The 57,671-nt window shown below is 41.9% G+C and carries 45 protein-coding genes and 1 other annotated feature (2 of these 46 only partly in view); of the genes, 41 read left to right on the top strand and 4 right to left on the bottom strand.

The window, feature by feature from the left end; genetic code table 11:
- Positions 1 to 988: the 5' portion of a polysaccharide deacetylase family protein gene (locus MKX62_RS03080; protein ID WP_340740659.1), read on the bottom strand. The gene continues 170 nt to the left of window position 1, outside the view; only the first 988 of its 1,158 coding nucleotides appear in the window; it begins with the start codon at positions 986 to 988; the stop codon falls past the left edge of the window.
- Positions 989 to 2,117: 1,129 nt separating this feature from the next.
- Here MKX62_RS03080 and MKX62_RS03075 point away from each other — a divergent pair.
- The 19 genes from MKX62_RS03075 to argH all read left to right on the top strand — a co-directional run bounded on the left by MKX62_RS03075 (position 2,118) and on the right by argH (position 24,172).
- Positions 2,118 to 2,285: a YezD family protein gene (locus tag MKX62_RS03075; protein WP_082786694.1), complete on the top strand. Its 168-nt coding sequence runs from the start codon at positions 2,118 to 2,120 to the stop codon at positions 2,283 to 2,285.
- Between the two features lie 79 nt (positions 2,286 to 2,364).
- Positions 2,365 to 3,420, top strand: coding sequence for a sulfate ABC transporter substrate-binding protein (locus MKX62_RS03070; RefSeq protein WP_340740658.1), 1,056 nt, complete (start codon positions 2,365 to 2,367; stop codon positions 3,418 to 3,420).
- Positions 3,421 to 3,501: 81 nt separating this feature from the next.
- Positions 3,502 to 4,335, top strand: coding sequence for a sulfate ABC transporter permease subunit CysT (gene cysT, locus MKX62_RS03065; protein WP_187045714.1), 834 nt, complete (start codon positions 3,502 to 3,504; stop codon positions 4,333 to 4,335).
- A gap of 11 nt (positions 4,336 to 4,346) precedes the next feature.
- Complete coding sequence (gene cysW / locus MKX62_RS03060; RefSeq protein ID WP_340740657.1) at positions 4,347 to 5,210, top strand: sulfate ABC transporter permease subunit CysW; 864 nt, start codon at positions 4,347 to 4,349, stop codon at positions 5,208 to 5,210.
- A gap of 16 nt (positions 5,211 to 5,226) precedes the next feature.
- Positions 5,227 to 6,300 (top strand): sulfate/molybdate ABC transporter ATP-binding protein, encoded by a 1,074-nt coding sequence (locus MKX62_RS03055; RefSeq protein WP_187045712.1) that lies wholly within the window; start codon positions 5,227 to 5,229, stop codon positions 6,298 to 6,300.
- Positions 6,301 to 7,030: 730 nt separating this feature from the next.
- Positions 7,031 to 8,041 carry an asparaginase gene (locus tag MKX62_RS03050; protein ID WP_187045711.1) on the top strand — a complete coding sequence of 337 codons (1,011 nt, stop codon included), beginning with the start codon at positions 7,031 to 7,033 and terminating at the stop codon, positions 8,039 to 8,041.
- Between the two features lie 41 nt (positions 8,042 to 8,082).
- Positions 8,083 to 9,687 carry a glutathione ABC transporter substrate-binding protein gene (locus MKX62_RS03045; protein WP_340740656.1) on the top strand — a complete coding sequence of 535 codons (1,605 nt, stop codon included), beginning with the start codon at positions 8,083 to 8,085 and terminating at the stop codon, positions 9,685 to 9,687.
- A gap of 71 nt (positions 9,688 to 9,758) precedes the next feature.
- A complete protein-coding gene (gene gsiC / locus MKX62_RS03040; RefSeq protein ID WP_187045709.1) occupies positions 9,759 to 10,679 on the top strand; it encodes a glutathione ABC transporter permease GsiC in 921 nt (306 codons plus the stop codon).
- Positions 10,680 to 10,728: 49 nt separating this feature from the next.
- Complete coding sequence (locus tag MKX62_RS03035) at positions 10,729 to 11,598, top strand: ABC transporter permease subunit (RefSeq protein WP_187047977.1); 870 nt, start codon at positions 10,729 to 10,731, stop codon at positions 11,596 to 11,598.
- Between the two features lie 25 nt (positions 11,599 to 11,623).
- On the top strand, positions 11,624 to 12,673 hold the full coding sequence (locus tag MKX62_RS03030; protein ID WP_338655353.1) for an ABC transporter ATP-binding protein: 1,050 nt from the start codon (positions 11,624 to 11,626) through the stop codon (positions 12,671 to 12,673).
- A complete protein-coding gene (locus MKX62_RS03025; protein WP_187045707.1) occupies positions 12,603 to 13,580 on the top strand; it encodes an ABC transporter ATP-binding protein in 978 nt (325 codons plus the stop codon). Before MKX62_RS03030 ends, MKX62_RS03025 begins: the two co-directional genes overlap by 71 nt.
- 4 nt (positions 13,581 to 13,584) lie before the next feature.
- The gene (locus MKX62_RS03020) at positions 13,585 to 14,580 is read left to right on the top strand and encodes a winged-helix domain-containing protein (protein ID WP_338655355.1); all 996 of its coding nucleotides are present in this window, start codon (positions 13,585 to 13,587) and stop codon (positions 14,578 to 14,580) included.
- A gap of 89 nt (positions 14,581 to 14,669) precedes the next feature.
- Positions 14,670 to 15,518, top strand: a complete 849-nt coding sequence (dat, locus tag MKX62_RS03015) for a D-amino-acid transaminase (RefSeq protein WP_340740655.1) — start codon at positions 14,670 to 14,672, stop codon at positions 15,516 to 15,518.
- Between the two features lie 317 nt (positions 15,519 to 15,835).
- Positions 15,836 to 16,654: a M55 family metallopeptidase gene (locus MKX62_RS03010; protein WP_340740654.1), complete on the top strand. Its 819-nt coding sequence runs from the start codon at positions 15,836 to 15,838 to the stop codon at positions 16,652 to 16,654.
- A gap of 46 nt (positions 16,655 to 16,700) precedes the next feature.
- The gene (locus MKX62_RS03005) at positions 16,701 to 17,765 is read left to right on the top strand and encodes a DmpA family aminopeptidase (protein ID WP_340740653.1); all 1,065 of its coding nucleotides are present in this window, start codon (positions 16,701 to 16,703) and stop codon (positions 17,763 to 17,765) included.
- Positions 17,766 to 18,030: 265 nt separating this feature from the next.
- Positions 18,031 to 19,083: an extracellular solute-binding protein gene (locus MKX62_RS03000; RefSeq protein ID WP_340742538.1), complete on the top strand. Its 1,053-nt coding sequence runs from the start codon at positions 18,031 to 18,033 to the stop codon at positions 19,081 to 19,083.
- A 395-nt stretch (positions 19,084 to 19,478) separates the two neighbouring features.
- Positions 19,479 to 20,549: an ABC transporter ATP-binding protein gene (locus MKX62_RS02995; protein ID WP_340740652.1), complete on the top strand. Its 1,071-nt coding sequence runs from the start codon at positions 19,479 to 19,481 to the stop codon at positions 20,547 to 20,549.
- 12 nt (positions 20,550 to 20,561) lie between these two features.
- Positions 20,562 to 22,283 carry an ABC transporter permease gene (locus tag MKX62_RS02990; protein WP_340740651.1) on the top strand — a complete coding sequence of 574 codons (1,722 nt, stop codon included), beginning with the start codon at positions 20,562 to 20,564 and terminating at the stop codon, positions 22,281 to 22,283.
- A gap of 371 nt (positions 22,284 to 22,654) precedes the next feature.
- Positions 22,655 to 24,172 carry an argininosuccinate lyase gene (gene argH, locus MKX62_RS02985; protein WP_340740650.1) on the top strand — a complete coding sequence of 506 codons (1,518 nt, stop codon included), beginning with the start codon at positions 22,655 to 22,657 and terminating at the stop codon, positions 24,170 to 24,172.
- 122 nt (positions 24,173 to 24,294) lie between these two features.
- Here the strand turns inward: argH and MKX62_RS02980 are convergent, their stop codons facing one another.
- Positions 24,295 to 24,840, bottom strand: a complete 546-nt coding sequence (locus MKX62_RS02980; protein WP_340740649.1) for a helix-turn-helix domain-containing protein — start codon at positions 24,838 to 24,840, stop codon at positions 24,295 to 24,297.
- Positions 24,841 to 24,951: 111 nt separating this feature from the next.
- On the opposite strand from MKX62_RS02980, the gene MKX62_RS02975 reads away from it, so the two are divergent.
- The 4 genes from MKX62_RS02975 (at position 24,952) to MKX62_RS02960 (ending at position 31,285) form a co-directional block, all read left to right on the top strand.
- Complete coding sequence (locus MKX62_RS02975) at positions 24,952 to 26,229, top strand: MFS transporter (RefSeq protein WP_340740648.1); 1,278 nt, start codon at positions 24,952 to 24,954, stop codon at positions 26,227 to 26,229.
- A 21-nt stretch (positions 26,230 to 26,250) separates the two neighbouring features.
- Positions 26,251 to 27,240 (top strand): ornithine cyclodeaminase family protein, encoded by a 990-nt coding sequence (locus MKX62_RS02970; RefSeq protein WP_340740647.1) that lies wholly within the window; start codon positions 26,251 to 26,253, stop codon positions 27,238 to 27,240.
- Positions 27,241 to 27,691: 451 nt separating this feature from the next.
- Positions 27,692 to 30,448, top strand: coding sequence for an S-layer homology domain-containing protein (locus MKX62_RS02965; protein ID WP_340740646.1), 2,757 nt, complete (start codon positions 27,692 to 27,694; stop codon positions 30,446 to 30,448).
- 96 nt (positions 30,449 to 30,544) lie between these two features.
- Positions 30,545 to 31,285 carry a hypothetical protein gene (locus MKX62_RS02960; protein ID WP_340740645.1) on the top strand — a complete coding sequence of 247 codons (741 nt, stop codon included), beginning with the start codon at positions 30,545 to 30,547 and terminating at the stop codon, positions 31,283 to 31,285.
- 84 nt (positions 31,286 to 31,369) lie between these two features.
- Here MKX62_RS02960 and MKX62_RS02955 read toward each other — a convergent pair whose 3' ends face one another.
- Positions 31,370 to 32,737 (bottom strand): DUF6612 family protein, encoded by a 1,368-nt coding sequence (locus tag MKX62_RS02955; RefSeq protein WP_340740644.1) that lies wholly within the window; start codon positions 32,735 to 32,737, stop codon positions 31,370 to 31,372.
- A gap of 216 nt (positions 32,738 to 32,953) precedes the next feature.
- Here MKX62_RS02955 and MKX62_RS02950 point away from each other — a divergent pair, with 216 nt between their 5' ends.
- From MKX62_RS02950 to ilvA, 18 genes are all read left to right on the top strand, one after another.
- Positions 32,954 to 34,210 carry a hypothetical protein gene (locus MKX62_RS02950; RefSeq protein ID WP_340740643.1) on the top strand — a complete coding sequence of 419 codons (1,257 nt, stop codon included), beginning with the start codon at positions 32,954 to 32,956 and terminating at the stop codon, positions 34,208 to 34,210.
- A gap of 18 nt (positions 34,211 to 34,228) precedes the next feature.
- Complete coding sequence (locus MKX62_RS02945) at positions 34,229 to 35,557, top strand: hypothetical protein (protein ID WP_340740642.1); 1,329 nt, start codon at positions 34,229 to 34,231, stop codon at positions 35,555 to 35,557.
- Positions 35,558 to 35,594: 37 nt separating this feature from the next.
- Complete coding sequence (locus MKX62_RS02940; protein WP_340740641.1) at positions 35,595 to 36,212, top strand: class D sortase; 618 nt, start codon at positions 35,595 to 35,597, stop codon at positions 36,210 to 36,212.
- Positions 36,213 to 36,445: 233 nt separating this feature from the next.
- Positions 36,446 to 37,090, top strand: coding sequence for an NEAT domain-containing protein (locus tag MKX62_RS02935; protein ID WP_340740640.1), 645 nt, complete (start codon positions 36,446 to 36,448; stop codon positions 37,088 to 37,090).
- Between the two features lie 22 nt (positions 37,091 to 37,112).
- On the top strand, positions 37,113 to 38,657 hold the full coding sequence (locus MKX62_RS02930) for an NEAT domain-containing protein (RefSeq protein WP_340740639.1): 1,545 nt from the start codon (positions 37,113 to 37,115) through the stop codon (positions 38,655 to 38,657).
- A 93-nt stretch (positions 38,658 to 38,750) separates the two neighbouring features.
- A complete protein-coding gene (locus tag MKX62_RS02925) occupies positions 38,751 to 39,728 on the top strand; it encodes an NEAT domain-containing protein (RefSeq protein ID WP_340740638.1) in 978 nt (325 codons plus the stop codon).
- A 71-nt stretch (positions 39,729 to 39,799) separates the two neighbouring features.
- The gene (gene isdE, locus MKX62_RS02920; RefSeq protein ID WP_340740637.1) at positions 39,800 to 40,687 is read left to right on the top strand and encodes a heme ABC transporter substrate-binding protein IsdE; all 888 of its coding nucleotides are present in this window, start codon (positions 39,800 to 39,802) and stop codon (positions 40,685 to 40,687) included.
- A gap of 14 nt (positions 40,688 to 40,701) precedes the next feature.
- Entirely contained in the window at positions 40,702 to 41,694 is a 993-nt protein-coding gene (locus tag MKX62_RS02915) for a FecCD family ABC transporter permease (protein ID WP_340740636.1), read from the top strand.
- Positions 41,684 to 42,454, top strand: coding sequence for an ABC transporter ATP-binding protein (locus tag MKX62_RS02910; protein ID WP_067212347.1), 771 nt, complete (start codon positions 41,684 to 41,686; stop codon positions 42,452 to 42,454). The genes MKX62_RS02915 and MKX62_RS02910 overlap by 11 nt, the downstream gene beginning before the upstream one ends.
- 1,452 nt (positions 42,455 to 43,906) lie before the next feature.
- Positions 43,907 to 45,574, top strand: coding sequence for a dihydroxy-acid dehydratase (gene ilvD, locus MKX62_RS02905; RefSeq protein ID WP_067214050.1), 1,668 nt, complete (start codon positions 43,907 to 43,909; stop codon positions 45,572 to 45,574).
- A gap of 3 nt (positions 45,575 to 45,577) precedes the next feature.
- Positions 45,578 to 45,820 (top strand) — a binding site (T-box leader).
- 131 nt (positions 45,821 to 45,951) lie between these two features.
- Positions 45,952 to 47,679, top strand: a complete 1,728-nt coding sequence (ilvB, locus tag MKX62_RS02900) for an acetolactate synthase large subunit (RefSeq protein ID WP_255428716.1) — start codon at positions 45,952 to 45,954, stop codon at positions 47,677 to 47,679.
- A complete protein-coding gene (gene ilvN / locus MKX62_RS02895; protein WP_067212339.1) occupies positions 47,676 to 48,191 on the top strand; it encodes an acetolactate synthase small subunit in 516 nt (171 codons plus the stop codon). Before ilvB ends, ilvN begins: the two co-directional genes overlap by 4 nt.
- A 138-nt stretch (positions 48,192 to 48,329) precedes the next feature.
- A complete protein-coding gene (gene ilvC, locus MKX62_RS02890; protein ID WP_067212335.1) occupies positions 48,330 to 49,364 on the top strand; it encodes a ketol-acid reductoisomerase in 1,035 nt (344 codons plus the stop codon).
- Positions 49,351 to 50,892 (top strand): 2-isopropylmalate synthase, encoded by a 1,542-nt coding sequence (locus tag MKX62_RS02885; RefSeq protein ID WP_340740635.1) that lies wholly within the window; start codon positions 49,351 to 49,353, stop codon positions 50,890 to 50,892. The genes ilvC and MKX62_RS02885 overlap by 14 nt, the downstream gene beginning before the upstream one ends.
- A gap of 204 nt (positions 50,893 to 51,096) precedes the next feature.
- Complete coding sequence (gene leuB / locus MKX62_RS02880) at positions 51,097 to 52,197, top strand: 3-isopropylmalate dehydrogenase (protein WP_067212328.1); 1,101 nt, start codon at positions 51,097 to 51,099, stop codon at positions 52,195 to 52,197.
- Positions 52,198 to 52,232: 35 nt separating this feature from the next.
- On the top strand, positions 52,233 to 53,642 hold the full coding sequence (leuC, locus tag MKX62_RS02875) for a 3-isopropylmalate dehydratase large subunit (RefSeq protein ID WP_067212325.1): 1,410 nt from the start codon (positions 52,233 to 52,235) through the stop codon (positions 53,640 to 53,642).
- A 19-nt stretch (positions 53,643 to 53,661) separates the two neighbouring features.
- The gene (gene leuD / locus MKX62_RS02870) at positions 53,662 to 54,252 is read left to right on the top strand and encodes a 3-isopropylmalate dehydratase small subunit (RefSeq protein ID WP_187045683.1); all 591 of its coding nucleotides are present in this window, start codon (positions 53,662 to 53,664) and stop codon (positions 54,250 to 54,252) included.
- 36 nt (positions 54,253 to 54,288) lie between these two features.
- Positions 54,289 to 55,266 carry a threonine ammonia-lyase gene (ilvA, locus tag MKX62_RS02865; protein ID WP_340740634.1) on the top strand — a complete coding sequence of 326 codons (978 nt, stop codon included), beginning with the start codon at positions 54,289 to 54,291 and terminating at the stop codon, positions 55,264 to 55,266.
- A gap of 160 nt (positions 55,267 to 55,426) precedes the next feature.
- Here ilvA and MKX62_RS02860 read toward each other — a convergent pair whose 3' ends face one another.
- On the bottom strand, positions 55,427 to 57,671 hold the 3' portion of the coding sequence (locus MKX62_RS02860; protein WP_340740633.1) for a collagen-like repeat preface domain-containing protein. Its footprint extends 65 nt past the window's final position; only the last 2,245 of its 2,310 coding nucleotides appear in the window; its start codon lies off the right edge, out of view; it ends in the stop codon at positions 55,427 to 55,429.

Raw genomic sequence — 57,671 nt, 5'->3', positions numbered from 1 at the left:
TTCCATACGGGTATGCGTGGGCCGTGACTTGATAGTCCCCGCCAATAATTTGTTCGATGGTTTCATTTGCTGTTTGGATGTCCTCAAAGATTGCTAGTTCCGATTCATATTGTAACAGGCTTAGGTTGGTGAATGAATTAAACATATGGAATAAATGTGTGTGGTTTTGATAGGAATAGACATCCTGTGTATGAATGATATCTTGTTCTGAAACCGTGCTAATTCGATCGATACGACTTGTAATCAGGAAAGAAGTAGCTTGGAATCCGTGACTTTTCAAAATAGGATAGGCTAAGTCAATTGTCGATTTGTAGCCGTCATCGAATGTGATTAGAACTGACTTCTTTGGAAGTGTCCCCTTTTTAGCAACCCAAGATTCTAACTGTTGTGGAGTGATTGTCGTCCAGTTGTTTGCCTTCAAATAGTCCATCTGCTCTTTAAACTTAGCAATTTCTAATGTTGATGCATTTTGGTCGGTTTTACTACGCACAAGATCGTGATACATCAAGACAGGGATACCAGGTTCGATGAGCAGCTCGTTCTTATGTATATATCCCGTTTTACCACCTATTAAGACGGGATAATAATTACCCTTTAATCTTTGTACATTAATCGTCATATTCGGTTGGATGTGTCCAATGCTATTCGCTTTAACTGCTGGGCGATCCAAGATTTGTACAGGCTTTGAAGTCTTGGCTCGAACTGGATGTGCAGCTTTCCAGTTATTCGGTGGATCCTTAATAATTACAGCTTTCTTTTTCGAGAGTTTAACTTGATCGTTTCCAATGAACGTATGATAAAAAAGGTTCGATTCATTTACCACGGTGTGTGAAGTACCTTTTAGGAATACAGCGACCTTCTGGTAGTCATCGAAAACAGGAGTGGTTTCGGTAATTTTTATCGATTTGACAGTTGATGCTTCAGTTGCTTCTGTGAAAGTTGGAAATGCTACAAGTAATAGTAGGAAAAACAGTATAAATTTCTTCAATCTTAAGTATGCCCCTTTATTCTAGTTTCTATCTCTATGATAGATAGATTGGGAGAAACTAGCAAGGTGTAGTTGAATTAAATAATAAGTATAGAATAATCAAACTTATCAACAAAAGCGGTGGATATCCTGTGAGTAACTTGTTTGAAATGTTAATAAATACAGATAATTCGGTCTGAGTGATGTTAATAACTTTATCCACAGTCATGTGTGAAGGAGAGTTTTATGCTAACAGAAAGAAAGTGACACTGTTTTCCATTCGAAAAGAAATGCTATAAAGAAGGAGTAAGCAGTCAAACATCCCGATAATTGTAGAGTAGTCGTTTAGTCCAAAGCGATTCAAAAGCACCTGTACATAGGGTATCTAGTGTTTTATCACAAAAATAAGTAGTCACTTACGGGTTTACTTTGGCTAAGTAACATATGTTAAACAAATGATTCGCTATACAAACTGAGCGAAGGCATCCCCAAGCGCCGAGCGTTGTTGAGAGGATTCTTTATGTTAACAAATATAGGTAATTCGTTGTAATTATACGGGTTAATTGTAATTCACTCCTTTATTTTAAAAATGCGTCTAGACAGATTAGAAAGGATACGCTATAATCTTATTAATCTAACAAAACATATAGAGTTACTTGGTTATTGAAGAGGTACCGTTGCTGATTAGTGTTCGGAGCAAGTTATCCAGTCGTTGAAATGAATTTAATAAAACCAGAGAAAGAGTCTGTATAGGAACCTCTCCCTTGGTCTTTCATAGTAAAAAGATAGTAGCTGATCGGAAAACCGAAGGCTCTCAACCGAATTTAATGTTGAGAGCCTTTTTGTTTGTTTAAAATCATAGACAGTGTCAGCCACGTAAGGAATGTATGTGGACGAAAGAAATATAATGGGAGGTTTTTATTGTGCAGTATAGTTATGTTTCGCTTCTTAAATGTCCTAAACGTCCCTCTCCATAAAAAGGCTAATTCGTTTACTCAGATATGAAAACTGCATATAAAAGGCTGCTGATCAGACGATTGAAGGCTCCTTGAAATCTATTATTCTTGTGAATATAGGCTTCTTGGAGCCTTTTATTATAATAATCGACTACATTAGCTGAGATATTAAAAATGAAAATAGGAGGCCTCACATGGTAGAAAAACAAATCGATGAGCAATGGATTGAGTGTATTGTACTGTCAGTGAAAGAAATCAAATGCGGATCGGTGGAAATAGTTATTCATGACTCGCAAATTAAGCATATTGATCGGCTGGAAAAGAGACGGTTTTCTTTAAAAAGTCAACAACTTGAGCAATGAAGACAAATGAAGATACAATCATAAACCAATCAAAAAGGGTTCTTATAAAGAATTGAAAATAGAAGTGGAGGTTAATAGGATGAAGAAAAATACGACAATAATCAAGTTTTTAGTGGGCATCACTGCAACGGTTGGGATTTTAACAGGATGTGGTGGTACTGAAAAAAGTGGGGATCAAACTGCCTCTGCTGAAAAGAAGAATTCAGTCGAGCTGTTAAATGTATCCTACGATCCAACGCGTGAGTTATACGAGGAGTTTAATAAAGAATTTGCTGCACATTGGAAAGATGAAACCGGACAGGAAGTGACTATTCAGCAGTCGCATGGTGGATCAGGAAAACAAGGTCGAGCAGTAATTGACGGTCTAGAAGCAGACGTTGTCACACTGGCCCTTGCTTACGATATTGACGAAGTCGCCGCCGCCCGTGACCTGCTAGCAGAAAACTGGCAAACTAGATTGGAAAATAACTCAACACCATACACGTCAACGATTGTTTTCCTAGTTCGAAAAAGCAATCCACAAGGCATTAAAGATTGGGATGACTTAACGAAAGAAGGTGTTTCGGTTATAACACCAAATCCGAAAACATCAGGCGGTGCTCGTTGGAATTACTTGGCGGCTTGGGCTTATGCGAATAAGAAATTTAATGGGGATGAAACGAAAGTGAAAGAATTTGTTGGCGATCTTTATAAAAACGTTGAAGTACTAGATTCTGGGGCTCGCGGTTCAACGACAACTTTTGTTGAACGGGGTATTGGGGATGTATTGCTTGCTTGGGAGAATGAAGCCTTCTTAACGTTAAATGAACTTGGAAAAGGTGAATTTGAAATTATCGTCCCATCACTCAGTATTTTAGCAGAGCCGCCAGTTGCAGTTGTGGATAAAATCGTCAAGAAGAAAGGCACAGAAGAAGTCGCACAGGCCTATCTGGAATACCTGTATACAGAAACTGGACAGGAAATTGCAGCGAAAAACTACTATCGTCCCCGTGACCCAGAGGTATTAAAAAAATATGCAGATCAATTCCCTGACATTAACTTCGTTACAATTGACGATGATTTCGGTGGTTGGAAAGAAGCCCAGGAAAAACACTTTAATGACGGCGGCACCTTCGATGAAATTTACCTACCGTAGTGGTGTCTAAGAAAAAAATCCAATTGATATCTAGGATTAGAGGCGTTAAAAACAGTTAACTACAGAAGTGAAGGTGAAGCAATGGCGAAGAAATGGAGATTAAAGAAACATAGTATATTGCCGGGATTTGGGCTATCACTCGGATTCACGATGCTGTATCTCAGCTTGCTCGTTTTACTTCCGCTCTCCATGATATTCATTAATACCTCATCAATGGGGTGGTCAGATTTTTGGGCAACGGTAACGGAACCGCGCGTCATTGCATCGTACAAAATAAGTTTTGGTACCGCATTTGCAGCAGCCTGCATTAATCTGCTATTTGGTGTATTGATTGCATGGGTACTCGTTCGCTATTCGTTCCCTGGCAAGCGAATAATTGATGGATTGGTAGATTTACCATTTGCACTCCCAACAGCTGTTGCAGGTATCGCATTAACAACACTGTATACGGAAAAGGGTTGGATTGGTCAGTTTTTATCGTTTAAAGTTGCGTTTACGCCTCTCGGTATTACGATTGCATTAACATTTATCGGCTTGCCATTCGTCGTCCGAATGGTGCAGCCGGTTCTTCAAAATCTTGAACGGGAAATGGAAGAGGCGTCTGCTATTTTAGGCGCGAATCGCTTTCAAACGTTTGTTAGAGTGATTGTTCCAGAAATTTTGCCAGCAGCAATGACAGGTTTTGCGTTAGCATTTGCCCGTGCGATTGGCGAGTATGGCTCGGTGGTCTTCATTGCGGGTAATATGCCGATGAAGACCGAGATAACACCGCTCATTATTATGACAAAACTTGAACAATACGATTATGCTGCTGCTACAGCAATTGGGGCAGTCATGCTCATTTTCTCATTTATTATATTGTTATTTATTAACGGATTGCAATGGTGGACTAATCGGAAATTTGTTCATAATTAGGAGGGAATTCCATGGCAAAACAGAGTCAGGTGCAGTTGGTTAGTAAGAATGGGAGCAAGCGGACTACAGAAGAGCAGCCTTGGGTTCGTATTCCGCTAATTGCGATTGCACTCGGATTTCTATTGCTTTTTCTAGTATTACCGCTTGTTGCAATCTTTATAAAAGCTTTTGAAAAGGGAGCAGGCGTCTATGTAGCTGCAATTACAGACCCGGACGCACTATCGGCAATCAAACTAACATTACTTGTCGCCATACTTACGGTGCCACTAAACGCGATTTTTGGAATTGCAGCTGCATGGGCAATTACTAAGTTTGAATTTAAAGGGAAGAGTCTTTTAATTACCTTGATTGACTTGCCGTTTGCAATTTCACCAGTTATTGCAGGTCTCGTGTTTGTTTTATTATTCAGTGCCCACGGGTTGTTCGGTGAATTTTTATTTGCAAATGATATTAAAATTCTTTTCGCTGTCCCGGGCATTGTGCTTGCCACATTGTTTGTGACATTTCCGTTTGTTGCACGTGAGTTGATCCCACTTATGCAGGCGCAAGGAACGGCGGAAGAAGAAGCCTCCTTAACACTTGGAGCGGGTGGATTTAAAACATTCTTGCATGTCACGCTGCCGAATATTAAGTGGGGATTATTATACGGTGTCATTCTTTGTAATGCGCGTGCAGTCGGCGAATTTGGCACTGTCTCGATTGTTTCGGGGCATATTCGCGGTCTTACAAACACGATGCCGTTACATATTGAAATTTTGTACAATGAATATCAATTTTCCGCAGCGTTCGCTGTTGCATCTCTTATGTCCATTTTAGCGATTATTACGCTAGTTTTGAAAAACTTCATTGAATGGAAAACAAGTCAGCAAGGATAGAACAGGAGGTTACCACATGAGTATTCAAATAAAAGAAGTGTCGAAGAGGTTTGGTTCGTTTGATGCACTGAAAGATATTAACCTCGACATTAAAACAGGAGAGCTCGTGGCGTTGCTTGGACCATCTGGATCGGGCAAAACGTCGCTACTACGCATAATTGCAGGACTTGAAGAAGCGGATCATGGGGTTGTCTTATTCGGTGAGGAAGACATGACCCATATTCGCACGACAGAACGAAAGGTTGGCTTCGTTTTTCAGCATTATGCCCTGTTTAAACATATGACGGTTTTTGATAATGTTGCATATGGATTGAAAGTACGATCCAAAAAAGAACGACCAACTAAAAAAGAAATTGCTGCGAAAGTAAATGAATTACTAGGACTTGTAAAGTTAGAAGCATTTGCTACTCGTTATCCATCTCAACTATCGGGGGGACAAAGGCAGCGTGTTGCACTAGCCCGGGCGCTTGCAGTGGAACCAAAAGTACTGTTACTTGATGAACCATTTGGTGCGCTCGATGCAAAAGTGCGGAAAGAACTGCGACGTTGGTTGCGAAGATTGCATGATGATTTTCATATTACGAGTATATTTGTGACGCATGATCAGGAAGAGGCTCTTGACGTGGCGGACCGGATTGTTGTTATGAATGAAGGGAAGATCGAACAGATAGGTAGCCCGGAAGAAGTTTATGATCATCCAAACAGTCCATTTGTGTATGATTTTCTAGGAAATGTGAATATTTTTCATGGGCGCTTGCAAAATGGCAAGCTACTCAATGTGCAGGTCGATTTGGATTCGGTAGATCTTGAAAGAGCTGAAAATAAGTTGGCTATTGGTTATGTTAGGCCACATGATGTGACGATTGAACGAGAAAGTACAGATGCGGAAGCAGTTAAAGCAAAAATTATCCATATACATGTCGTGGGGCGCACTGTGCAAGTGGAACTTAAACGACAAGATAATGATCAATTTCTCGAAGCAGAATTGACGAAAGAGAAATACCGGGAGCTAAATGTGAAAGCAGGTGAAGATGTATATATCAAACCGAATCAACTTCGTGTTTTCATTCCAGAAGACTTCTCGATTTGAAGCGATGATCCATAATGAAGTTTAAATAGAACACTTCAACTACCTGATGCCGAATTTCTATTGGCATCAGGTAGTTTGCGTTCTTCGGAGTACTTTCATTGTGTCGTAATTGTATTGACGACTGTCAGTTTCTCGAAAGTAAAGAATAATCAAAACTTATTAACAAAAGCAGTGGATATCATGTGAGTAACCTGTTGGAATTGTTAATTAATATAGATAAATCAGTCGGTTTAGTGTTAGTAACTTTATCCACAATGTAGAATGATGCGCTTTATTGTCGAAAAATAGTAGGGAATAAAGTGGGGAAATTCTTTGGCTTACTATATAGATTGAAAAAAGATTCCCTTAAAATCCGCTAGAGGATCCTAAACTGCCGCCCCGCTACCCCTTCTAAATCGCCTCAGTTTATATAGCTACTCATATGTTCAATATATAAGCTCTATATGATGCTGGACCCGATGCCCTCTAAAATTACAGGTCTTCACGCGTCCATGATTTTACCTGCAGACTCGTTGCTACTTGTTATTGCAAGTCCGCTCATTGTATCTGTTATCAAAGGATTGTCCAAATTTACCACTTCAGGTATTATATTTTACCTATTCACGCATATATCAACGCATTAACCCATGATTAGTTTTTAGAATAGGGAGCATATTCTAAATAAAGGGTTGTAATAAGGTGTAACATGAGATAATATAGTTAGAAAATACAGATAACAAGAGGTGCAACTATGAATGCTGAACATTTAGTAGATGTAATAAGAGGAGATAATGTTGAAAGTGAGCATTGGGGACATATTGCAGTAGTGAATAGTGAAGGTAAACTTCTCTATTCCAAAGGAAATCCTAATAGGGTAACGTTTGCTCGCTCGTCAATGAAACCTTTACAAGCGATTCCGATTGTTGAAACAGGAGCAGCTGACCATTATCAATTCAATCAGGCAGATCTGTCATTAGCTTGTGCATCACATAATGGAGAAAATCAGCATACCGACCGGGTAAAAACCATTTTATCTAGACTAGGGCTTGGAACGGACGATTTGAAATGCGGCACGCATCCTCCACGCTGGACAGAAGCGTATGAAGCATTAATTATAGCGGGTAAGGAAATCACGCCCGAATATAACAACTGTTCTGGGAAACATAGCGGCATGTTAACTACAGCCATACATATGGGTGAGAGTTTGGAAGATTACTATAAAACGGATCATCCAGTTCAGAAAAGAATTATGGAAGTGATAAGTGATATCTCTGAAACACCCTTAAATGAGATAGAAATTGGTATTGATGGTTGCGGAGTTCCTGTCCATGGCATTCCACTAAAAAACCTCGCATTAAGTTTTGCAAAGATGGCAAAACCAATATCGTTTCCTGAAAAAAGAAAAAATGCAATTGAGCAAGTGACTGCAGCTATGATGGCAGCACCAGAAATGGTCGGAGGCACTAACCGCTTTTGTTCAGATTTTATGAGGATTGAAGATGGAAGAATGTTTGGAAAAGCCGGGGCTGAAGGAGTTTACTGTATAGGAGATCTTGAAACAGGTCTTGGAATTGCCATTAAAATTGAGGATGGCAATGGTCGAGCAACTTCGCCTGTTGCGGTGGAAGTGCTAAAACAGCTCGATTTACTCAATGAAAAACAGATTAAACTATTACATGATTATCACTATCCGAAGTTGAAGAATGCGAGACAGGAAGTCGTCGGACAATTAAGTCCAATCTTTTCATTGAAAAATGCGTAATGCATTTTATCATAAAAAAAGTTAGTAAAGGGGAGAAGAAGATGAAAAAAGCGTATGGTTTAATTTCTTTACTGGCCTTAATGATGCTACTCGTTTTAGCCGGCTGTAGCAGTGATTCAAAAGAGGGCAGTAAAGATGCTAGTAAAGAGGATGGAAAGCCTGCTGAAAAAGCTAAAAAAGAAGGTAAGGATATCGTCATTGCTGTAGCGGATAACTTTACAGGCATGGACCCACATGACACAAATGACACGCTATCTGGCTCAGCTCAAAAAGCAATGCTTGAAGGACTTGTAGGGTTTGATAAAGATATGAATGTGATTCCACTTTTGGCTGAAGAGTATTCGGCAAATGCTGAGGCAACTGAATTCACATTCAAATTACGTGAAAATGTGAAATTCCATGATGGAACGCCTTTTAATGCAGAAGCGGTAAAAGTGAACTTTGATAGATTATCAGATCCAAATAGCGGATTGAAGAGACACAGCCTCTACGCTTTAATTGAAAAAACAGAAGTTGTTAATGAATATGAAGTGAAATTTACACTATCAGAACCTTTCGGCGCGATGATCAACACGTTCGCTCATCCAGCTGGATTAATGCACAGCCCGAAAGCTTTAGAAGAGTTTGGGAAAGAAGTTGCAAGAAATCCAGTTGGAACTGGGGCATTTAAATTTGTTGAATGGAAACCGAGTGAAGGTCTAAAAATTGAAAAGAACGAAGAATATTGGAATGAAGGATTCCCGAAAGTAGATTCCATCACATTTAAACCGGTATCGGAAAATGGATCAAGAATTGCGATGCTGCAAACAGGTGAAGCGGACTTCATTTATCCAGTTCCTACTGAACAAGTAGAGGGAATTAACGGGAAAAACGGTATAGAAGTTGAAAGTAAGCCTTCTATTGTAGTTCGTTACATGTCTATGAACACATTAAAAGCACCATATGATGACGTTAAAGTTAGACAAGCACTTAACTATGCAATTAATAAAGAAGCTTTCGTCAAAGTTGTAATGAACGATCAAGGAACTGTATTGGATTCCATTATTGCACCTGACGTTCAGTTTTACTCAAAACAAGAGCCTTATGCATTTGACCTTGAAAAAGCGCAGGACCTACTAAAAGAAGCTGGCGTTGAAAAGGGCTTTAAAGCGAAACTATGGGGCGGCAACAGCTCTGGCGCGATTAAGGCAATGGAATTCTTACAACAGCAAATGGCACAAGTCGGTATAGATGTTGAAGTTGTACCTATGGAATCAGGGACAATATCGGACAAAATTTGGTCTGTTCAAAACCCAGATGATGCTGAGCTTGAATTGTACTATGGTGGATGGTCACCATCTACTGGCGATGCTGACTGGGGTATTCGTCCACTTGTTGGGGGCAAAGATGCATTCCCGCCTATGTCATATAACGTTTCTTATTACGACAATCCTGAAGTAGATCAGCTAATTCTAGATGGTCTGCAAACAGCAGATTTGGATAAACGAGCAAAAGCTTATGAAGATGCACAGAAATTAGTTTGGGATGATGCACCTTGGGTCTTCTTATCTGCTGACAATACATTGGCTGGTAAGAAGAACTATCTAAAAGGAATCTATCTGTTACCGGATGGTTCATTGAGCGTATCAGATATCGAAATCGAGTAATGAATTGATAAAAGGGCGCTATATATAATTAATATATAGCGCTCTATCTTTATACCAAAGGAGTGGTTCAATTGTTTCGATTCATCATTAAAAGACTACTCGAAATTATCCCGATCCTGTTGATAGTATCCATTCTAATTTTTCTATTCGTACATATGATTCCTGGGGATCCAGCCCGTCTAGTTGCCGGCGAAGATGCAACACTGGCAGATGTGGAGATGGTGAGGAAGGAACTAGGCTTGGATAAGCCGATTGTAGAACAGTATGTCACTTATATGAAAAACCTTTTTAAAGGAGACATGGGGAATTCACTAAAAACAAATCGGCCGGTGAGCGATGAGATAGGCGAACGATTCATGCCGACATTTTGGTTAACCGTCTGGAGTATGGTGTGGGCGGTCATTGTTGGTTTAGTGATTGGTGTAATTTCGGCAACAAAAAGGAATAAATGGCAGGATTATTTAGGAATGTTTGGAGCTGTTTCAGGGTTATCGTTGCCGTCATTCTGGCTAGGACTCATGCTTATCCAACTTTTCGCCGTAACGCTTGGCTGGCTACCTACTGGAGGAATGGAGTCATGGAAGAGTTATATCCTTCCTGCATTCACTCTTGGAACCGGTGTAGCAGCTGTAGTCGCACGTTTTACACGATCATCTTTGATGGATGTGCTGAAAGAAGATTATATCCGTACAGGCAGATCAAAAGGATTAAGCGAACGTAATGTTACGTGGGGACATGGATTAAGAAACGCAATGATTCCCGTTGTTACAATGACAGGTTTGCAATTCGGTTTCCTGCTCGGAGGATCAGTTGTCATTGAAACTGTATTCAGCTGGCCGGGGTTAGGAAAACTACTAATCGACTCAGTTGCTTACCGTGACTACCCGGTTATTCAAGCAGAAATGATGATCTTTGCTTTAGAATTCATCGTAATTAATCTAATTGTTGATCTGTTGTATGGCATCTTGAATCCACAGATCCGGTATGAGTAAGGAGGGGACCAAAGTGGTTGAAGTAAAACTGTCTAAAAAAGAAGAATATATGCAACGAACCTTGGAAAATATTACATCGAATACACCATTCTCTGAGTTTTGGAGGAAGTTCAAAAAACAAAAACTTGCGTTTGTATCATTCTTTTTTGTGCTATTTCTGATTGCACTTGCACTTGTCGGCCCATTTTTTGTGCCTTACGATATAGCAGAACCAGATTATGACAATGTACTTTCTGGTCCTTCAGCTCAACACTGGGCGGGAACCGATGCTTATGGTAGGGACATTTTCAGCAGAATTATCGCAGGTACACAAATTTCTTTATACGTCGGATTAACTTCCGTTTTCTTAGGAGCAATTGGGGGAACATTTTTAGGGCTTATTGCAGGCTATTACGGTAGAAAAATCGACATGATTATCATGCGCATGTGTGATGTATTACTCGCATTCCCTGGAATCTTGTTAGCTATCGGTATTATTGCAATTCTGGGACCTGGGCTTAGCAACGTCGTCATAGCGGTCGCGATTTTCAGTGTTCCGGTATTTGCCCGAATTGTACGTAGCTCGACGCTAGCTGTTAAGTCAACCCTCTATGTTGAGGCTACAAAATCAATTGGTGCAAGACCACGTCGAATAATTTGGAAGCATGTCTTTCCAGGAACATTATCTAGTATTATTGTCTATTTCACGATGCGAATCGGTTCGGCAATCTTAACAGCAGCAAGCTTAAGTTTCCTTGGGCTAGGGGCACAGCCGCCTTCACCTGAGTGGGGTGCCATGTTAAGCGGCGGACGGGATTATTTAAATATTGCACCACATGTGACAGTCTTTCCGGGACTCGCAATCTTCATCACTGTACTTGCATTTAACCTTCTAGGTGATGGCTTACGTGATGCGCTTGATCCGAAAATTAAGGACTGATACTTGGTAGAAAGGAGGCATTCTAGTGGATCAAACTGTACTGAAAGTAAATAACCTACAAACACATTTCACAAGTGATTCCGGTGTTGTAAAAGCAGTGGACGGAGTCTCTTTTGAAGTTTCAAAAGGTGAAACACTTGGCATAGTTGGAGAATCGGGAAGCGGGAAGAGTGTTACCTCACTCTCAATTATGAGGTTGTTGAAAGACACACCCGGGCATATTGCAGGTGGAGAAATTCTTTATGAAGGCAGAGATCTTGTCAAAATCAGCGAAAATGAAATGCGAAAAATCCGCGGCAATGAAATTGCGATGATATTTCAAGAACCAATGACTTCATTGAATCCCGTATTTAAAATTGGGCGTCAATTGGAAGAAGCTATTATCCTTCATTTAAAGATGTCGAAAAAGCAGGCGAGAGTTAGATCAATTGAAATGCTAACAGCAGTTGGAATTTCACGCCCAGACAAAATTGTCCATGAGTTTCCGCATCAGTTGTCAGGTGGCATGCGTCAACGTGTCATGATTGCGATGGCCATGGCTTGTAACCCGAAAGTCTTGATAGCTGATGAACCGACAACGGCACTGGATGTGACAATACAAGCGCAGATATTAGATTTAATGCGTAACTTGACGAAAACAACAGATACTGCCATTTTACTTATTACGCATGATTTAGGTGTAGTTGCAGAAATGTGTGATCGTGTTGTGGTCATGTACGGGGGGCGTGCAGTAGAAGAAAGCGATGTCCTATCAATCTTTGCTAATCCGAAACACCCTTATACGCAGGGATTACTGGCTTCTATTCCTAAGATAGGGGAAAGGGTAGAACGATTGCAATCTATTCCGGGTAATGTTCCGATACCATCGAGGATGCCGGAAGGTTGTAAGTTTGCCCCGAGATGTCCACATGCAATGGATATATGCTGGGAAAAAGAACCTGAATTTAAAGAAGTATTAGTGAAGCATTCTGTCAGATGCTGGTTACACGAGGAGGTGCATCAAGATGAGTCAGAACTTGCTGGAAGTACACAACATAAAAAAGTATTTTCCGATAAAGAAAAAGCTGTTCAGTAAAAAGAAAGAGTTTGTAAAAGCGGTAGATGGTGTTTCATTTACTGTGAAAAAGGGAGAGACATTAAGCATCGTTGGAGAAAGTGGCTGTGGAAAGTCCACTACCGGCAGAGTATTAATGAAGTTATTGGATGCGACGGAAGGACGAATTATTTTTGAGGGGCAAGACATCACCGATTTAACGGATGATGAAATTCGCCCGCTACGAAAAGAATTCCAAATGGTTTTCCAAGATCCCTATGCGTCACTCAATCCTCGGCTTACTGTAAAAGAAATCATCGAAGAACCACTGATCGTTCATAATATCGAAAAATCGAAAAGGGCAGACCGTGTTATTGAATTATTGGAAGTTGTCGGGTTGAATAGATACCATGCGAATCGCTATCCCCATGAGTTTAGTGGTGGGCAGCGCCAACGAATCGGTATTGCACGAGCACTGGCAGTGAATCCAAAGCTTATCATTGCAGATGAACCGGTTTCGGCACTTGACGTTTCCATTCAATCACAAATTCTAAACTTATTAAAAGATTTACAGGAACAATATAATTTGACATATGTATTTATCGCGCATGATTTAAGTGTAGTAGAACATATTTCGGATCGGGTTGGGGTTATGTATTTAGGGAGGCTTGTCGAATTGGCTGATCGGGATGGATTGTTCGGAGGTCCACTTCATCCTTACACGAAAGCTTTACTAAGTGCAGTTCCAATACCGGATCCTACTTTAAGAAGAGATCGAATTATATTAAAAGGGGATATACCGAGTCCGGCCGATCCGCCTTCTGGATGCACATTCCACACTCGTTGTCCTTTTGCCCAACAATTATGCAAAGATCAAGTACCCGAGTTCCGGGAATTAGGCAAAGGTCATTTTGTGGCTTGTCATTTTGCAGAAGAATTACGGGGTTAATTAGATGCGAAAACTTCATGTTATTTCAATTCAAAAAGCTTATTTAGACATCGTGGTCAATCAATTAGTGGAGATTTTTGGAGATGAAATTGAGTTATCTGCAATCACGCTCCAAGAGCTTACAATGGATGTCATTGCGGAACAGGATATTGTTATCCTGTCTAAAGAGATATTAAAGGGAATAACTCGTCCGTTCATACCGGAATCATGTCCAATTATTATTGCCAAGCGCGAAGTAAATATAGCAGCAACGAAAGACCTGTACAAACTGCTAAACGGACAACAAATTCTAGTCATAAACGACACTATGGAACATGCTGTAGAAACAGCTCGTTCCCTTAAAAGTATCTATTTTGAGCACGACTATATTGCTTATGATCCTATGAATTTAATGCCTTCCAATATCAATTGGATTGTTACTCCTGGAGAGAAGGAACTTGTTCCGAGGGAATTTGAAAATGTGATTGATATTGCCCCAAGGACACTGGATTTCAAAACTGTGCTGGAGACAGCTAAATTCGTGAAATCTGAAATGGGACAGATTTCATTAATGAATAGATTCTATAAATCGCAATTGGCATTGGCAGAAAAGTGGAATGATGAAAACGAACTTCAGTATAAGAAAGTATTGGTTCAACAGGCTGATAAGCGTTCAAAAGTCGAGGATAGGAAGGAAAAGTATAACTCCTTGGCTGTAGAAACAATGAGGTCGATTATCGATAAAATTGAAGAACATGGTTTTTTAGAAGAGAGTTTAGCAATCTTAGCTGTCTACAAAGAAGCTAAGGGGAACTTCGAATCCTTTGGTCGTGCAAAAGTAAAACTGAAATTACGAGATGCTGGTATTACGTTTTCCGATCAACAACTTCGGCTTCGATTAGAAATACTGCAGGAGATAGGTTTAGTCAATGCGCGTCAAGGCAGGGGCGGGACGAAGTTATCGGATAAAGGCGAAACATTTTTGAAACAGCACAATGAAGTAGCAAGTAACGAATTTTAGAGGCGAGTTCAGATTTAGATAAACAAATTCTGTGGTATCAATTGATTTACCGGATTAATAGCGATGCCTATATTGAGGAGGATTATTATATGACAATTGGTTATTTTAATGGTGAATTTATTTCAGTTGAGCAACTTGTTATTCCTATCGACGAACGAGGTCATCAATTTGGCGATGGTGTTTATGAGGTGATTCGAGTTTACGACGGTAAATTCTTCATGTTAGAAGAACATATTGAGCGGCTATTTAAAAGTGCACAAGCAATTAGGCTGCAAGGTGATCAATCTATAGAAGAGATTCGACAGCTTATCCACGAAGCGGTTGAGAAATCAGGCTTGGCAGATTGTGATGTTTATATTCAAATTACAAGAGGCGTTGCAACGAGAAAGCACTTATTCCCAGACGTGCCTGTCTCTGTTTCAATGACAATTAGGCCAATGAAACCAACAAGTGATACCGCCAGAGAAAAAGGAATGAAGGCGATATTCCATGAAGATGAACGATGGGCAAACTGTTATATTAAATCATTAAATCTTCTGCCGAATATACTGGCTAAACAAACCGCCCAAGACGCTGGTTGTTATGAAGCAATTCTTGTGAAAGATGGTTTCGTGACAGAAGGAACGAGTTCTAATGTGTATATAGTAAGCGACAAGACAATCTATACAACACCGCTTTCAAAACATATTTTAGCTGGAATTACACGGATGGCGGTAAAAGAACTTGCAAATGGTCTTGGTGTTCCATTTGTTGAAAAACAATTCACGACTGAAGAATTGATGCAGGCGGATGAGGTTTTCATTACAAGTACAACTAATGAAGTCATGCCGATTGTTAATGTAGACGGGAAGAATATTAAGGACGGGTCTGCTGGGGAAATGACTTTGAAGTTGAATGCAAAGCTTATGGAACTGGTTAAGTCTGTCCAACATACTTAAGTAGTATTGATTGTGAGTGTCTCCTTTTAAGATGGGGCGTTGGGAGAGTTATAATCCGACAAACCTAATTACAAGGAGTTTTTTTAGATAGTACATTGGGCCAGTCCCAGTTGCTACCACAAATCGTATGTTGTCAGTAACTAGGACTATGTATTTTAACAGAGTGAAGGCGCCTACAAGGGGTAGCCGAAGCCATAAGACTGGCGGCGAAGCTGCTTGGCTTAGGGCGGGAGGCATCCCCTAGCGCCGTAGCGGATTCGATGGAGTTCTTTAATTCAATATATAGAATGAAAAATCACTTTGTGAAAGGAGCAACTATGCGCGTTTATATTTCAGCTGATATAGAAGGTGTCTCAGGGGTCGTTCATGGCGAACATACAGCCCGGGATGGTAGAGAGCATGACTATGCACGGATGTTGATGACTGAAGAGGTTAATGCTTGCGTACTTGGCGCGTTGGAGGCGGGAGCAGAAAAAGTTGTTGTCAATGACTCCCACGGAACAATGCGTAATATCTATCATGAGAAATTACATACGAAAGCAGAACTTATTCTAGGGGGACCGAAAAAACTGGCGATGATGGAAGGGATTAGTGCGGATTTCGACGCGGTTCTTTTTGTCGGGTATCACACTCGAATGGGTACAGATGGTATATTAAATCATACATTTAATGGTCGGGTAGTCAGGACTATTGAAGTAAATGGAGTAGAGCTTGGGGAATTTGGTCTAAATGCCCTGGTTGCCGGTCATTTTGATGTGCCAGTTGTGTTTGTATCAGGCTGTAATTTAGTAGCAATCGAAGCCGAGGAGTGCATTCCAGATATTCATCAGGCAATCGTAAAACAAACGATTAATCGAACTACGGCTCTGAACGTCCATCCGGTTAGGGCAAGGGAACTCATAAAAGAAGGCACGAAAAAAGCGTTGCTCCACCGCGACGAGATTGAACCATTTACTATGGAAGCACCTTATACAGTGGAAATGGAGTTTTTGCATACCGGTCTGGCTGATGCAGTTGAGATAGTACCCTTTGTGAAAAGGACAGGACCCCTGACGATTTCATTTGTCACTAGTGATGTGCTGGAGTGTTATCAATTGATTCGAAGTTCAATCATGATTGCGAGTACGGTATCTTGAACTGATCATTTATCTAAATAAACGCTATTACCTGGAGTGATTAAAATTGAAGCTACAACAGCCGAAAAAAATTAGAGATAGAGGTATTACGATTGGTCGTCTTCCGGTCGGGACAAAGAATTGTATTACGGATGTAGAGGGTGTGAAAGTTGGGCATGTCACACTAGATAATCCATTGCAGGGGGCTGAATACGCCGCTACTGGCGTGACAGCTATATTACCGCATGAGGACAATTTGTTCATGAATAAAGTAGTGGGCGCGAGTTACGTGTTGAATGGTTTCGGAAAGACAACAGGACTCGTCCAAGTGGATGAATTAGGGCTGATTGAGTCACCGATTATGCTAACCAATACGTTTGGTGTTCCAGCGGTTACACAAGGGGCCTTGCAGTATATGTTAGAACAAAACCCTGAGATTGGAGATACAACTGGAACTATAAATTTGGTTGTCGGGGAATGTAATGACAGCAGGCTAAACTCGATTCGCGAGCTACCGATTCAACCAAGTCACGCGATTGCTTCTATTAAAGAAGCTTCCACTGAGGCTTCCCTAGAAGGGGCGGTTGGAGCTGGAAAAGGCATGATTTGTTTCGGCTATAAAGGTGGAATCGGCTCTTCATCACGAATCATCAAAGATGGCACAAGTGGAGAGACTTATACAATTGGTTGCTTAGTCCTTAGTAATTTTGGGAGAAAAGAAGATTTTCAAATGGACAGATATAAACTGAGTGACAATCAGAACGTGCCTACATATCCCAAACCAGCTGATGGATCTATCATGATTGTCTTGGCTACAGATGCACCGCTGGGCAGCAGGCAGTTAAAGCGGCTGGCGAAAAGATGTGGTATAGGACTTGGGAGAACGGGTAGTCATTTTAGCAATGGCAGTGGTGACATTGTCATCGCTTTTTCAACGGCTCATAAAGTACCGCATTTCACTACGGATACTGTTGAAACAAGGATTGAGCTAAGAGAAGATCATCCGATTATGAATGACTTTTTTTCAGGTGCATCAGATGTTACAGAGGAAGCGATTTTAAATTCATTGTCACAAGCAGTGACGACTACGGGACGAATGGGGAATACCGTACACGCCTATCCATTTGGATGAACATGAAATAATGAAGCGACCTTTTCGAGCATTAAAGTGCTTGAAGGGGTTCTTTTTTGTTTAATGAAAATAGTTACGGTCATAAAACGTATTTAGAAAATACCGATAAATTTGACTTGAATGAATTTCCATTTTACACTAAATGAAACATCTCTAGTTGGGGAACCATATAGTAACAGAGTGGTAGTTAATTCCTCGCTACCTTGCAATCGTTTATATAACTAAAAGGGGGGTCATTTTATTGAAGAAAAAAGGAATCTTTAGTATGTTGCTTGTCCTGTTTCTCCTTGTTGCCGCAGCGTGTGGTAATGATAAAGGGGAAGGCGACACCAAAAAGGACGATGACGTAGTGAAAGAAGAAGGCGCTTCAGGCAAGCTCGTTATTTACACAGGGCGTGATGAAAGTGTTGTTGAGAAGGTCGTTGGAATGTTCAATGAAAAATACCCTGACATTCAAGTTGATAATTTGACGATGGGGGCACAACAAATACTGGAGCGTGTCCGCGGTGAGAAAGCGAATCCTCAAGCGGACTTCTGGTGGGGCGGGACACAATCCGCAATGATGGTGGCGGCGGATGAAGATCTGCTTATGCCGTTCAAGCCGTCATTTGACGAGGCGATTGCGGCCGACTATAAAGATGCTGAAGGCAGATGGTACGGAGAAATGCTATTGCCGGAAGTCATTATGATCAATAGCGATGTATTAACACCGGAAACGGGTCCGCAAGATTGGGATGATTTGTTGAAGCCGGAATGGAAAGATAAAATTGTTATCCGCGGCGTTCTAGCGTCTGGTACGATGCGTACAATTTACTCATCAATGATTTATCGTCAAGGTGCGGATGATCCTGAAAAAGGCTATGAATGGCTTAAAGGCTTAGATGCAAACACGAAAGATTATGCGCAAGATCCGACGAATCTCTATTTGAAGCTGGTGCGTCAAGAAGGAACGGTGTCGTTGTGGAATTTGCAAGATATCTTGCTGCAAAGTAAATTGAACAACCAACCGTTTGACTATATTTATCCGAAAAGTGGTGCGCCGATTCTAGTAGATGCGGTCGGTATTGTCAACGATGCGAAAAATGAAGAGAATGCGAAACTGTTCTACGAATTCCTCTTTGATCCAGAAGTACGTGCAGAACTTGCGGAAGAACTTTATCAGATTCCGACACGCTCGGATATTGCAAAAGAAGATATGCCGGATTGGTATCAAGACCTTGATTTGAAGGCACTTGATATCGATTGGGAAGTGATGGCTGACAAAGAAGCGGAATGGATGGAGCATTGGGATTCGAATATCAAGGGTAAAGGGAAGTAATTATAGTTGAAAGATAAGTACACTTTTTCTACATGGAATAATGACTAGGCTCCTGTCGCATCTAGGCAGGCGGGCTGTGCTTTTCAGTAAGACCTCGGGTTATCACTCTCGAGGTCTTTCCATTACATAGTGACTATATTGTTGAACAAATGAACATCTATATAAACTGAGCGAAGGCGCCTTCTAAGGGGTAGCCAACCGAACAACGAAGAGTTCGGTTTGTATAATTTCTGCGTTCTTTGCAGAAATTATACAGTTAATGCTAAGAGGATATTTCATATAGGTTAAAGGATATCTCATCTGGCTTAGGGCGGGAGGCATCCCCAAGCGCCGTAGCGGATTCAATGAACTTTTTTATTTCAACCTATATAGATTTGAGCGAAAGGGGTGACGGGATGAAGGGTGTTCGATTACAAGATATAACGAAAACGTTCGGAAAAGTTCACGGTGTGAAAGAGTTGAATATCGATATTCAACCTGGAGAATTTTTCACATTTCTTGGTCCGAGCGGATGCGGAAAGACGACGACGCTTCGTATGATTGCAGGATTTTATTACCCAACGGATGGGAAGATTTTTTTTGATGAACGTGATGTAACAAGGTTGCAGCCAAATAAGCGAGACATCGGCATGGTGTTCCAAAACTATGCACTTTTCCCGCATATGACGGTGAATGAAAACATTGCGTTTGGCTTAGAAGTGAGGAAGTTTTCGAAAGAGGATATAAAAGCAAAGGTGGATGAAGTGAGGGGCCTTGTGCGGCTTGAACAATACGGTGGGCGAAAAATCAATGAGCTTTCTGGCGGTCAACAGCAACGTGTCGCATTAGCTCGGGCGCTCGTCATTAAACCGGATATTTTACTGTTGGATGAACCGTTATCGAACTTGGATGCCAAGTTGCGCGAAGAAACGCGTATTGAAATAAAAAGGCTGCAAGCGGAACTGGGCGTGACGACGGTCTATGTTACACATGATCAGACGGAAGCGATGGCGATGTCTGATCGTATTATGGTGATGGAAAACGGCTATGTACAACAGATTGGCACGCCGCAGGAAATTTACAATCGTCCAGTGAATCGATTCGTTTCATCGTTCATTGGCGAATCGAATACGCTAGAAATGACTATCATGTCGATCGACAGTGAAAAAGTTGTTGTGAAAAATGAACAAGGTGTCACGCTGACGGGACTTCTTGAAAACAGTTCTCCACTTGCTCCGATGAATAAAGGGGAAACAATCCATGTGTCAATCCGTCCAGAATCAATTCTTCAAGGAGATGGGGAAAACACACTGACTGGAGAAATTACATTTGTTGAATTTACCGGTCTAAGTGTCAATTATATCGTGAAGATTCCTGGTATTACGCTCAAAGTAATGATTATTAATACAGGCGGAAAACTGTTGCAAATCGGGGATACCATTCAGTTATCTATCCCGTCTCGAAGCCTTTACTTTCTTGGGGAATAGGGGGCTAGACTTATGAAAAAACAGACAATCTACTCGTCTCAAGATAGTTTGTGGGCACGTATTACGCGGTCTCCTTCATTTATCTATGTCCTTATATCACCATTGTTCCTCATTTTGTTTGGATATGTTATTTTTCCATTTTACCAAACGTTCATCCAAAGCTTTGGCAGTGAGGCGGGGCTGAACAATTATAAAAAGTTTTTCAGTTTGGAGAGTACATCCAATCTGGAAGCACTCTGGACGAGTGTGTACATTTCAGTAATTAGTGTTATTACGTGTGCGATTGTCGGCGTGTTGATGGCTTTTTTACTGGAGCGGTATGACTTTCCAGGGCGGCGTGTGTTGTCCATTCTCGTTTTAGTGCCAATGGCGTTGCCGCCGTTAGTTGGTGTGCTGTCGTTTACGTTTTTATATGGAGAAAGTGGGATTATTCCACGTGGTATCCAGCATTTATTCAACTTAGAGCAAGTGCCTTTCAAGCTAAAAGGGGTATGGGGCGTTATTGTAGTCCATACGTTTACGATGTATACGTACTTCTATTTGACCGCGTCGGCGGCGATTAAGGGACTCGATCCGTCACTCGAAGAAGCGGCGACAAACCTAGGTGCGAGCAGAATTCGGATATGGCGAAAAATCATTTTACCAATGCTGACGCCTTCCATTGTGGCCGCGGCGCTTCTCGTGTTCATGATTTCGATGGCGTCATACACAGCACCGCTCATTTTTGGAGTGGAGCGGACGATGACGATGCAAATCTATTTATCGAGAACGAATGGCAACTTGGATATGGCCGCAACACAATCGACAATATTATCATTTGTATCAATTTCATTTTTAATCATCATGAGATGGTACCAAAATAGGCGTAATTACCAAAACTTAAGCAAAGGAATTAGTGTCCATCGTTCGGAAGTGAAGTCGAAGGCGATGAAAGTGGTTTCCGTCATTCTATCTTTTGTTGGCGTTCTCATCTTGTTATTGCCGATTTTGACGCTCATTCTCATATCGTTATCTGTGGATGGCACGTGGACGACTCAAGTGTTGCCACCTGAATATACGTTTGACCATTATAAAGCATTATTCACGGATGAAAGGACATGGCGACCAATTTGGAACTCGTTGCAAATGGGCTTTGTGGCAACGCTTGGTAACATCGTGTTCGGTGTCGCAGCGGCGTATGCGATGGTAAGGCTTAATTTCAAAGGGAAGACATTGCTTGATATTTTAATCATGGTTCCGTGGGCGCTTCCAGGTACTGTTGTAGCAGTGAATTTGATTGCAGCATTCAGTGAAGAAAATATTTTCGCTTTCAATCAAGTGTTGATAGGGACGTTTTGGATATTGCCACTCGCTTATTTCATCCGCCACTTGCCACTCGTTTTCCGCTCGACATCAGCGTCGTTAATGCAGATGGACCAATCGATAGAAGAGGCTTCGAGGAGTCTTGGCGCTGGTTGGTGGATGACGTTCCGAAAAATTGTTTTACCATTGACATTGACGGGAATTTTAGCAGGAACACTTCTTGCATTTGTTCAAAGTATCGGGGAGTTTGTAGCGTCGATCCTCATTTATAGTACGTCAACGATGCCATTATCGGTAGCGATTTTCCAAAAGATGTATGCCTTTAAATTTGGAACAGCCTGCGCTTATGGTGTGTTGCAAATCATTTTAATCCTCATTGTGTTGACGATTTCTGAAAAGTTGTCTAAAGGAACTGCTGGTTCGGCGATTTAACCTACTATATAAGTTGAGGTATTGATTTCGGCGTATAAACTGAGCGAAGGCGCCTTAACAGGGGTAGCCGAAGCGAAGCCACCGAAAAAGTTCATTTTTATAGTAAGAACTAGTTGATTGTAGTGAAGAGCGGCGACTCCGGCGGGAACAGCGCGAGCTGAAGACCCCGCAGGAACGCAGTGACGAGGAGGCTGAAGCCGTGCCCGCGGAAAGCGTCCGCTCGGAACGGAAATCAACAGTATTGAAGGAAATTGTACTTTTTCAGTGCCCTGAGCCGAAGCTGCCTGGCTTATGGCGGGAGGCAACCCCTAGCGCCGCAGTGGTTCAATGGAATTCACATATATAATTCTTAAATGGAAGGATGTATGTCAATGATTAGGAGCTTCAAAGATCGCATCAATGAAGTCGAAGGAGAAGAGTTCCCGTCTAAAACGTATCGGAAAATGGTTTTGCAACCTGCTTATGATGAAGCGAAGAAGTATTTTTTACATTCGATGATCCAGATTCATACTGCACATTTAAAAATGTTGGAAGAGCAAGGTATTGTCAGTAAGGGAGATGCGTTGACGATTGGAAAAGCAATCCAGACACTCGATGTGGCTTATTACAGTACGGACCATTACAATCCGCTGTTTGAAGATCTCTTTTTCCGCATTGAGCATGATTTGATTGAGGATGCAGGGGAGATTGCGGGGAATTTGCATATTGCGCGAAGCCGGAATGATATGGGAATCGCTATTTATCGGATGACGCTTCGTAAAAAGCTACTTGAGCTAATGAGTGAGATGTTAGCGTTAAAAGATGCACTGATTGCATTTTGTGAAGAGCATGTCGATACAGTGATGATTGGTTATACCCATACGCAACAAGCGCAACCGACTACGCTCGCCCATTATTTAAAGGCAGTTATTGATCAACTCGGCAGAGATTTCAAGCGCGTTCAGTCGGCGTTTGGAACTGTAAATCGAAGCAGTATGGGAGCGGCTGCCCTAACGACTACGGGTTTTGCAATCAGCCGTGAACGAATGCGAGATTTGCTGGCGTTTGACGATATTATCGAGAATTCATGGGATGCGGTGGCCGGCGCGGATTACATTACGGAGTCGGCGAGTGCAGTCCAGTTGTCCGCGTTAAATTTAGGGCGTACTGTTCAAGACTTTCTAACATGGGCGACGCAGGAGTTTAATGTTTTCACATTGGCTGATCCATATGTCCAAATAAGTTCGATCATGCCTCAAAAACGAAACCCGGTGTCGATTGAACATATGCGTTCTTTATTGTCAGCAGTTGTGGGTGATACGAATACAGTGTTGACGATGGTGCACAACACACCGTTTGGGGATATTGTGGACACGGAAGACGATATGCAGCCTTTTTTGTGGAAAGCGATTGATCGGCTGATTGGAATCTACCAATTGTTCGGCAGTGTCGTCCTAACTATGAAAGTAAATAAGAAAAAGTTACTTGAACGGGCGGAAAGCAGTTTTGCGAACGTGACAGAACTGGCGGATACATTGGTTCGTTCGGAGCAGATTACCTTCAGACAATCCCATCTAATCGTCAGTAATTGTGTGAAGGCGTTGGTAGTCGCAGGCGAGGAGTCGTTGATGAGCCTTACGTGGCAACTGGCGAATGACCAGGCACAGCTTGTTTTGAATAAAGATTTACTAATCACTGAAGAGGATTTCTATAAAACGTTACGTCCGCAACATTTCGTAGCTATACGAACGATCTACGGTGGGCCATCCGCGGAAACGATGAAAGCTTCACTCGAACAATCGAAAGAGTTTACGAAAGAAGCAATGCATTGGCTCAATGATAAAGAACGTAGAATTATTGATGCAGAAATTCAGTTGGCAACATTTAAAACTGATTGGGGTAAGACTTGAAGACAGTCACCTACTCAATCCCAACACGAGCATGAAAGTTAGTACAATACATTTACGTGTTGGAAATGACATGAGAAAAGATAAATAACCTCCGACCAATTGCTGGTTAGAGGTTATTTGTGTTATTTTTCATCATACGAAATACATAAAAAACGCACATCGTTATCAGTATAATTATACCAATAATGCAGGTCTCGGGAATCAACCATAATGGAGTCGAAGGCATCGAGTGTATGTAGTTTTTCTCCGATTTGCACTGTCAATTGTCCCTCGAGAACATATAAAAACTCCTGTCCTTCGTGTGTGATTGGATCACCTTCATTTTGATTAGGTTTCATGACAACAAGGAGTGGTGTAAATGCTGGTTGATTCATCTCACCGCTCAAATCTTTGTAATAAATATTATGTTCTTTCGTCCGCATTGGAACGGTTGAATTCCGATGAACTACTTCTTTTTCTTCGTTTGGGTCGATGAAAAAGTAACTTGGATTCACTTCGAGAGCAATGGAAATCTTTTTAAGGGACTCCAGTGTTACTGACGATTTCCCGCGTTCCAGTTGAGATAAAAAGCTAATGGAAAACCCGGTCATTTCAGCTAGGACTTTCAATGTCATACGTCTTTTTGTTCGAATTTCCTTTATTTTAATACCCAAGTTACTATCTTGCATTTAATCACTCCTTAAAAAAATGTTGACAGAAAATTTTATTATCAATATGATAGAATTAATCTAAATTGAAGTGTCACTTCAATTTAGTTAACAAACAAAGGGGAGTTTGGTATGGATAAAAGAAAGATGAATCGCGTCTTGCTTGCGAGTCTTATAGGGAGCTCTATTGAATGGTTCGATTACTTTTTATACGGAACGGTAGCGGCACTTGTTTTTAATCAAGTATTTTTTGTTACCGAAGACCCGTCAGTCGGCCTAATACTAGCGTATGCATCGTTTGCACTCGCATTCTTCATCCGTCCGTTCGGGGGAATTATTTTTAGTCATATTGGTGACCGGATAGGAAGAAAGAAAACACTTGTCCTAACGCTTTCGCTGATGGGTGTTGCAACATTCGGAATGGGGCTATTGCCAACATACCAAGCAATCGGTATTTGGGCGCCGATTCTACTGATTACACTGCGCTTGATTCAAGGGTTAGGAATCGGCGGAGAATGGGGTGGAGCATTACTGCTCGCTGTCGAATATGCACCAAAAGAAAAACGTGGACTTTATGGCAGTGTACCACAAATGGGAATTACAATTGGGATGTTACTTGGAACAATTGCACTTTCGATTATGACACTTCTTCCTGAAGATTCATTTATGACATGGGGATGGCGCGTTCCATTCATCTTGAGTGCGTTGCTTGTCGTGTTTGGGTTATGGATTCGTAAAGGAATTGACGAAACACCGTCGTTTAAGGCAGTACAGGAAAAAGGGGAAATTCCGAAAGTACCGTTATTTCATACGTTAAAATATCACTGGCGCGAAGTACTCATCGCAATTGGCGCTAAAGTTGTTGAAACAGCACCATTTTATATTTTCAGTACATTTGTTGTATCTTATGCAACGACAAATCTTGGGTTCACTCGGACAGCAACATTAAGTGCGGTTATGGTCGGAACAATTGTTACAACGATCTTAATACCGATTATGGGCGCTTTGTCTGACCGTGTTGGTAGAAAACCATTGTATGTATTCGGCACAATCGCCATGGCATTGTATGCGTTCCCATACTTCTGGTTAGTGAAACAAGGTTCGGTAACACTTCTAGTTATTGCAACAGTAATTGGACTGGGCGTCATTTGGGCACCGATTACCGCAGTTCTTGGCACAATGTTATCAGAAATTTTCTCTGCAGAAGTCCGTTATACGGGTATTTCACTCGGTTATCAGATTGGTGCAGCATTGGCTGGAGGAACAGCACCACTTGTTGCAACGGCACTTTTACTTAAGTTCAACAACTCATATGTCCCAGTCGCACTGTATATTATCTTTACTGCAGTCGTTTCATTGTTAGCGGTTTGGGCTGTAAAAGATCGTAAAGGTCAAGAGTTGGACGCATAAATTAAAAAAGGTGGTATTAACATGCTTTTATTGAATGAAAATGAGATTCAATCTATTTATGGAATGAAAGAAGCATTAGTAGACATCGAAAAGGTTTTACGTTCTAAGGTCGAAGGGAAGATAAAGAATCCGCCACGGACAGTCGTTGAATTTCCAGAGCATAACGCATCTTCATTGTACATGCCAAGTGCTGATTTAGTAGAAGAAGTAGTTACTGTGAAAACGGTTACAATTTTTCCGAATAATCCAGCAGTTGGAAAGCCGACAACTCAAGGAATCGTACTCGTGACGGATGCACAAAACGGTGAGCATCTTGCATTAATGAATGCATCGTATTTGACGAGATTGCGCACGGGTGCACTTAGTGGATTGGCGACAGCGAAATTGTCGAAGTTGAATTCAACTGTTCTAACAGTTATAGGGACGGGTGGAATGGCATTTGAACAAGTTCTTGGTGTTCTAGCAGTTCGCGATATCAAAGAGATTCTTCTTGTTAATCCGACAGAAGAAAAAGCGGTGAAGTTTGGCGAAAGACTTCAAGCATTTGGAGTTAATGAAGTAGTTCAAATTACTATTGTAAGGGATGTAGCTGACGCGGTTCGTCGTGCAGATATCATTTGTTGCAGCACTCGGTCTACTACACCAGTTTTCAACGGAAACGACGTTAAGCCAGGGACACATGTTAATGGGGTTGGATCGTATTTACCACATATGAGGGAGGTAGATTTCGAATTCATTCAACGTGCCAGTAAAATTGTCGTTGATGATCTGGAAGGTGTAACAGAAGAGGCTGGGGAATTGATTCACGCTGCTAATGAGACTGACTGGGGATTCGAAAAGATTCACGGGGAGCTAATGGATGTTGTTATCGGAAAGTTAGATGCTCGCACGAACGATGAAGAGATTACTTTCTTCAAATCGGTAGGTGCGGCATATTTCGATTTGGCCGTTGCGAAAGGCGTCTATCGAAAAGCGAAAGCTCAAGGCATCGGGGTACAATTTGAGATATAAGTAGTCGGGAAATAGGAAAGACACCATTTTGATAGTTCAAATGGTGTTTTTTTCTGTGGTGCATTTGTATGATTTTTACGATTTGTAATGAGTTCCTTCTATTATAGAGCCATATTTTTAACAATGGCACTCGACGGGTTGGGAGATAGAAGTATGGTAGACTGTTTTAAGCGTCCGGTTAACGGGTATAGAATACTATAGGTGAATGAAGCGCTCCTCGTCCTAGGCGATGTCGGTTGCTGTTTAATTCATCCTATTTACGTTGTTCCAGTACTGCTTAATCTGTTTGTGCCTTCCAATCTAGCAAACAACTATACCCATAAATTGGACCATGATAGACTTCAAACTACATGCTACGATAAGGGTGCAACAAAAAGGTACATAAGCAGTACCACTAAGAATTGGTATTTTTACAATGCAATTCTATAGTATTTAAGAGGAGGAATTTTTTATGACTAGTAAACAATCATCGAAGTACAAGAAATTTATAGTAGGAGCTGCAACAGCTGCTCTAGTAGCATCGGCAGTAGCACCGGTAGCAAGTGCGAAAGATTTCAAAGATACAAAAGGGAACACACACGAACCAGCAATCGACGCACTATCTGATGCGGGTGTCATCACTGGCTATCCAGACGGTTCATTCTTGCCAAACAAAACGTTGACTCGTTCTGATGTTGTGAAATTGATGGGTAAATGGCTTGTATCTGAAGGTTATAAAGTACCGACAGACTATAAAACTAACATGCGTTTCAAAGACTTGAAACCAACATCAAATGATGAGCTATTACAATATGCTGCAGTCGTAAAAGAAAATGGCGTATTTAACGGGAGTAACGGTAATCTATTAGCAGGCGACAACATCACTCGTGAAAACATGGCTGTTGTTATCGTTCGTGCTTTTGATACAGTTGAAGACATAGAACTCGTAAAATATGTTAAAGATCAAGACTTCAAAAAAGACGTTACTGATCTAGCAAAAGCAAAAGCTGAAGCTCGTACAGCAATCGACGTTCTTGATTTCTTCGATATCACGAACCCAGCTGCACCTGCTTTCAACCCTAAAGCCACAACAACTCGTGGACATTTCGCTACGTTCCTTCACAAATCAATCAACACAGACTTCTCTGAAGTTAAAGCACCTGTAGTAAATGTTGATAAAGTTGCAGTAGATGCAGCAGCTGAACAAGTTAAAGCTGGCGCGGTCACTGTTGCTCGCGGTAATTATGCAACTGATGCTAACAAACTAGCAGCAGTTCAAACATATGTTACTTCACTTGTAACTGAAAAAGACGTAGTAGCAATAGTAGTAGCTGGTAAAACTGCTGGAGAATATGTTGTGACACTTACTAAAGGTGAAGCAAAAGCAGAGAAAACTATCGCTATGACATTTGACTTTACTGCAGATGATTTAAATGTAACTAAAGTAGAGTCTATTACTAAAACAAGCGTAAAAGTAACACTCAAAGCTTTGGCACAAAATGAAACTGCATTCACAATTAATGTATTAGATGACAAAGGAAACGCAGTAGAGGTTAACCCACTTTCTCTTGAAAAAGGTGAAACTGAAGCTACTTTCACATTCAAAACACCACTTACAGTAGATCCTACTGGCGTTTGGGTAATTGGCGCAGTGAAATACAATAACGATGCAATTAAAAACTTCAGTGATATCGTAACTGCTTCGAAAACGAAAAATGAAGTTACAACATTAGCAGCACTTAAGAAAGCTGGTTTAGCTAACATTGTTGATGCTAACATCACAGATTATGTGACAGCTATCAATTCTGCTGCAACTAAAGAAAACCTAGCTGATATTCAATCAATTATTGACAAAGCTAACGATACTACAGTTTCTGCTGGAGAAGCTGCTGCTGCTGTAAAAGCGGTAAATGATGCAACTAACCAAGTACAACTGTTAAGTGCTCTTCAACACAAAGCATTTGCACGCGTAAACGCTAGCTGGATTGTTACTTATAAAGCAAAAGTTGATGCTTTAGCATTGACACCAGCTACTACTGTTGCAAAAATTCAAGAACAAATTGATGCAACGAATAGTGCTGCTATTTTAGCTGCTAACGAAGCTGCTACTACAGTAGCTACACAAAATGCAGTTACAGAATTAATTAAACTTTATACTGTTGCTGATGTGACTCCTTCTACTACTAAAGCTGCAGCTGTTAAAGCTTCAGAAATTAAAGCTGTTGTATTCGGAGTTAAAGAAGCGACTACTGCTGCAACTGTATACAACGCACTAGTCAAAGTTTCTGAGCTAGACAGCGTTAAATTACCTGCTACAGCATTGAATGCAAACTTGAAAGCTGAATACCTAAAAGCTAAAAATGCTGCTGCAATTACTGGTGCTACTACAGTATCTGTATTGAAAACTGCTGTTGTAACAGCTGCTGACACTGCTGCATTAGATTCTGCTGCAGATGCAATTGTTGCATTAACAGAAACAAGCACAGCTGCTGAAGTAAAAGCTGCTCTTCAAAAATTGGCTGATGTAACGAGCCATACAGCGGACAAATTTGATATGACTAAAGTTAATGACGCATCTTTACTTTACTACGGTACTGCACTAAAATCATTAGATAAGGTTGCAGTTGGATCAGCTGCTCTAGTTAATGCAATTATTGCAGATGTAAATGGAACGAATAACGCTACAGCAAATCTTGAAATAGTAAAAGATGCATCTGCTACTGTAGCTCAAGTTCGTGATGCATTAACTGAGATTGCTTCAAGTGCAACTTCTAACACTGTTACTAAAGCTTATCTTAACGCTTCATCTCAAGTTAAACTTGAAGTGGCACAACTGGTTATTGATAACCGTTCTAAATTAGCGACTCCTTTAACAGCGGAACTAGTAATTGCAAATGCTGTAACAGCAACTTATGCAAATGGAGTTCTAAAATCAGCAATGGCTGATCATACAGATAAAATTGCTGGCTTTAACGCAATTGGCAATTTAGCTGCGGTTTCGTCTACAATTTCCAATACTAAATCTAAGTTAGATGGCTTTGCATACCCTTCATATACAGGTTTGACAGACTCACAAAAACTTGTTGTTGCTGAAGAAATTAACAAACTGACTAAAATAGTTGATGGTGCTCCAAAAGCTCTTAACTTTTCTGGAGTAGATAAAGTTACTACTATCAAACAAGCGAATGATTATGTAGCTGCTGCAGTTGCAAAAGTTTTAAATAAATAATAATATAACTTTAAATAGAGGCGCTGCTGTTTAATAACAGCGCGTCTCTATCTTTTATTACTTTTTAGTTTATTTTCAAGCAAAGGTGGTTTTTATATGTTTTCAGAAGCAACTGAACTAAGAATGAGTGAGTACGGACTTAGTTCGTCCAATATCGATTTCAATAAATTATCAATAACACCATTTGTTGAAAAAAACATTTTAGCAAGGGATATTGAGCTTTTATTGACTAAATTAGAAAAAGAGGTTGAGTTAACTATAGAGGACATAAAACCTCTATCTTCTCTGATTTCACTTTATTATTACGACGATAGCAAAGAAGAATATGAGTTTAGGTTAAAGAGTTTAATCGATTTGCGGGAGATAGGAGAAATTCTTGCTACCCTTGAAATGAGAGGAGCAATAAATCCCGAGGAAATTGATCAATTGCTTTCCACTCTATCAATGTGTGGACATGGCCCTCACCGTTCTTTGCTTGAACATAAACTAAACTGTTACAAGAATGAACTTCCAAAGAATGTGATTTTAGAAGAAGACTTTTTAAAAATAATAGCAACTACAAAATCGCATGATTTATTAGACAATGCATTATGCGAGTTGAACGTTGAAGAGTATATTAACCTTGGAAAAGAGAAAAGGTTAGTCGTGAGTAAAGAATTATTGGAAATGAATAGAGAAAAGGTTTCATTTGAAGAAATTACTGACATGATTAACGAGATTATTAATAGTAAAGATTTTTCGGATATAATTTCAGACACAACTAACGATGTGTATATCAAAGACACCGTCTTTGCGAATGAGTTACCATTCGTACAACTCATTGACAGAAGGCAATAGTATTTTGTCTTAATTAATCAAATTAGATAAAAAAGCGGAACTAGCTCATCCCTGAGCTAGTTCCGCTTTTTCAAATCTACCTACTTACTTCTTCAAAGCCTCAGCTTTTTCAAACTCCAACTCTAATTGTTTCATATACTCTTCCATGCTGATTGCTTTTTTGATAACGTCAGCAGGAACTTTGATTTCTTTTACTGCGTTAAAGTTGCTGAATGTTCCTTCAAGAAGTAATTTGATAGAGATTGTATCCTCATCCACCGTCATTGTAATATTTGCAACTGCAGATGTATCAAGTGGGAACAATGTCTTTTTATCGATTGTAGAAACAACATAGAATTCCTCGATGTTGAAATCTAGACCCTCAAGACCAATTACTTCTTCAGTAATTTCTCCCTCAGTAGCCTCTTCTTCAACGACAACTGCTTCATCAGTAGCTTCTACAGCTACTTCTTCGATAACTTTCGTTTCTTCAGTTTTAGCTTCTTCAGTTACAGGAGTAGCTTTTACATCTTCTGATACAACTGGTTCAGTTAAGCCTGATCCTAGAAGTAAAGAAGTTACTTCTTCCATCATAGAAGCGAATTCTTCGTTAGAAATAGTTTGTGTCATTACATATACATCATCGTATTCAAAGATGTTAACGCCTTTAGTGAATTTCTTTTGTAGCTCTTCTAATTGTGCAAGTAGATCTGTTTGTGTTGAAAGATCAAGTAAACCTTTTGTTAGTTCATCGTCATGCTTGACCCATACATCACCGATTTGTTGGAAATAACCATCTTTTGTGAGGTACATAGAAGAAACATCTTCAATTGCTTCTCCTGCAAAGTCTGTTGATGCTTTAGTAATTGTATAGAATGATAGTGGCTCGTTGATTTGTTCCATTTTGATATCCATAAGCATGCTGATTGCTTCATTTTCTTCAAGAGATGACTCCATTTTCATGTCCATTGTTAATGCTGAAGAAACACTTTTCAAGTCAGCTGCAGCTGATTTTGCTAAGAATGCAGCGACGTCTTGTACACGGTTTGTCGTAACGGTAACCGTTTTTTGATCTTCAGAAACTTCAACTTCAAAACCTTCTAAAGTTGCTAAAAACTCACCAGAAACATAGTTTCCTGCGTTTTGCAAAGTAAGAGGGAATTCAGTGTCCGCTTTCTTACCGTCTACTTCAATCGAACTTGCAGCTGCATTGAAATCAACAGTCAAGTACGTGTTTGTTACGTTAACTTTACCTGATTTGTCCTTAGCAACTTTATAGCCAGCTTCCTTAAACAAATCTTCCACCGGAATTAAAACTTGATCGTGTGACATAAAGGGTTGCTCGTAGCTAGTAACCTCGACGCCATCTACTACTAACTTCATTGCGGATGATTGTGCAGCCGCTGATCCGTGTGGCAATGCGAACGATAGTGCGAAAACGAACGCCAATGCCCATGTAATAATCTTCTTCATTGAAATAAAACCCCCATCAAATTATTGGTAAAAAACCTACTAAGTTGTAAGTATACTACCATTTACGAGTATATTCCAGAAAGGTTTCACTTATTACGAAATTAATCTGAATTTATTATTGTCATTTAAGTAGTTTGATAGATTTAACAAAGGGTATCTGTATATAAATGAATTATTAAAAAACTCTAAGTCGTTTCTGGAAAGGTGGTGAATTGAGTGAAGAGAATATTTATTGTTTGTGTGACTTGTATAACATTCTTTCTCGTATCACCAACTTTTGTTCATGGTGAAAAAATGCCGATAGAAAAGTCTGATGGCTTATTGGCTGGTACTTTGAAGAATGTCGGTGCAGAGTTAAAAACCACAACAGAGTCAATTGGAATGGTAGTAGAGGAGTCGGTGCATGGCGCTGGAGAAACGGTTAAAGACACAGTTGTTTTTGCAGAACAGACTGTTAAGAGTTTGTCTGAGCCAGCGAAAAGTGAAGCTGAAATTTCACTACTAAAAAATACAAAAAGTTTACTAGAAAACACGGTTGACAACACTTTACCTGTTGTGGAAAAAACGGCTAAAGCAGTAACTGAAACGATTAGAACTACGTCAACTGAAGTAACGAATACTGTAGATTCTATCGTAAATGAATTACCGGAAATGCCTGTGGTCACTCCAGTTGTTGAAGGAGTAAAAGAATTAGGGAAGCAAACAACGACTGAAGTGCTGAAAACGGTCAATCTGACAGTGGATTCTGTTGTAGCTGAATTGCCGACTGTTCCTGTTGTTACCCCAGTTGTTAAGGAAGTTGGAGATACGGTTAAGGAGACGGTTTCTGCGGTTCAACCAAATCAGGTAAAACCAGTTGCGGATGAAACAGAAAAAAATCCGGACAGTATTCCAATAGATGCAGTTGTAGAGACTAACGAGACGGTAAGTAAAGAACCGCAAAATGATAGCGGGACAATGAGTATGGAGAGCGATAAATCATACCAAAGACAAATAAACGCAACACGTATAATTCTAGTGGAAGAACAGACAGGCCTTAGTGATAGACCGAATAGACTTCCTGATGAAGCGGAAATAGTTAGTGCTCTTACTATTTCAAAAGATACTTCAAATCCCGTTTCTATGAAAATAGTAGCGCCACAACTAACAAATTATACGGGTGGTGACTCTGTTAACTTCCAAAAAGAGGTGGATCAAAAGTCTACTCTGCCAACCGTACCCCGACAAAAATGGAAAGATCTTTTGGTAGCTACCATAACATCGTCCATGTCCTCAATAGCAACTTCTCCATTACAAATAAGTGGACACAATGATTTGGGTTTTGGGGTAGTAGTTGATGTTTTTTTATTACTTATTTCAAATGGTGGACAATGGATGCCATCAGATGACCATGCGATGATTCAATGGACACATGCTCCTCCAGGGCAACCGCCGCAACAAACTCCTTTTTTAAATGTGAAACAAACATTATAAAAAAGGAGAGGAATAATAATGAAAAACAATTGGATGAAGTATGCTGGGGTGACTTTAGGGATGTGCTTGACACTGAGCTTCTTCCCCTCATTTGTGAATGCGGATGAAACAGAAGAAGATAACTCGTTGAATTTGGATATTAACCTACTGAATGACAAGGAAGATAAGGCAACAATTGTGGATATTCAAGCAGATAATGTTCCAATTTTAGGAGACCTGAAAGCACAGATTCCAGCAAAAAGTCCAGTCTCTGCGAATACCAGCGATGTAGGAGAGGATAATCAACAGAAATCTGCCCTTGCAACTGTAGAATTGACCAATCCTAATGGGGTAATCGACGATCTGGATGTCTCCGTCGTGGAACAGAGCAGTATGCAAGACGAGAACTCGGCGGAAAGCAAAAGCTCGCTCGCATCGGTCAACTTATCGACACCGATCACAAACGAAGTCGAGTTGGATGTTCTTCTTTCAGATGCACAGTCAGGCGATGAAACCTCATCGTATGATGGTGGATTAGTAGAGTTGAATGCAGAAGAACTGCCAGTACTCGGAGAAGTACATGCAGGCGTTTTGGATAGTCACTATAAAAACGCTGAGGAAACTACATCATTGTCATCCGGTTTGCTACAAGCCAATTTAGATGATGGGTTATTAGATAAAACTTCAGTTGATGTTCTTACGCTAGACAGGAACACAGATGGAAATATGACATCTACTAAACATAGCGGTGTTTCATTAATTGTTGGGAACGATACAATTGGAAATATCAACGTCGATATCCTAACAAATGAAACTATTCAGCCCGTTGCTGCTGTGGAGCAGCCCGGTTCAACCGAAGGAGATACTGAACTCACTCCACCTATAGATGATGCAACTGGCTTAACGCCAGATGAAGGTGGAGATGTCGCAACCCCAAATGAAGAAACAGTTTCACCACCAAAGACTGAAGATGTGACCGGTTTAAAACCAGGCTCTGACGCAGATGGTGTGTCACCCAATGTAAATATAGAGGAGCAAACGCCGAGTACTGTGATCGATGGAATTACACTGAATGAAAATGCGGAAGGCATAAGTGACGACACAGTCGGAATAACACACAGTGGAGACAGTTCCAGTTCATTATCAGAGGAGGAAATTGATGGTATAGTATGGGCCGCAACTGGTTCTAATGCAATGTCAGAAGCTATTGCAATGGATACAATTGGCATGAACCAAAATCCTCCATCCAGCAATGGAATGGGACAAGTATTGCCGAAAACGGGAGGGTTTTTCGATAGTATAATCCTTTCTTTACTAGCCTTGTTTCTTCTTGCAACTGGACTGGGTATCCGTCGATTTGCTCATTAATCCAAGTGATTTCAAGAGCAAGGGAGCGGATGCGTAGATGAAAAAAACAATGAAATGGCTAGGAAACATTATGATTATGACGAGCATTTTTTTGCTGGTGTGGTTGATTGCAGGAAATATGACTAGCAAACAGCAGCAAAACCACCTTTTAGATGCTTTCGATTCGGTCAAAGCGGAAGCCGATTTTGATAGGACTATACCAACTGATGAACAAGGACCTTCTGGTGGGGAAAAACAAGAATCCAGTGGAATTGAAGGGGTATTGTCCATTCCCGTCATCAATCTAGAGTCTCCAGTGCTGTATGGAGCTGATCCGGTTAGCCTAAGTAGAGCGTTGGGTGCTGTAGCGGATATGGATGAGCCAGGTGAATTAGATGGCAGTTATGCTATCGCAGGTCACCAAGCCCATGTGTTTGGTGCGTTCTTTAATCGTCTTCATGAAGTTGAAGTTGGTACTCGCTTCATTTATGAAACAGTGGAAGAATCCATGGAATTCGAAGTGTTTGATGTGAAAGTGGTCAAGCCGAATGAGGTGAATGTCCTTGACCGAAAAAAAGGTGTCGCGCTGCTCTCGCTAATTACATGCTATCCTGCGAACTCGAACAAATATAGACTTGTAGTCCAAGCGAAGAGAGTGGATGCGGTGACACCATAACGAACCTTAGAAATCAGTAACCCCCTTAATGTCACACAGTTGACAATGAGGGGGTTTTTCTTTGAATTGTGTCAGGATTGTTGTGATGACTGTCACCACACATGTGAACAGTTTGTGAAAGCCTTTGCAAGTCGTTTGACAACACAAATCTATAAGCTATTATAGGAAGAGTAATAGATGATAATTGTTCTCACTATGGATTCTTCCCGTGTGGAGGGAGGAGGTATTGTGTTTTGAAACATCGATTAGCCATACCACTTTCATTTCTCATTTTTTTTAGTGTTGTTTTTGGTTCTTATACACCTAATGCTCACGCAGCCGAACTCTCGGATGGTACATATGTTGTCGACTACGAAATGTTGCAAGCTGAGAATGATTCCGTATCGATTGCAAATGATTATTTTGAAAAACCGGCAACGCTGACGATTGATAAAGACGGGCAGTATTTACAATTCACAGTGAACCATGCTAAATGGATTAAATTCATAAAATCGGCAAATGGTGAATCATTTGCTGACGTGAATATGGTCAGTGAAGATCTTGAAAATGATAAGCGCGTCATTGCATTTAAAGTAGACGGAGATATTTCAGACCCGTTGCTGTTACAAATGCATGTTGTCATTGAAGAGATGGAGCCGTCGTATGATCACAAGTACTCGGTCCGTTTGAATCTAGATGTAGAAACGATGGAATTGACAGACGCTCCTGCGGTTGTTGTTAATGCACCTGTTGCCGAATCAAAATCTGTTGACACGATTGAAAAGAAAGATGAGCCAACAAGTAGCACAGCACTTATTTATGTATTGCTCGCAATAATTGCTATCATTGCGATTATTTTTGTGCGCAAGTTCAGTTCCGCGAAGAAAGTAAAAAAATAAACCATTAAAAGGGGATTAACGAATGAAAAAGCAACTAATGATGTTATTTTCAGCACTACTCGTTCTATTTACTGTACTACCTGCTAGCCAATTCGAAGCAGCTGAAGTAACTACACCGGCGAAACAAGAATTTGAACTACCTCTTGATATATTGCAAGTTGAAAATGATGATAAATCAGCAACAGCACAATATGTGAAAAGCCCTGCGAAAATTGTTGTTGAAGACGGCAAAACTTTCGCATACGTAACATTATTAAGCAGTAAATGGTGGCAGTCACTGAAAGTCCAAACAAAACAACCAGGTACATTTAAAGAAACAAACTTCGCAGATGCAGAAGTAATCAGTGAAGATAAGGCAGCGGATACTAGACTTGTTAAATTTGAAGTTCAAGATCTTAGTAAAGAACTGAATGCTAAAATCCATATTATCGTAACGGGTGTACCAGGCCTAGGCGAGTATGACCACAGCTATGATATCCGTTTGAAATTCGATGACAGCAAAACTCCGGTAGTACCAGAAGTACCGGAAGTAACTCCTGAAAAACCGGAAACTCCCGAAGTACCCGTAACACCAGCACCAGAAGTAATTAAAGACGGTGCATATACAATCGATTACAAAGCATTGCATGAAGAAGAAGATAAAGATTCATCAATGACTAGATACCTTGAAACACCAGCAGCACTTTCTGTGAAAGACGGTAAAAACCTTGTTACAATGACACTTACGAACAATGAACAAATTACAGCTTTCCAAGTAGAACAAGCTGGTAAATTCGTAGATACAACTGTTGTAAAAACAGATGTAGAAGCAAACACAAGAGTTGTTGAATTTGAAGTAGCTGATTTATCAACAATTATCAATGCTAAATTCACAGTATTTGTAGCAGCAGCGAACCACACAGGGAACTATACTGTACGTCTTGCTTTTGACAAAGCAACTATTAAACCAGTTGTAACAGAAGAAGTACCTGGTGAAGAAGTAGAAACGCCTGTTGAAGTAGTACCCGTAACATTTAAAGATATTGACAAAACATGGGCAAAACCTTACATCGAGTCACTTGCATCAAAACAAATCGTTAAAGGAAAAACGGCTACAACGTTTGCTCCAAATGATCAAATTACAAGAGCACAATTTGCCATCCTATTGTCACGTGCACTTGAACTTCCGAAACAAGATTATAAAGGAACATTCTCTGACGTAACAAAAAACATGGACTGGATCGTTTACGAAGCTGAAGCGGCAAGCCGTGCAGGTATCATCAGCGTAACTGATGGGGAATTCCGTCCGAATGAAGCAATCACACGTCAACAAATGGCTACTATGATTATCCGTGCAATTGAATACAAAGATGCAAGTGTACTAGAAGGCGTGAAAAATGATGTTGCGTTTGCAGATGCGAAAGACATTACTGCATATGCAAAAACATCTGTCGACTTGGCAGCTGGTCTTGGTATCATTGGCGGTAAAGAAGTAAAAGGTAAACAACTATTCGAACCAAAAGCAAACGCGACACGCGCACATGCTTCTAAAATGGTTTATTACTTACTCGAAACACTTCAAAAATAATTTTATACAATCAATCAATGCCGGCGTCACTGCACCATTTGTGACAGCCGGCGTTGTACTGATTAAAATGTTTTCGGTAAAGGAGATAATGATTTGAAAAAAAAATCCGTATTTATGATGACAGTATTATTCGCTTTATTTACGATACTTCCCACACTTGCACCTGACAAAGCAGCTGCGGCTTCCAAATATGCCGATGGCGAGTACACGGTTCCGTTTACAGTGTTAAAAGATACAGGTAATGAGCAATCGACGACAGCTGACTATATGGTTAGTCCGGCGAAAGTAACCGTTCAAAACGGTAAAACGTATGCCGTTGTTACATTGAAAAACAGTTCTTGGTGGCAATACTTTAAAGTGCAAGCAGGCGGTGGATTTGCCGATGTACAAGTAGTAAGTAATGATACGGCAAATGATAAACGCGTTGTGAAATTTGAAGTGACAGACATTGAGCAATTGGTAAATGCCAAAATTCATGTCATTGTAACGGGCATACCCGGTTTTACATATGACAACAAATACGATATCCGCTTCAAATTTAACAGTTCCAATATCCCTTTAGCGCCTGTCGCCGGGCAGCCCGCAACACCTCCAGCGTCTAAACCAACACCTAAACCAGTACAACCAACACCGAAACCAACGCCCAAACCTTCAGTAACGGAAAAGGCGACTGCAACACCTAAACCAGTTGAAAACAAACAGGCTGTAACAAAAGTAGAAACGAAAACTGAAGAAAAAAACGAAGCGAAACCAGTAGAATCTAAAGAAGTTGCGAGTGAAAAGTCAGCTACAACAGCAGAAGAAGAAGCGACTGTTGAGACTGAGCAATCGAAAGAAGAAGCTGAGTCTGTGGCGAGTGAAGAAGAAATCGTTGCCGAAGATCAAGCAGCGGCAGAAAAAGAAGAAGAGTCATCTGAAGTAACGAATGAAGCAAACGAGGCTGAAGTTGAAGTAGATTCAATATCTGAGTCGAATTCGAAATCTATATGGTATATCGTCATTTTCTCGATACTTATTCTTGGTGGAGTTATTGTCTTTGCTATGAGACAGCGCACACGGACTGAAAAGTAAGAGGTACATGGTAGTCGGGTCTTGAGAACGAAAGCGAGACCCTTTTTTACATAAGCTACAAGGAGTTGTTAATGAACATGCGAAAAGCACGTAATCTTTTTTATATACTTCTAGCTACTGTAGTTCTAGCTGGTTGTTCGTCCCAAAAAGGCACTTCATCCAATGAAGAAAATACCGAACCAGCGGGTGAGCGGATCGTTGCTACAACGGTTGCGTTGACGGAAATTATGGATGCCCTAGAAATCGATTTAGTCGGGATACCATCAAGTTACAAAGACTTGCCGAAACGCTACACCGATGTACAAGAGGTCGGGAATCCGATGAGCCCAGACATGGAAATGCTTTTGTCACTGAAACCGACAGAAATATTATCTGTGACAACGTTGAAATATGATTTGCAAGAGATGTTTGACGAACGTGACATCGATATGACTTATGTAAATTTAGAAAGCATAGACGCAATGCACAGCGAAATCTTACATTTAGGTGAGAAGTATGATCGCGAAAAACAAGCGAAAGCGATTGTCGATCAATTCGAAGAGAAAGTTGCCGAAATTGATAAACTATCAGAAGGTAAAGCCCAGCCTGCTGTGCTCATTTTACTTGGTATTCCAGGGAGTTATCTAGTTGCAACAGAACATTCCTATATCGGAGACCTCGTTAAGCGAAGCGGCGGTAAAAATGTCATTACAGGAGAAAAAGTAGAGTTTCTTTCTTCTAATACAGAATACTTACAGCAAGCAAAACCGGATATCATTTTAAGAGCTTCACATGGTATGCCAGAACAGGTCATTCAAATGTTTGACGATGAGTTCAAATCGAATGACGTTTGGCAACATTTCGAAGCTGTTAAAAATGACCGTGTCTATGATTTAGACGAACTTCTATTTGGAACAACAGGCAGTTTAGCAGCAGTCGAAGCATTGGGCGAACTGCAAAAAATGTTGTATCCAAACTAAAGGCAGGGATAATAATGTTACGGAAAAATAAAAAGGCGCTCAGTTTTATCAGCGTCATTATTCTACTCATACTAGTTAGCATTCAATCTGCACTAATGGGAAGTATTAAAGTCACGCCGTACGAACTGATTCATGGACTAATAACGGGGACAAATGATCAGGTTGCTATCATTAAGGATTTGCGGCTTCCACGAATTCTAATCGCTCTATTTGCAGGAGCAGCTTTATCCGTGGCGGGTGTACTATTGCAAGCAGTAATGCGTAACCCATTAGCAGACCCAGGAATAATTGGTGTTTCTGCGGGTGCCGGGTTTATGTCCATAGTTGTTGTCGCTTTTTTTCCAACACTGTACTTTTTCGTTCCCCTTTTTGCTTTCTTGGGTGGAGCTTTGGCATTTTTCCTCGTGTACTCACTGTCCTGGAGATCCGGGCTTGATCCACTGCGCATGATTTTAATCGGAATAGCGGTGAATGCCTTATTCACAGGGCTGAGCCAAGGACTTGGTTTTAGCGGAAGTGCACTTACACAATCGATGAGTCAAGTGATGACCTCGACGCTTACGATGAAAAAGTGGAGTGATGTCGATGTACTCATTTTATATGGAACGATTGGCCTCGTGTTGGCGTTTGTCGTTTATTCGTGGTGCAATTACTTGGCGTTAGATGATAAGACTGCGAAAAATTTAGGGGTTAATGTAAATCTAGCGAGATTAGTGATTTCGTTAGTGGCTGTTCTGCTTGCTTCAGTTGCAACTGCAGTTGCAGGTCTATTTGCATTTGTCGGCTTGCTTATACCTCATATTGGACGGTCATTGGTGGGAACGGACCACAAAGTGCTAATTCCGTTTTCAGCACTGGCAGGGGCCTTGCTGATCTTAACGGCGGATACGTTAGGCCGAACGATTATAGCACCCAATGAAATCCCGGCATCTATCATTATGGCTGTCATCGGGGGACCTTTCCTCATATTCTTGCTGAGAAAGAGTGATCGTATTTATGGACATTAAGGCTATTACTTTCTCCTACGATAAAAAAGTAAATACGTTGCATGGCGTCAACAGTACGATTGATAGTGGGAAAGTGACGACGATTATCGGGCCAAATGGTTGTGGGAAATCGACACTACTTAGCGTGATGGCCAATAATAATCATCCGCAAAGTGGACAAGTTCTATTAGAGGGCAAAGCACTCTCTGATTTTAAACCGAAGGAACTGGCGAAAAAATTAGCCGTTGTGCATCAGCAAAATAATGCCCCATCCGATATGACCGTCGAAAAACTAACGGGTTATGGCCGGATTCCATATAAGAGTTTGTTCACTTCAGCGACAGATGACGACCAACAGGCAATTGAGTGGGCGCTCGCGTGTACCAATCTGACAGATAAGCGAACAGTACCAATTGACGAATTGTCTGGAGGTCAAATGCAGCGCGTTTGGATTGCGATGGCGCTAGCGCAAAAAACACCCTTCCTGCTATTAGATGAACCGACGACTTATCTTGATATTTATTACCAGTATGAATTGTTGGAACTGATCAAGGGTTTAAATCGCACACATGGTATGTCAATCGTCATGGTTTTACACGATATTAATCAGGCGATACGTTATAGTGACATCATTATTGCGATGAAAGATGGAAAAATCGTTGCCAAAGGTACACCTAGTGAAGTTATCACCGTTCAAACTGTAAAAGAAATTTACGGGGTTGATGTTGTTGTGAAAAACGATAAAGAAACAGGTATGTACATCATTCCAATAGGGATTTGACTCACGTAGGTGACTGTCGTCCTCATAAGTAGCCACTCCAGTAAACGCCTCTGGAGTGGTTTTTTATTGTCTAGACTCCAGCCGCTAGCCCCTGGGCCGTTGAAAAAGTCTCAATATATGGTGAAAATGGGGGATCCCGCTAATATCGCTTCTGCGCTTTGTGGATGCCTCCCGCTATAAGCCAGAAAGAAGACCACTTTCAGTCTTATCGCTCCGGCTACCACGAAGTCGCGCCTTCGCTGGATGGTCTATGTAGAAAGTGCATTTCGGTATCGGTATGACATCTAGAAATACGGATTGCTTCAAACATGCGAATGCATTTAACAACAGTCGCAATATCTGGAACGAATCAGAAATCCTGCTAATATCGCTTCTGCGCTTTGTGGATGCCTCCCGCGATAAGCCAGAAAGGAGACCACTTTCGGTCTTATCGCTCCGGCTACCACGAAGTCGCGCCTTCGCTGGATGGACTATGTTAAAAAGCACATTTCGTTATCTATCATTACGGATGCCAGTAATAAATAATCCAATATAGTGTGTAGAATCAGAAATCCTGCTAATACCGCTTCTGCGCTTTGTGGATGCCTCCCGCGATAAGCCAGAAAGGAGATCGCTTTCAGTCTTATCACTCCGGCTACCACGAAGACGCGCATGCGCTGGATAAATCTATGTTAGAAAGTGTATTTCATTGTCGGAGATAAGACCTGCAGTCTGTAGTACGTCTTTCTTCAATGAGATTAGTATCAAGATAGTAATCACATTATAATCTAAGTCTATACATCTCAAAATCACTTTCAATAATGAAAACTCCAGCGCAGGCGCGGCAAAGGGGTAGCCGAAGCCATGAGACTGGATGCGAAGCGCCAATCCAGGCTCATGGCGAGAGGCATCCCCAGAGCGCCAAGCGATATAAAATCTATACTCCGAATCTCAACCCTATCAATAATGGAACACTCCAGCGCAGGCGCGGCAAAGGGGTAGCCGAAGCCGTGAGACTGGATGCAAAGCGCCAATCCAGGCTCATGGCGAGAGGCATCCCCAAAGCGCCAAGCGATCTACAATCCACACTCCGAATCACAACTCTTTCACTAATGAACAACCTCATCGTGCTGAGCAGGCGATTGTGCTTTTTAAGCTTTTAGAAAAGTACTCATATCTGAAAAAATCATTGAAAATTGAATTCATGAAAAATAAATTTAAAAGTTTTTAAAATGTGCTATATGTGATATATCGCTGTATAACTGACGTGTAAGCGGATACATTTAAATCTACTATTCATAATTGGCTAACAATTTTAAAAACACTGTTGACTCCAGTGGGTATCCAAGATATGATGACATCAATCCAATTCAGTTCGTGATTCAATTCACAAACTACATAACCTAGACAACTAGATAAACAGATGTAAACATGTAAGTGATTTGATTAGGGGTGAGTACAATGGAAAAACCAATGAGAAGTGACATGATTAAAAAAGGTGTAGACCGTGCACCGCATAGAAGTCTGCTGTACGCAACGGGCGTTAGAATGAAAGATATGCACAAACCTTTCATCGGTGTATGTAACTCATATATTGATATTATTCCAGGTCATATGCATTTGAATAAATTCGCGGAAGTCGTCAAAGAGGCGATTCGTGAAGCAGGCGGTATCCCGTTCGAGTTCAACACAATCGGTGTTGATGATGGGATTGCAATGGGACATATTGGTATGCGTTATTCATTACCAAGCCGTGAACTCATCGCAGACTCTGCAGAAACGGTTATCAACGCTCACTGGTTCGACGGCGTATTCTACATTCCAAACTGCGACAAAATTACGCCAGGCATGTTGATGGCAGCAGTTCGCACGAACGTTCCATCCGTATTCGTCTCAGGCGGACCGATGGAAGGCGGTGTATCATCGACTGGTAAGCCTTTATCACTCGTTTCGGTATTCGAGGGTGTTGGAGCTTACAAACAAGGTACGATGACAGCTGAAGAGCTGCTAGACATTGAACAGAGTGCATGTCCTACATGCGGATCTTGTTCAGGAATGTTCACAGCGAATTCCATGAACTCGTTAATGGAAATGCTGGGAGTGACAGTTCCGGGTAACGGAACGATCGTTGCCACTTCGGATGAAAGACATAGACTCATTAAAGAAGCAGCGGAACATCTTGTTCGCATGGTGAAAGAAGATGTTAAACCGCGTGACATTATAACGAAAGAAACAATCGATGATGCATTTGCACTTGATATGGCAATGGGCGGTTCTACAAACACAGTCCTCCATACACTGGCAATCGCACACGAAGCAGAAATCGAATACGATGTTCGTGATATCAACAAAGTTGCTGAACGTATTCCTTATTTATCCAAAATTAGTCCATCTTCTGACTACACAATGCATGATGTTCATCTTGCTGGCGGTGTCAGTGCAATTATTAAAGAGCTCTGTGAAATCGAAGGAGCCGTCAGTCCAAACCGGATGACGATTACTGGTAAATCGCTTTATGAAAACGTAAAAGATTCTCATATTCTCAATGATGAAGTCATTCGACGTCACGATAATGCATACAGTCCTGTAGGTGGCTTGTCCGTTCTATTCGGTAATATTGCACCGGACGGCGGCGTCATCAAAGTAGGAGCCGTTGACCCATCGATTACAGAGTTCCGAGGAAAAGCCATTGTGTTTGAATCTCAGGAAGATACACAAGAAGGAATCGACAACGGAACAGTAAAAGCGGGTGATGTTGTTGTTATTCGTTACGAAGGTCCGAAAGGTGGACCGGGAATGCCAGAAATGCTCGCACCTACTGCAGCAATTGCAGGACGTGGGCTGGCAACGAAGGTAGCACTCATTACAGACGGACGTTTCTCAGGGGCATCTCGTGGTATCTCGATTGGCCACATTTCACCTGAAGCGGCTGAAGGCGGACCTATCGCACTAGTCGAAAATGGTGATATCATCTCAATCGATTTAACAAATCGGACAATTGAACTTGAAGTTTCCGATGAAGAACTAGAAAAACGAAGAGCACACTTAAAACCATTCGAACCTAAAATTAAAAAAGGCTATCTAGCTAGATATTCAGCGCTTGTCACATCTGCAAGTACAGGCGGAGTTATGAAAATTTAATAGTGAAAATCAATGATGGGGCAAAAGTAATTAGAACCTGTATTCACAGAGAGCCGGTAATGCTGGAAGCCGGTAATACAACTAGTTGCGACATCACCCCGGAGTGGATTGCTGAAATTATAGTAGGCAATCCCGGGCGTAGAGAAATCGGCGCTCGTTATATAAAGAATAGACCTAGTCTATTCATGAGGCGGCTAGATTGCTGCGAACAAGGGTGGTACCATGAAAAGTTTTTTCATCCCTATGTAAAGGAGAAGTTCTTTGCGTGGGATGAAAAGGCTTTTTTTTTCGACAAGAAGATTGATTATTCAAAAGTAGAAGTAAGGAGGAGTTTATAGATGAATGCTGAAGTTCAAACGAAGCAAGCAGTAGAGGAAATGGCGCCAGAGACTGTGCAAGAGCCACAACAGACCAAACAACCGAAAGATGGGTCTGCTGTACTCATTCAAGCTTTGAAGGATCAAGGTGTCGAAGTTATTTTCGGTTATCCTGGAGGAGCTGTACTACCGATTTATGATGCATTGTATCAAAACCCTATTTCCCACATACTTGCACGTCACGAACAAGGCGCAATTCATGCGGCTGAAGGATATGCTCGTGTTTCAGGAAAACCTGGCGTCGTCATTGCGACATCTGGGCCTGGCGCGACAAACTTGGTAACTGGAATTACGGATGCAATGATGGATTCACTGCCACTTGTTATTTTCACTGGGCAAGTTGCGAATACAGTCATTGGTACTGATGCGTTCCAAGAAGCGGATATTATTGGGATCACGCAGCCAATCACAAAGCATAACTACCAAGTGAATGATGTATCTGACTTCCCAAGAATTATCAAAGAGGCATTCCACATTGCATCAACAGGACGCCCAGGACCGGTACTCGTTGATATTCCTAAAAATATTGCAACGGGGCTCTTCATTCCAACTGGAGACTTGGACGCGGAAGTAGATTTACCAGGTTATCAGCCGACAACGACTCCGAACTATTTACAAATACAAAAAGCAGCAGAAGCCATTTCACAAGCGAAAAAACCACTTATTCTAGCAGGTGCAGGTATCTTGCATGCGCAGGCGATGGATGAATTGAAAGAACTCGTGGAGAAACATCAGATTCCCGTAACAAATACACTACTTGGCCTTGGCAGTATCCGTGGAGATCATGAACTATTCCTAGGAATGGCTGGTATGCATGGAACAGTTACATCCAATATGGCCATTAGTGAGTGTGATGTACTTGTCAATATCGGCGCGCGTTTCGACGACAGACTGACAGGCAATCTGGCATCATTCGCACCAAACGCGAAAATTATCCACATCGATATCGATCCTGCTGAGATCGGCAAAAATGTACCGACAGAAATCCCAATCGTGGCAGACGCCAAAGAAGCATTACAAGCGTTGCTGAAACAACAATTCAAGTCACCAGAAACAGAGACTTGGCTGACATACTTAAAAGAATCCGCCAAGAAGTTTCCACTGTGGTATGACAACGATGATGAAGGAACAATTCTTCCGCAACAAGCGCTTGAAATCATTCATCGTATTACGAAAGGCGATGCAATCGTCACAACGGATGTAGGACAGCATCAGATGTGGACGGCTCAGTACTATTCACTGAATAATCCAGATCATTGGGTAACCTCAGGCGGACTTGGCACAATGGGCTTTGGGTTCCCAGCGGCAATTGGTGCACAAATCGCCAAGCCGGATGCGCGTGTCATTGCAATTGTAGGAGACGCTGGATTCCAAATGACGGCGCAAGAGCTGTCGCTGTTACAAGAAATGCGCATTCCTGTGAAAATTATCATTCTCAACAATGGCTGTCTGGGAATGGTTCGTCAATGGCAAGAGACGTTTTACGAAAAGCGTTACTCACAATCATTGATGCCGGTTCAGCCAAACTTTGTGAAATTAGCAGAGGCGTATGACATTAAAGGCTATCGGATTGACACATTGGAAGAAGCGGAAGCGGTATTCCAAGAAGCACTGTTATCTGATGAACCCGTTCTCATCGACTGCCGTGTGAAACAACTGGAAAACGTCTATCCGATGGTTGCACCAGGTAGAGGACTACATGAAATGATCGGGGTGAGTAAACTATGAAACGAGTTATTACGGTAACTGTTATCAACCAAAGTGGCGTGCTCAATAGGGTGACCGGCTTGCTGATGAAAAGGCAGTTCAATATCGAAAGTATCACAGTTGGTCACACCGAAATAGCAGGCAGATCGAAAATGACGTTCATCGTCAATGTAGAAGACGAACGGAAAATTGAACAGCTCGTCAAACAGCTGCAAAAACAAATTGATGTTCTTAAAGTTAATGACATAACGGATAAAGCAATCGTTATGCGTGAGCTAGCTCTAGTAAAAGTCATTTCACCTCCGCATGTTAGAAGTGAAATGAACAGCATCATCGAACCATTCAGGGCAACGGTTATCGACACTGGAAAAAATGTCGTCACGTACCAAGTGATTGGAAATCCGGAAAAGATCGAGGCGTTTATCGATTTGCTCAGACCTTATGGCATTAAAGAATTGACAAGAACAGGCGCTACGGCATTTGTTCGTGAAACACAGAAAGTCCAATTACCTCAGTTATCTATATTAAAGTAAGAAAAACAGTGAAGGCGCCTTTCAAGGGCGAGAGGCATCCCCTAGCGCCGTAGCGGATTCAATGAAATTCTTTATTACAACATATCTAGACAGCATTATACAAACTAAAAAAAACCAACTATTAGGAGGAAAACAATTATGGCTAAAATGTATTATAACCAAGATATCAACGAAGGACTTTTGAAAGATAAACTAGTAGCAATCATCGGGTACGGATCACAAGGTCATGCACATGCGCAAAACCTAAACGATTCTGGATTTAATGTTGTTGTGGGTGTTCGCCCAGGTAAATCATTTGATCAGGCAAAACAAGACGGACTAAACGTATTGACTGTGCGTGAAGCTGCTGAAAAAGCGGACGTTATCATGATTCTACTTCCGGATGAAAGACAAAAACAAGTCTATGACGAAGAAATCGAACCGGCACTTAAAGCAGGTAAATCACTTGTTTTCGCACACGGATTCAACGTTCACTTCGGTCAAATCGTTCCACCTGCTGATGTTGACGTATTCCTAGTTGCACCAAAAGGACCTGGACATCTCGTTCGTAGAACATTCGAAGCAGGCGCAGGTGTTCCAGCATTGTTCGCAGTGTATCAAGACGTTTCAGGCCAAGCGAAAGACGTAGCTCTTGCGTATGCAAAAGCGATTGGATCAGCACGTGGCGGCGTACTTGAAACGACGTTCAAAGAAGAAACTGAAACAGATCTATTCGGTGAACAAGCGGTACTATGTGGCGGGTTGACTTCACTTGTTAAAGCAGGTTTTGAAACACTAGTAGAAGCAGGTTACCAACCAGAACTTGCTTACTTCGAAACATTGCACGAAACAAAACTGATTGTCGATCTTATGTATGAAGGCGGAATGGCAGGCATGCGCTACTCAATCTCAGACACAGCTGAGTGGGGAGATTTCGTTTCAGGACCTCGTATTGTTGACGCGGATACAAAAGCGCGTATGAAAGATGTACTAACAGACATTCAATCAGGTAAATTTGCGAGAGAATGGATTGCAGAAAATGAAAATGGGCGTCCGAACTTCAATCGATTTGAAGAAACAGAAGCACAACATGAAATTGAAGTAGTTGGCAAAAAGCTTCGCGCAATGATGCCTTTCGTCAACGAAGGTGCGAAATCAAAAGAGGAAGAAGTGGTGGGTAGTGCGAAAAATTGACATATTTGACACAACACTTCGGGACGGTGAACAATCTGCAGGTATTAACCTAAATACAGCGGAGAAATTAGAAATTGCACGACAGCTTGAAAAATTCGGGGCAACAATCATCGAAGCAGGGTTTCCTGCTTCATCCCCCGGTGATTTTGAAGCAGTGCAACGTATTGCAAATATAGTGAAAAAGTCGACGGTAACTGGTCTTGCCCGCGCAATGAAAAGCGATATCGAAACATCTTGGGAAGCACTTCGCGGTGCGGAACAACCTCATCTACATGTGTTTTTAGCAACTTCACCTATCCATATGGAATATAAGCTTCAGAAAACACCTGACCAGGTCGTCGAAATTGCAGTAGAAGCTGTAAAATATGCCCGCAAGTTCTTCCCGCAAGTTCAATGGTCTGCGGAAGATGCATTCCGTTCAGATCGGGAGTACTTAGTACGCATCATCAATCAAGTAATTGCAGCTGGCGCATCAGTTATTAACATTCCTGATACGGTCGGCTATGCAACACCTCAAGAATACGGTGCATTATTCAAGTTTTTGAAAGAAAACGTGACCGGTATCGATAAAGTGAAGCTTTCTGCACATTGTCATGATGACTTAGGCTTTGCTGTAGCCAACTCAATTGCAGCGATTGAAAATGGTGCGGACCAAGTCGAAGGTACAATCAATGGTATTGGTGAGCGGGCAGGAAATGCTGCGCTTGAAGAAATTGCTGTTGCACTCCATATCCGCAAAGACTATTACGGATTGGAAACAGGTATTAATTTACATGAAATTAAACGCACAAGCCAGCTCGTCAGCCAATTGACCGGCGTTGTCATTCAGCCAAACAAAGCAATTGTTGGTAAGAATGCATTCGCGCATGAGTCAGGAATTCACCAGGATGGCTACCTGAAAAATCGACAAACATATGAAATCATTACTCCTGAATTAATTGGAGATAAAACTGAACCGCTTGCGCTAGGTAAACACTCTGGCAGACATGCATTTAGTGACCGTGCTATTTCAATGGGCTTCGAACTTAGTGCCGAGAAGTTAAATGAAGCGTTTATTGAATTTAAGAAACTTGCAGACCGTAAAAAAGAAATTACAGAAGATGATCTATTTGTATTATTTACAGATCAACAAATTCAAAATAATGATGTACCTGTTTATAAATTTAAAGATGTTCAAGTTCAGTATGCAACTGCGAATGTTCCATCTGCAACCGTCACGGCTGTTAATCCGGACGGGGAAACGGTCACTGCGACAGCAACAGGTTCGGGATCAGTTGAAGCCATTTTCAATACACTAGAACTGCTTGTTGAAGGCGAAGTTCACATTCTAGATTACCGTGTAACATCGATTGGCAAAGGACGCGATGCACTCGGCGAAGCGGTAGTTAATCTAAGTATTAACGGTGAAGTATCTATTGGACGCGATGTCGCACAGGACGTATTGGGTGCATCTGCCAAAGCATATTTTAATGCCATCAACAGACAATTGGTCAAAAAGCAATCAAAAACAAAAGTAACTGTGATTTAACCAGTTACATTGAACAAATAAATACCTATACAAACTAAGCGAAGGCGCCTTAAAGGGGTAGCCGAAGCAATAAGACTAGTGGCGAAGCTGCTTGGCTTATGGCGGGAGGCATCCCCAGCGTCGAAGCGAAGTCAATGGAATTTTTATTTCAACTTAATATAGTGAGCATAAATAGATTCAAAAACAATAAGGAGGAGAAGTTCTATGGAGAAGAAAGTAGCAGTATTACCAGGTGATGGAATCGGCCCAGAAGTGACTGAAGCAGCAGTGAAGGTACTTGAAGTGATTGCAAGACGTTTTAGCCACACCTTCCATGTAGAGTACGGAGTAATTGGCGGCGTTGCAATTGACAAACATCAAAATCCACTTCCAGATGAAACGGTAGCACTATGTGAAGCGAGTGACGCGGTACTTCTCGGTGCTGTAGGGGGTCCGAAATGGGACCAAAATCCATCAGCGTTGAGACCGGAAAAAGGACTACTTGCGATTCGGAAACATTTCGACTTGTTTGCTAATCTTCGGCCTGTGAAAGCTGTACCATCCTTACTCCATGCATCTCCTCTAAAAGAAGAAGTGGCAAAAGATGTAGATATGATGATCGTCAGGGAATTGACAGGTGGTCTGTATTTCGGAGAACCAAGTCGTCGGACGGCAGATGCCGCAGTGGATTCACTCGTTTATACACGCGAAGAGATTGAACGTATTGTTGTTAAAGCGTTTGAAATTGCTCGCTTACGTAGAGGGAAAGTAGCTTCTGTTGATAAAGCAAATGTACTTGAAACGAGTAAGCTATGGCGTGAAGTTGTTGAAGAAAAGAAGAAAGCATATCCAGATATTGAAGTGGAGCATATGTTAGTCGATTCCACTGCTATGAAATTGATTACAAATCCGGCAGCATTTGACGTTGTCGTAACGGAAAATATGTTTGGAGACATTCTAAGTGATGAGGCATCTGTAATCACAGGGTCACTTGGCGTACTTCCGTCAGCAAGTATCCGTTCGGATGGTTTTGGATTATACGAACCAGTCCACGGTTCCGCGCCCGAAATTGCAGGACTTGGTTTAGCAAATCCAGCTGCAGCGATTCTATCCGTTGCAATGATGTTGAAGTATTCATTCAACCTAGACACGGAAGCATCAGCGATTGAAGAAGCAGTTAACACAGTGTTCGAAGACGGTTTCTTCACAGCCGATCTTGTAGAACCGGGTAAACGGGTTTTATCGACAAAAGAATGGACGGACAAAGTCATTGACGAACTTGATACACAATTCGTCTCGAATAGCATTATGTTTTCATACGTTTAACCATATTCAATTGATCAGAGAGGAAGGGCTGCCATATGGCGAAAAATATCATCGAGAAAATCTGGAATCAGCATATCGTCTACGAAGAACAAGGGAAGCCTGATTTGCTCTATATCGATCTTCATTTACTACATGAAGTGACTTCTCCGCAGGCGTTTGAAGGGCTGCGACTTGCGAATCGTACCGTGCGCAGACCCGATCTCTGTTTTGCAACGATGGATCATAACGTTCCGACACGAAACCGTGATGAAATTAAAGATCCAATTGCTCGGAAACAAATAAACACATTACAAACAAATTGTGATGAATTTGAAATCCCACTTGCAAATATGGACCATCCAGATCAAGGAATTGTCCATATAATCGGGCCAGAACTTGGACTAACACAGCCTGGTAAAACAATTGTCTGCGGCGATAGCCATACATCCACACACGGGGCGTTCGGAGCAATTGCATTTGGCATCGGAACTAGTGAAGTCGAGCATGTCCTTTCGACACAAACATTGTGGCAATCAAAACCGAAAACAATGGAAATCCGCATTAACGGTAAACTTGGATTCGGTGTTACCGCAAAAGATGTCATTTTAGCAATTATCGCCAAATTCGGAATTGATATGGGCACAGGTCATATTGTTGAATTTACGGGTGAAGCAATCCGTGATTTGACGATGGAAGAACGGATGACCGTTTGTAATATGTCCATTGAAGCAGGGGCGAAAGCTGGTTTAATCAGCCCAGATGAAACAACTGTTGCTTACTTAAAAGGACGCAAATATGTTCCCGAAGGTCAAGAATTTGAAGCGGCAGCTGCACACTGGCTATCGCTTGCAACAGATGAAGGTGCAGCCTATGATACGATTCTTGAAATGAATGCAGATGAAATCGAACCATTTGTGACTTGGGGAACAAACCCTTCAATGGGTTCTGGTATTTCAGCGAACGTTCCCTATGCGAAAGATTTTGAATCAGAATCGGATAAAGACGCATTGAAACAAGCACTAACGTATATGGGGCTTGAAGAAGGTGCTCCGCTGAAGTCGATTGATATCCAGCATGTCTTCATTGGTTCATGCACAAATGCAAGATTGAGTGATTTACGTGCAGCGGCAAAAGTGATTGCAGGGAAGAAAGTCCATCCATCTGTCACAGCGATTGTCGTTCCTGGTTCACGCACTGTTAAAAAACAAGCAGAGGATGAAGGATTAGATTCGGTATTTCTTGAAGCTGGATTCGAGTGGCGGGAATCGGGTTGCAGTATGTGCCTAGCAATGAATGATGATGTAGTTCCTGTAGGTGAACGGTGCGCTTCAACATCTAATCGAAATTTCGAAGGACGACAAGGGGCAGGGGCACGGACACATCTTGTAAGTCCGGCCATGGCAGCAGCTTCAGCAATTGCAGGCCATTTTATAGATGTACGGGAATTGGAAGCTGTTCATTCATAATTGAGGAAAGGATGATTAGATGGAACCGATTAATGAAGTTGTTAGCGTCATAACGCCGCTCGATCGTAAAAACGTCGATACCGACCAGATTATTTCGAAAGAGTTCTTGAAACGAATTGAGCGAACAGGGTTTGGAAAATATTTGTTTTATCACTGGCGACATAATGCTGATGGAAGCGAAGTTCAAGATTTCGTACTGAATGATGAGCGGTTCAAAGGATCTAAAATCCTCGTTGCTCAAGAAAACTTTGGGTGCGGCTCCTCTCGTGAACATGCACCGTGGTCGATTTTAGACTATGGATTCAATGTCGTCATCGCGCCAAGCTATGCGGATATCTTCTATAATAACTGTATGAAAAACGGTTTGCTTCCAATTAAATTAACAATGTCGGAAGTAGAAGAGTTGTTGGCAAATGGGCAAAAAGATCCTTACTCAGTAGAAGTTAATCTTGTTAAACAGTCGGTGACAGGGCAGGATGGCAAGTCCTATTCGTTTGATATCGACCCGTACTATAAAGAAATGTTATTAAATGGTTGGGATGAAATATCCTTGACTTTCCAATATGAAGAACAAATTTCTAACTATGAAAAACAACATCAAAACGCGTAAACATTAACTTAAAAGGGAGATGGTGTAATTGGGAATTTGTATGAAACAGCGCGCTTATTCGAAGCATTTGAACGCTTAACTGAAATTGTTCACCGCACACCTATTAAACAATCGGAGACATTGAATGAATGGACACAATCCGAAGTGTATTTGAAACTTGAAAACTTACAGAAGACAGGGTCGTTTAAAGTACGCGGCGCGTTCAACAAAATTTCTCAACTGACAGCAGAAGAATGTGCGAAAGGTTTACTTGCGGCTTCTGCGGGAAATCATGCACAAGGTGTTGCATTGGCAGGACGGAAAGTGGGCGCCAAAGTTACAATATTCATGCCTGAAACGACTCCAGCGGCAAAAGTGGCTGCTACCCGGAAATACGGGGCAACTGTTAAGCTAGTTGGGAAAAATTTCGATGAGGCTTATAAAGCCGCTCGTACTGAACAACTGGCAACAGGTGCAACGTTTATCCATCCTTTCGATGATATAACAATTATTGAGGGTCAGGCAACGGTTGCGATGGAAATGCTGCAACAGCAACCGGACTTGGATACAATTGTTGTACCAGCAGGTGGTGGAGGACTATTAGCAGGGACTGCACTTGCTGTGAAAACAATACGGCCTTCGGTAAAAGTGATTGGCGTTCAGGCCGCAAATGCACCTGCAATTGCTTCGACTTATCACGGTAGAAAAAGTAATCTGACTCACTTTTTACCGACGATAGCAGAAGGGATTTGCGTCAGAGAACCTGGTAAAGTAACGATGGATATCATTCACAATTATGTAGACGATATGATTACAGTGTCGGAACAAGAAATTTCATCAGCCATTCTTTTCATGTTAGAACGTGAGAAAATGCTTGTTGAAGGAGCGGCAGCCGCAGCGGTTGCTGCTGTCTTGAATAAGAAATTACCTGTTTCATCTAACCGAATCGGTGTTATCGTTTCGGGCGGAAATTTTGATGTTGGGAAACTAGGAAATTGTATAACAGCATGTAATGATTCTGTGCTTAATTTTTAATATCCTTGCTGTGTTTAAAGCGCAGCAAGGATCATCGTAAGAATTACTATCTTTGAACAATTTAATTTAAAAAAGCCCCTTTCATTGTTGTTGAATGAAAGGGGCTTTTTTTGTGTCTGTAGGCTTCATTTAGAACTGTGTTTCTGTACATTTTAAATTATTAATTGATTGTCAGACCTGCACTAGCGGCTCCTTGTATGAGACCAACTAAAGGAGCACTTGCAGAAAACACCATTAGCAAACGATCTCCAGCGTTTACCGGAACTGAGAAAGTATCGGCAGTGCCAGTTTGTATGGCACCAACTGTTAATCCGCTGAATGTTAGAGTTACTGTAACGCCAGTTGCGCTGTAGGTATTGCTATTTCCAGTTGCACGATATACTTCAGCATGAACTAATGTCGTTCCTAGGCTTAATGCCACGTTACTATTAAAGTATGCTGATATAGCTGTAAGGGTTCCTGCACGAGGAACTATAAAGGCAAAGTTACTTAGAATTGGGAGTGTTATTGTAGCACCAAGAGCAGTAAGACCTGCTATGGAACTCCCGAATCCTATAACAGAAGGAATACCAACTGCTCCCAAGAGTAACGTAGTCAATGCCATTGTTGAGGTTCCAGTTGCAAATGGAATTATCGTACTGTTACCGTTAATGCCGTTAGTTCCCGTCGCACCGGTAGCTCCAGTAGCACCGTTAATGCCGTTAATTCCCATGGCTCCAGTAGGGCCAATATCACCCGTAGGTCCGGCAATTCCCGCTAGTCCCGTAGCTCCGGTTGCGCCAGTAGCTCCGGTTGCGCCAGTAGCTCCGGCTACACCAATGTCTCCAGTAGCCCCGGTAGCCCCGGTAGCCCCGGTAGCCCCGGTAGCCCCGGTAGCCCCGGTAGCGCCAGTAGCTCCGGCTGCCCCAGTTCCACCAGTCGCTCCAGTAGTTCCGGTAGCACCCGTTGCTCCGGCTGCCCCAGTTCCCCCAGTAGCTCCAGCTGCTCCAGCTGCTCCAGTAGCACCAGTAGCACCAGTTGCGCCAGTAGCTCCAGCTGCTCCAGTTGCACCAGTAGCTCCGGTAGCTCCAGTAGCGCCAGTAGCTCCGGTAGCTCCAGTAGCGCCAGTAGCTCCGGTTGAGCCAGTAGCACCAGTAGCTCCAGCTGCTCCAGCTGCTCCAGTTGCACCAGTAGCTCCGGTAGCTCCGGTAGCTCCAGTAGCACCAGTAGCTCCGGTTGAGCCAGTAGCACCAGTAGCACCAGTAGCACCAGTAGCTCCAGCTGCACCAGTAGCACCAGTAGCTCCAGTAGCACCAGTAGCGCCAGTAGCTCCAGTTGCACCAGTAGCTCCGGTAGCTCCGGTAGCACCAGTAGCGCCAGTAGCACCAGTAGCTCCAGTCACGCCAGTCGCTCCGGTTGAGCCAGTAGCACCAGTTCCTCCAGTAGCTCCAGCTGCTCCAGCTGCTCCAGTTGCACCAGTTGCTCCGGTAGCTCCGGTAGCTCCGGTTGAGCCAGTAGCACCAGTTCCTCCAGTAGCTCCAGCTGCTCCAGTAGCACCAGTTGCACCAGTTGCACCAGTTGCTCCGGTAGCTCCGGTAGCTCCGGTTGAGCCAGTAGCACCAGTTCCTCCAGTAGCTCCAGTTGCCCCAGTAGCGCCGGTAGCTCCAGTTGCACCAGCTGCTCCAGTAGCACCAGTTGCTCCGGTAGCTCCGGTAGCTCCAGTAGCGCCAGTAGCGCCAGTAGCACCAGTAGCACCAGTAGCTCCAGTCACGCCAGTCGCTCCGGTTGAGCCAGTAGCACCAGTTCCTCCAGTAGCTCCAGTTGCCCCAGTAGCGCCGGTAGCTCCAGTTGCACCAGCTGCTCCAGTAGCACCAGTTGCTCCGGTAGCTCCAGTAGCGCCAGTAGCGCCAGTAGCACCAGTAGCACCAGTAGCTCCAGTCACGCCAGTCGCTCCGGTTGAGCCAGTAGCACCAGTTCTTCCAGTAGCTCCAGTTGCCCCAGTAGCGCCGGTAGCTCCAGTTGCACCAGTCGCACCAGTTGCACCAGTCGCACCAGTAGCTCCAGCTGCACCAGTCGCTCCGGTAGCTCCAGTAGCTCCGGCTGCCCCAGTAGCACCAGTAGCGCCAGTAGCACCAGTAGCGCCAGTCGCACCAGTTCCTCCAGTAGCTCCAGTAGCACCAGTAGCGCCGGTAGCTCCAGTAGCTCCGGCTTCCCCAGTAGCGCCAGTAGCGCCAGTTGCACCAGTAGCTCCGGTAGCTCCAGTAGCCCCAGTAGCGCCAGTAGCGCCAGTCGCACCAGTAGCTCCAGTTACACCAGTAGCTCCGGTAGCTCCGGTAGCTCCAGTCGCGCCAGTAGCCCCCCTGTGTCCTCTTTTACAACAACATGGATCGATATTGCATTTGTCACGTTTAACACATTCATAACAT

It is taken from the genome of Sporosarcina sp. FSL K6-5500 (genome assembly GCF_038005665.1).
Taxonomy (GTDB): Bacteria; Bacillota; Bacilli; order Bacillales_A; family Planococcaceae; genus Sporosarcina; species Sporosarcina psychrophila.
Note: the sequence above shows the minus strand (reverse complement) of the source record. Positions and strands in the feature narration are given on the sequence as shown.

Coding starts and splice junctions, on each gene's coding strand:
- MKX62_RS02970 (WP_340740647.1), top strand. CDS start 26,251: ATGCTTTTATTGAATGAAAATGAGATTCAATCTATTTATGGAATGAAA.
- dat (WP_340740655.1), top strand. CDS start 14,670: ATGACAATTGGTTATTTTAATGGTGAATTTATTTCAGTTGAGCAACTT.
- ilvC (WP_067212335.1), top strand. CDS start 48,330: ATGGCTAAAATGTATTATAACCAAGATATCAACGAAGGACTTTTGAAA.
- MKX62_RS03070 (WP_340740658.1), top strand. CDS start 2,365: ATGAAGAAAAATACGACAATAATCAAGTTTTTAGTGGGCATCACTGCA.
- ilvB (WP_255428716.1), top strand. CDS start 45,952: ATGGCGCCAGAGACTGTGCAAGAGCCACAACAGACCAAACAACCGAAA.
- MKX62_RS03010 (WP_340740654.1), top strand. CDS start 15,836: ATGCGCGTTTATATTTCAGCTGATATAGAAGGTGTCTCAGGGGTCGTT.
- MKX62_RS03025 (WP_187045707.1), top strand. CDS start 12,603: ATGAGTCAGAACTTGCTGGAAGTACACAACATAAAAAAGTATTTTCCG.
- MKX62_RS03050 (WP_187045711.1), top strand. CDS start 7,031: ATGAATGCTGAACATTTAGTAGATGTAATAAGAGGAGATAATGTTGAA.
- ilvD (WP_067214050.1), top strand. CDS start 43,907: ATGAGAAGTGACATGATTAAAAAAGGTGTAGACCGTGCACCGCATAGA.
- ilvN (WP_067212339.1), top strand. CDS start 47,676: ATGAAACGAGTTATTACGGTAACTGTTATCAACCAAAGTGGCGTGCTC.
- cysW (WP_340740657.1), top strand. CDS start 4,347: ATGGCAAAACAGAGTCAGGTGCAGTTGGTTAGTAAGAATGGGAGCAAG.
- MKX62_RS02910 (WP_067212347.1), top strand. CDS start 41,684: ATGGACATTAAGGCTATTACTTTCTCCTACGATAAAAAAGTAAATACG.
- argH (WP_340740650.1), top strand. CDS start 22,655: ATGATTAGGAGCTTCAAAGATCGCATCAATGAAGTCGAAGGAGAAGAG.
- MKX62_RS03055 (WP_187045712.1), top strand. CDS start 5,227: ATGAGTATTCAAATAAAAGAAGTGTCGAAGAGGTTTGGTTCGTTTGAT.
- MKX62_RS02975 (WP_340740648.1), top strand. CDS start 24,952: ATGGATAAAAGAAAGATGAATCGCGTCTTGCTTGCGAGTCTTATAGGG.
- MKX62_RS03035 (WP_187047977.1), top strand. CDS start 10,729: ATGCAACGAACCTTGGAAAATATTACATCGAATACACCATTCTCTGAG.
- leuB (WP_067212328.1), top strand. CDS start 51,097: ATGGAGAAGAAAGTAGCAGTATTACCAGGTGATGGAATCGGCCCAGAA.
- MKX62_RS03075 (WP_082786694.1), top strand. CDS start 2,118: ATGGTAGAAAAACAAATCGATGAGCAATGGATTGAGTGTATTGTACTG.
- MKX62_RS03020 (WP_338655355.1), top strand. CDS start 13,585: ATGCGAAAACTTCATGTTATTTCAATTCAAAAAGCTTATTTAGACATC.
- MKX62_RS03045 (WP_340740656.1), top strand. CDS start 8,083: ATGAAAAAAGCGTATGGTTTAATTTCTTTACTGGCCTTAATGATGCTA.
- MKX62_RS03000 (WP_340742538.1), top strand. CDS start 18,031: ATGTTGCTTGTCCTGTTTCTCCTTGTTGCCGCAGCGTGTGGTAATGAT.
- cysT (WP_187045714.1), top strand. CDS start 3,502: ATGGCGAAGAAATGGAGATTAAAGAAACATAGTATATTGCCGGGATTT.
- leuD (WP_187045683.1), top strand. CDS start 53,662: ATGGAACCGATTAATGAAGTTGTTAGCGTCATAACGCCGCTCGATCGT.
- MKX62_RS02990 (WP_340740651.1), top strand. CDS start 20,562: ATGAAAAAACAGACAATCTACTCGTCTCAAGATAGTTTGTGGGCACGT.
- MKX62_RS02965 (WP_340740646.1), top strand. CDS start 27,692: ATGACTAGTAAACAATCATCGAAGTACAAGAAATTTATAGTAGGAGCT.
- MKX62_RS02945 (WP_340740642.1), top strand. CDS start 34,229: ATGAAAAACAATTGGATGAAGTATGCTGGGGTGACTTTAGGGATGTGC.
- MKX62_RS02980 (WP_340740649.1), bottom strand. CDS start 24,840: ATGCAAGATAGTAACTTGGGTATTAAAATAAAGGAAATTCGAACAAAA.
- MKX62_RS02955 (WP_340740644.1), bottom strand. CDS start 32,737: ATGAAGAAGATTATTACATGGGCATTGGCGTTCGTTTTCGCACTATCG.
- MKX62_RS02960 (WP_340740645.1), top strand. CDS start 30,545: ATGTTTTCAGAAGCAACTGAACTAAGAATGAGTGAGTACGGACTTAGT.
- MKX62_RS02940 (WP_340740641.1), top strand. CDS start 35,595: ATGAAAAAAACAATGAAATGGCTAGGAAACATTATGATTATGACGAGC.
- MKX62_RS02915 (WP_340740636.1), top strand. CDS start 40,702: ATGTTACGGAAAAATAAAAAGGCGCTCAGTTTTATCAGCGTCATTATT.
- MKX62_RS02930 (WP_340740639.1), top strand. CDS start 37,113: ATGAAAAAGCAACTAATGATGTTATTTTCAGCACTACTCGTTCTATTT.
- MKX62_RS02995 (WP_340740652.1), top strand. CDS start 19,479: ATGAAGGGTGTTCGATTACAAGATATAACGAAAACGTTCGGAAAAGTT.
- leuC (WP_067212325.1), top strand. CDS start 52,233: ATGGCGAAAAATATCATCGAGAAAATCTGGAATCAGCATATCGTCTAC.
- isdE (WP_340740637.1), top strand. CDS start 39,800: ATGAACATGCGAAAAGCACGTAATCTTTTTTATATACTTCTAGCTACT.